The organism is Bacteroides finegoldii DSM 17565 (genome assembly GCF_000156195.1).
Lineage (GTDB): Bacteria > Bacteroidota > Bacteroidia > Bacteroidales > Bacteroidaceae > Bacteroides > Bacteroides finegoldii.
The window spans coordinates 107,528-154,251 of record NZ_GG688318.1 but is presented as its reverse complement, the minus strand read 5'-3'; the positions used below and the strand labels follow the sequence as shown (position 1 = coordinate 154,251).

The 46,724-nt window shown below is 50.4% G+C and carries 41 protein-coding genes and 4 pseudogenes; 41 read left to right on the top strand and 4 right to left on the bottom strand.

The genetic code is table 11. The features are described 5' to 3' along the window. The 21 genes and pseudogenes from BACFIN_RS23180 to BACFIN_RS16680 form a co-directional block, all read left to right on the top strand. Positions 1 to 148, top strand: a pseudogene (locus tag BACFIN_RS23180) (integrase); the annotation flags it as partial. Positions 149 to 263: 115 nt separating this feature from the next. After that, positions 264 to 2,345: a type IA DNA topoisomerase gene (locus BACFIN_RS16605; RefSeq protein ID WP_007749118.1), complete on the top strand. Its 2,082-nt coding sequence runs from the start codon at positions 264 to 266 to the stop codon at positions 2,343 to 2,345. Positions 2,346 to 2,513: 168 nt separating this feature from the next. After that, positions 2,514 to 2,966, top strand: a complete 453-nt coding sequence (locus tag BACFIN_RS16610; RefSeq protein WP_005830224.1) for a DUF1896 domain-containing protein — start codon at positions 2,514 to 2,516, stop codon at positions 2,964 to 2,966. Next, a pseudogene (locus BACFIN_RS23830) lies at positions 2,956 to 4,621 on the top strand (N-6 DNA methylase); the annotation flags it as partial. The gene BACFIN_RS16610 and the pseudogene BACFIN_RS23830, both read left to right, overlap by 11 nt. A 116-nt stretch (positions 4,622 to 4,737) precedes the next feature. Next, positions 4,738 to 8,736 (top strand): annotated as a pseudogene (locus BACFIN_RS16615) (helicase-related protein); the annotation flags it as partial. Positions 8,737 to 8,959: 223 nt separating this feature from the next. Beyond that, on the top strand, positions 8,960 to 10,042 hold the full coding sequence (locus tag BACFIN_RS16620) for a helix-turn-helix domain-containing protein (RefSeq protein WP_007749116.1): 1,083 nt from the start codon (positions 8,960 to 8,962) through the stop codon (positions 10,040 to 10,042). A 19-nt stretch (positions 10,043 to 10,061) separates the two neighbouring features. Next, complete coding sequence (locus BACFIN_RS23175) at positions 10,062 to 10,427, top strand: hypothetical protein (RefSeq protein ID WP_232281632.1); 366 nt, start codon at positions 10,062 to 10,064, stop codon at positions 10,425 to 10,427. Continuing rightward, positions 10,321 to 11,373 carry a DUF3575 domain-containing protein gene (locus BACFIN_RS16625; protein ID WP_232281631.1) on the top strand — a complete coding sequence of 351 codons (1,053 nt, stop codon included), beginning with the start codon at positions 10,321 to 10,323 and terminating at the stop codon, positions 11,371 to 11,373. Before BACFIN_RS23175 ends, BACFIN_RS16625 begins: the two co-directional genes overlap by 107 nt. Positions 11,374 to 11,389: 16 nt before the next feature. Then, the gene (locus BACFIN_RS16630; RefSeq protein ID WP_007749113.1) at positions 11,390 to 12,277 is read left to right on the top strand and encodes a FimB/Mfa2 family fimbrial subunit; all 888 of its coding nucleotides are present in this window, start codon (positions 11,390 to 11,392) and stop codon (positions 12,275 to 12,277) included. A 20-nt stretch (positions 12,278 to 12,297) separates the two neighbouring features. After that, positions 12,298 to 13,185 carry a fimbrillin family protein gene (locus BACFIN_RS16635; protein WP_007749111.1) on the top strand — a complete coding sequence of 296 codons (888 nt, stop codon included), beginning with the start codon at positions 12,298 to 12,300 and terminating at the stop codon, positions 13,183 to 13,185. 34 nt (positions 13,186 to 13,219) lie between these two features. After that, on the top strand, positions 13,220 to 15,013 hold the full coding sequence (locus tag BACFIN_RS16640; protein ID WP_007749109.1) for a fimbrillin family protein: 1,794 nt from the start codon (positions 13,220 to 13,222) through the stop codon (positions 15,011 to 15,013). A 63-nt stretch (positions 15,014 to 15,076) separates the two neighbouring features. Then, positions 15,077 to 16,756, top strand: a complete 1,680-nt coding sequence (locus BACFIN_RS16645; protein WP_007749107.1) for a fimbrillin family protein — start codon at positions 15,077 to 15,079, stop codon at positions 16,754 to 16,756. A 434-nt stretch (positions 16,757 to 17,190) separates the two neighbouring features. Beyond that, positions 17,191 to 17,481 carry a DUF2589 domain-containing protein gene (locus BACFIN_RS23170; protein WP_007749103.1) on the top strand — a complete coding sequence of 97 codons (291 nt, stop codon included), beginning with the start codon at positions 17,191 to 17,193 and terminating at the stop codon, positions 17,479 to 17,481. Between the two features lie 21 nt (positions 17,482 to 17,502). After that, positions 17,503 to 18,207 (top strand): DUF2589 domain-containing protein, encoded by a 705-nt coding sequence (locus BACFIN_RS16650; protein ID WP_007749099.1) that lies wholly within the window; start codon positions 17,503 to 17,505, stop codon positions 18,205 to 18,207. A 4-nt stretch (positions 18,208 to 18,211) separates the two neighbouring features. Next, on the top strand, positions 18,212 to 18,805 hold the full coding sequence (locus BACFIN_RS16655) for a hypothetical protein (RefSeq protein ID WP_007749095.1): 594 nt from the start codon (positions 18,212 to 18,214) through the stop codon (positions 18,803 to 18,805). A gap of 179 nt (positions 18,806 to 18,984) precedes the next feature. Continuing rightward, positions 18,985 to 21,330 carry a hybrid sensor histidine kinase/response regulator gene (locus BACFIN_RS16660; protein WP_007749089.1) on the top strand — a complete coding sequence of 782 codons (2,346 nt, stop codon included), beginning with the start codon at positions 18,985 to 18,987 and terminating at the stop codon, positions 21,328 to 21,330. Then, positions 21,311 to 22,618 (top strand): sigma-54-dependent transcriptional regulator, encoded by a 1,308-nt coding sequence (locus tag BACFIN_RS16665; protein ID WP_004309733.1) that lies wholly within the window; start codon positions 21,311 to 21,313, stop codon positions 22,616 to 22,618. The genes BACFIN_RS16660 and BACFIN_RS16665 overlap by 20 nt, the downstream gene beginning before the upstream one ends. Before the next feature lie 292 nt (positions 22,619 to 22,910). Beyond that, on the top strand, positions 22,911 to 23,324 hold the full coding sequence (locus BACFIN_RS0219450) for a hypothetical protein (RefSeq protein ID WP_004315319.1): 414 nt from the start codon (positions 22,911 to 22,913) through the stop codon (positions 23,322 to 23,324). Positions 23,325 to 23,569: 245 nt separating this feature from the next. Beyond that, a complete protein-coding gene (locus tag BACFIN_RS16670) occupies positions 23,570 to 24,181 on the top strand; it encodes an RteC domain-containing protein (protein ID WP_004309735.1) in 612 nt (203 codons plus the stop codon). 128 nt (positions 24,182 to 24,309) lie between these two features. Then, complete coding sequence (locus BACFIN_RS16675) at positions 24,310 to 25,764, top strand: ATP-binding protein (protein WP_004309736.1); 1,455 nt, start codon at positions 24,310 to 24,312, stop codon at positions 25,762 to 25,764. 5 nt (positions 25,765 to 25,769) lie between these two features. Next, positions 25,770 to 26,183, top strand: a complete 414-nt coding sequence (locus BACFIN_RS16680; protein WP_005643906.1) for a hypothetical protein — start codon at positions 25,770 to 25,772, stop codon at positions 26,181 to 26,183. Between the two features lie 94 nt (positions 26,184 to 26,277). Here the strand turns inward: BACFIN_RS16680 and mobC are convergent, their stop codons facing one another. From mobC to BACFIN_RS22895, 4 genes are all read right to left on the bottom strand, one after another. Further along, positions 26,278 to 28,287 (bottom strand): conjugal transfer protein MobC, encoded by a 2,010-nt coding sequence (gene mobC / locus BACFIN_RS16685; protein ID WP_005643908.1) that lies wholly within the window; start codon positions 28,285 to 28,287, stop codon positions 26,278 to 26,280. Between the two features lie 32 nt (positions 28,288 to 28,319). Continuing rightward, positions 28,320 to 29,570, bottom strand: a complete 1,251-nt coding sequence (gene mobB, locus BACFIN_RS16690) for a conjugal transfer protein MobB (RefSeq protein WP_004310285.1) — start codon at positions 29,568 to 29,570, stop codon at positions 28,320 to 28,322. Continuing rightward, the gene (gene mobA, locus BACFIN_RS16695; protein ID WP_007749067.1) at positions 29,549 to 29,977 is read right to left on the bottom strand and encodes a conjugal transfer protein MobA; all 429 of its coding nucleotides are present in this window, start codon (positions 29,975 to 29,977) and stop codon (positions 29,549 to 29,551) included. The genes mobB and mobA overlap by 22 nt, the downstream gene beginning before the upstream one ends. 312 nt (positions 29,978 to 30,289) lie before the next feature. Continuing rightward, the gene (locus tag BACFIN_RS22895) at positions 30,290 to 30,541 is read right to left on the bottom strand and encodes a hypothetical protein (protein WP_007749059.1); all 252 of its coding nucleotides are present in this window, start codon (positions 30,539 to 30,541) and stop codon (positions 30,290 to 30,292) included. A gap of 116 nt (positions 30,542 to 30,657) precedes the next feature. Between BACFIN_RS22895 and BACFIN_RS16705 the strand changes: the two genes are divergently transcribed. The 20 genes and pseudogenes from BACFIN_RS16705 (at position 30,658) to BACFIN_RS16795 (ending at position 46,362) form a co-directional block, all read left to right on the top strand. Further along, a complete protein-coding gene (locus tag BACFIN_RS16705; RefSeq protein WP_005867743.1) occupies positions 30,658 to 31,413 on the top strand; it encodes a ParA family protein in 756 nt (251 codons plus the stop codon). 5 nt (positions 31,414 to 31,418) lie between these two features. After that, positions 31,419 to 31,868: pseudogene (locus BACFIN_RS20475) on the top strand (DUF3408 domain-containing protein). Positions 31,869 to 31,892: 24 nt separating this feature from the next. After that, on the top strand, positions 31,893 to 32,255 hold the full coding sequence (locus BACFIN_RS16710) for a DUF3408 domain-containing protein (protein WP_007749044.1): 363 nt from the start codon (positions 31,893 to 31,895) through the stop codon (positions 32,253 to 32,255). After that, on the top strand, positions 32,252 to 32,992 hold the full coding sequence (locus BACFIN_RS16715) for a hypothetical protein (protein WP_007749043.1): 741 nt from the start codon (positions 32,252 to 32,254) through the stop codon (positions 32,990 to 32,992). Before BACFIN_RS16710 ends, BACFIN_RS16715 begins: the two co-directional genes overlap by 4 nt. 203 nt (positions 32,993 to 33,195) lie before the next feature. Continuing rightward, complete coding sequence (locus BACFIN_RS16720; protein ID WP_007749042.1) at positions 33,196 to 33,507, top strand: DUF4134 domain-containing protein; 312 nt, start codon at positions 33,196 to 33,198, stop codon at positions 33,505 to 33,507. A gap of 10 nt (positions 33,508 to 33,517) precedes the next feature. Next, positions 33,518 to 33,850: a DUF4133 domain-containing protein gene (locus BACFIN_RS16725; protein WP_007749041.1), complete on the top strand. Its 333-nt coding sequence runs from the start codon at positions 33,518 to 33,520 to the stop codon at positions 33,848 to 33,850. Then, the gene (locus BACFIN_RS16730; protein WP_007749039.1) at positions 33,847 to 36,348 is read left to right on the top strand and encodes a TraG family conjugative transposon ATPase; all 2,502 of its coding nucleotides are present in this window, start codon (positions 33,847 to 33,849) and stop codon (positions 36,346 to 36,348) included. Before BACFIN_RS16725 ends, BACFIN_RS16730 begins: the two co-directional genes overlap by 4 nt. 33 nt (positions 36,349 to 36,381) lie before the next feature. After that, the gene (locus tag BACFIN_RS16735; RefSeq protein WP_007749037.1) at positions 36,382 to 36,765 is read left to right on the top strand and encodes a DUF3876 domain-containing protein; all 384 of its coding nucleotides are present in this window, start codon (positions 36,382 to 36,384) and stop codon (positions 36,763 to 36,765) included. 30 nt (positions 36,766 to 36,795) lie between these two features. Beyond that, positions 36,796 to 37,425 carry a DUF4141 domain-containing protein gene (locus tag BACFIN_RS16740; protein WP_032839173.1) on the top strand — a complete coding sequence of 210 codons (630 nt, stop codon included), beginning with the start codon at positions 36,796 to 36,798 and terminating at the stop codon, positions 37,423 to 37,425. A gap of 3 nt (positions 37,426 to 37,428) precedes the next feature. Further along, on the top strand, positions 37,429 to 38,433 hold the full coding sequence (traJ, locus tag BACFIN_RS16745; protein WP_007749029.1) for a conjugative transposon protein TraJ: 1,005 nt from the start codon (positions 37,429 to 37,431) through the stop codon (positions 38,431 to 38,433). Between the two features lie 204 nt (positions 38,434 to 38,637). Continuing rightward, the gene (gene traK, locus BACFIN_RS16750; RefSeq protein ID WP_004308925.1) at positions 38,638 to 39,261 is read left to right on the top strand and encodes a conjugative transposon protein TraK; all 624 of its coding nucleotides are present in this window, start codon (positions 38,638 to 38,640) and stop codon (positions 39,259 to 39,261) included. A gap of 6 nt (positions 39,262 to 39,267) precedes the next feature. After that, positions 39,268 to 39,576, top strand: a complete 309-nt coding sequence (locus BACFIN_RS16755; protein ID WP_007749023.1) for a TraL conjugative transposon family protein — start codon at positions 39,268 to 39,270, stop codon at positions 39,574 to 39,576. Continuing rightward, positions 39,557 to 40,975: a conjugative transposon protein TraM gene (gene traM, locus BACFIN_RS16760; RefSeq protein ID WP_007749020.1), complete on the top strand. Its 1,419-nt coding sequence runs from the start codon at positions 39,557 to 39,559 to the stop codon at positions 40,973 to 40,975. Before BACFIN_RS16755 ends, traM begins: the two co-directional genes overlap by 20 nt. Positions 40,976 to 41,045: 70 nt before the next feature. Continuing rightward, a complete protein-coding gene (gene traN, locus BACFIN_RS16765; protein ID WP_007749017.1) occupies positions 41,046 to 42,032 on the top strand; it encodes a conjugative transposon protein TraN in 987 nt (328 codons plus the stop codon). A 2-nt stretch (positions 42,033 to 42,034) separates the two neighbouring features. Continuing rightward, positions 42,035 to 42,610 (top strand): conjugal transfer protein TraO, encoded by a 576-nt coding sequence (locus tag BACFIN_RS16770; protein WP_007749013.1) that lies wholly within the window; start codon positions 42,035 to 42,037, stop codon positions 42,608 to 42,610. Between the two features lie 8 nt (positions 42,611 to 42,618). Then, on the top strand, positions 42,619 to 43,497 hold the full coding sequence (locus BACFIN_RS16775) for a toprim domain-containing protein (RefSeq protein WP_007749010.1): 879 nt from the start codon (positions 42,619 to 42,621) through the stop codon (positions 43,495 to 43,497). 18 nt (positions 43,498 to 43,515) lie between these two features. Continuing rightward, a complete protein-coding gene (locus BACFIN_RS16780) occupies positions 43,516 to 44,022 on the top strand; it encodes a DUF3872 domain-containing protein (protein WP_007749007.1) in 507 nt (168 codons plus the stop codon). Beyond that, complete coding sequence (locus BACFIN_RS16785) at positions 44,019 to 44,546, top strand: glycoside hydrolase family protein (RefSeq protein WP_007749005.1); 528 nt, start codon at positions 44,019 to 44,021, stop codon at positions 44,544 to 44,546. The genes BACFIN_RS16780 and BACFIN_RS16785 overlap by 4 nt, the downstream gene beginning before the upstream one ends. A gap of 125 nt (positions 44,547 to 44,671) precedes the next feature. After that, entirely contained in the window at positions 44,672 to 45,328 is a 657-nt protein-coding gene (locus BACFIN_RS16790) for a response regulator transcription factor (RefSeq protein WP_007749002.1), read from the top strand. Between the two features lie 5 nt (positions 45,329 to 45,333). Next, a complete protein-coding gene (locus BACFIN_RS16795; RefSeq protein ID WP_008645435.1) occupies positions 45,334 to 46,362 on the top strand; it encodes a histidine kinase in 1,029 nt (342 codons plus the stop codon). Positions 46,363 to 46,724 lie beyond the last annotated feature (362 nt).

Below are 46,724 nucleotides of genomic sequence, written 5' to 3'. Positions count from 1 at the left end.
TACTGAAATATATGCTCGGGCTGATTCTAAACAAAAAAGAGAGGCTTTGGAATCAGCTTATGTTAATATGATACCAAACGATATAACAGAACGTTCATGGGAAAAAGACCAGGAACTTAAGATATGGCTAAGGAATCTATCTAAATGAAGATGATTATTATCCAAAGCTGTAATATAAAGTAATGTGTTTAAATAGCTGATATACAGACAGACAAAAATAAAGGCTTTGGATAATAATTTACTTGTGATAAGAAAAGCCGTCTGTGGCACGTGAGATCGCCCGTATCGTGGGCGCGACAAAGAGAGAGGAAGGATATTTCGAGGGAGGCGGCTACGCCGTGACATGGGCATTCGGGCACCTCGTCCAGCTTGCCATGCCCGACGGTTACGGCATACGCGGCTTTGTCCGTGACAACCTGCCCGTCATCCCCGACTCCTTCACGCTCATACCCCGTCAGGTAAAGGCTGAGAAGGGCTACAAACCCGACAGCGGCGTAGTGGCACAAATAAAAACCATAACCCGCCTGTTCAATGACAGTGAGCAAATCATCGTGGCGACCGATGCCGGTCGCGAGGGCGAACTTATCTTCCGATACCTCTACCATTACATAGGATGCGCCACCCCTTTCGTGCGCCTCTGGATAAGCTCGCTTACCGACAAGGCCATCCGCGATGGACTGCGCAACCTCGAAGCGGGGAGCAAGTATGACAACCTCTACCTCGCCGCCAAAGCGCGGAGCGAATCCGACTGGCTCGTGGGCATCAATGGCACGCAGGCTCTCTCCATCGCCGCCGGACACGGCACGTATTCCGTCGGGCGGGTGCAGACACCCACGTTGGCGATGGTGTGCGCACGCTATTGGGAGAACCGCCGCTTTACCCCCGAAGCCTTCTGGCAGCTCCATATCGCAACGGACGGCTGCGATGAAGGAACGGTGAAGTTTTCCTCTTCCGAAAAATGGAAAGAGAAAGAGTCCGCGACGGAACTGTATAATAAGGTGAAGTCGGCAGGCACAGCCACCGTCACGAAAGCCGAACGCAAGGAGAAGACGGAGGAAACACCGCTCCTGTACGACCTGACCACGCTCCAGAAGGAAGCCAACGCCAAGCATGGCTTCACGGCGGAACAGACGCTTGAAATCGCGCAGAAGCTCTACGAGAAGAAGCTCATCACCTATCCGCGAACCGGAAGCCGCTACATTCCCGAAGACGTGTTCGCGGAAATCCCCAAGCTGCTTGCCTTCATCGGCAGCCTGCCCGAATGGAAGGGCAAGTTGCAGCCGAAAGCCGTGCCGACACGCCGCAGCCTGGACGGCGGCAAGGTGACAGACCACCATGCCCTGCTCGTCACGGGCGAGAAGCCGCTGTTCCTCTCCAAAGAGGACAGCACCGTCTATCACATGATAGCCGGGCGCATGCTTGAGGCTTTCTCCGAAAAATGCGTCAAGGACACTGCCACCGTCACGGCAGAGTGTGCCGGAGTGGAGTTCGTGGCAAAAGGCAGCATCATCAGGCAAGCCGGATGGCGTGCCGTCTATGGCAAGGAGAATGGAGAAGAGAACAACAGCCAAGAGGAAACCGCCGCCATTCCCTGTTGGCAGGAAGGCGACACGCTGGCACTGAAAGCCGCCTCCATCACGGAGGGAAAGACCAAACCCAAGCCGCTGCATACCGAAGCCACCCTGCTGTCCGCGATGGAAACGGCTGGCAAGGAGATAGAGGACGACGCATTGCGGCAGGCTATGAAGGATTGCGGCATCGGCACGCCCGCCACCCGTGCGTCCATCATCGAAACGCTTTTCAAGCGCGGCTATATGGAACGCTGCAAGAAGTCGCTTGTCCCCACCGAAAAAGGGCTTGCCCTCTACTCGGTCGTGAAGGCGATGCGTATTGCCGATGTCGCCATGACGGGCGAATGGGAAAAGGAATTGGCACGCATCGAGCGTGGGGAACTGCCCGCCGATGACTTCCGCAGGAAGATTGAGGCATATACACGGGAAATTACCTCCGAACTGCTGTCGTGCGACAAGCTGTTCGCCCGCAGGGATTCCGGCTGCAAGTGTCCCAAGTGCGGAGCGGGGACGATGCAGTTTTACGGCAAGGTCGTCCGCTGCGACAACGCGGAGTGCGGTCTGCCCGTGTTCCGCCTGAAAGCAAACCGCACCCTCTCTGATGATGAAATCAAAAACCTGCTCACCGACGGACACACGAAACTGCTCAAAGGATTCAAGAGCAAGCAGGGCAAGAGTTTTGATGCCGTAGTCGCCTTTGACGGGGACTATAACACGGTTTTCGTGTTCCCAGAAAGGAAAAGTAAAGCGACCTCTGCGAAAAGAAGAAAATAAATGTTTAACTTTGCCACTGGTTCAGAGTAATGAATTGTTCTTCGATACCGGATTACACTCATACTTTGGATTTAGTGGTGGCACTCGGAGGGATACCGGGTGCCTTTTTCTTCTCGTTTTCCAACGATTATCCCTATCATCATTATCAATCCACTAAATTCCAAAGAAATGAACAACAAGAAGAAAAACGAGGGTCGGACCGACTTTTCCTATTACGGTCTGTACCTGCTGGACTACCTCACCACGAACAAGTTCGAACAGGCAGCCGATGAAGCCTTCATCCGAGAAAGAACCGACCGTGCCGCCGAAGCGTATGAACGGGCAAGGCTCGAAGGCTATCCTGCCGACGGGGCGCAGGAACTGGCGATGAAGGTGCTGACGGAGGGCCTTCGCTACTCCAGGCACGCCATCCTGCGCGAAGTCGTGGAGAACGAATTTGCGGGTGAAGTACCGGGAGAAAAATGTGAAGCCTTTACCCAGAAGCTGCTACCGCTTGTCGGAAACGTATTCTCCATCTATGACCTCTCGGACGACAATTTCGCCCTGTCGCCCGAATATGACCTGCTCTACACGGAGCTGACGGGAGCCGTCATCCTCTATATCGAAGAGTATGGCGTTTAACCGCAAACAGAGGCTGAGGGACAACATCGAGGCGATACGGACGGCATTCCTCCTTGACAGGGAACAGCGCACACCCACCGCACGCGAACGGCTCTTGTTAGAGCGTTATTGCGGTTTCGGGGGACTGAAGAGCATACTCAACCCTGCAAGGGAACTGACGGATGCCGTCCACTGGGCGAAGTCCGACCTCGAACTGTTTGCCCCTACCGTGGAACTGCACAGGTTGCTGCGGGAGAACACAAAAGACGAGACGGAGTACAAACGGTATATGGATGCCATGAAGCAGTCCGTGCTGACCGCCTTCTATACCCCGCCGGAGATAACCGGGACCATCGCGGACGTGCTGCATGAACACGGCATCCGTCCCGACCGGGTGCTGGAGCCGTCGGCAGGTGTCGGTGCATTCGTGGACGCCGTGCTGGAGAACAGACCGGACGCGGACATCATGGCTTTTGAGAAAGACCTGATGACGGGCAAGATACTGAAGCACCTGCATCCCGGACAGAAAGTAAGGGTACAGGGCTTCGAGAAGATAGAAAAGCCGTTCATGAACCATTTTGATTTGGCTGTCTCCAATATACCGTTTGGCGATGTGGCGGTGTTCGACCCGGAATTTTCGGGCAGCAAGGATCCTGCAAGGCACTCGGCGGCACGGACGATACACAATTACTTTTTCCTGAAAAGCCTTGACGCGGTGCGTGAAGGCGGAATCGTGGCGTTCATCACCTCGCAGGGGGTACTGGATGCCCCGACCAACGCGCCCATACGCGAGTATATGATGAACCATACCAATCTGGTGGGCGTAGCCCGCCTGCCGAACAACCTCTTTACGGATAACGCGGGAACGGAGGTGGGCAGCGACCTGATTATCCTGCAAAAGAACAGCGGAAAGAATGGTGAACTGTATTACAACGAAAAACTCTTCGTGCAGACCGAACAGACCCCTATCGGCACTTCCGTAAATGGGTATGTATGGAGCATCGGCTCGCTTTCACACACGGATTTGATCAGAAGTACCGACCCGTACGGGAAACCAGCCTATAAACTCCTGCACCGTGGGGACATCGCACAACTGGCGGAAGACTTGCGGGAGCATCTGAAAATAGAACTGCAACAACTTGACAGGAAACTGTATGAGAAACACAGCCTGCATCCGACAAAGGAGGAAAGCACGGCTGCGGAAGTGCAACCTGCTCCGAAAACAGAAAAGGTATCACCTTCTGTAATAGCCCCCGTTTCTGTAATTGAGCCTGTCAAGGGAGTGGAGAAGCCGCAGGCACAGCCCATAGAGGAAAAGCCGGAGATTGAGCCGCGCCAACCCAACCATTCGTCAGCCGTGCAGCTTACCCTGCTCGACCTTTGGGGTATGCCCATAGAGGAACCGGCAAAAAAGAAAAAGGCAGCGAAAAAGGAAAGCAAGCCGAAGCCTATGCCGTCCACGCCTAAACCGCAGGTCAAAGTTACTCCACCCGTTGAAGCCGCCAAGCCGGTAAACGGTAATAAGGAAGAAAAGCCGGAAAATGCCGAAAAGCCAAACGACCCGGACGACATTTACGCCACTCTGGATTGGGAAACCAATCCTCCCATCAACGGCTTCTATGAGACAATGATGAGTCTGACAGCGGAACGGCGCAAGGCCCTACGGCTTGAGGCAGAACGGCACAGGCAGGAACAACTGAAAAAGATGGGTATCAAAGACACGTTGAACCCTGCTTTTGCGCCTTCTTCGGACAATATGGATAAAAAGCCGGAACAAACGGAAGAAATAAAGCAACCTGAAACACCGGCAGAAGTTGTGCCTACTTCCGAAACGGTTGCCACTTCCCTGTTCCCGGAATTTGAAACGGAAAAGCCGAAAAAAGAAGCCCTCGACCTTACGCCGCGTCCCTATCACCGCACGCCGGAAATGCACCTGCGTGAAGGGTCGCTGGTGGCAAACAGGGCACGCGACATCGGTTATCTGAAGGACATTACTCCCTACGGTGCAACCTTCCAGCCGCTTGGACTAACCGGTTATCAGAAAGAGAAAGCGTTGCTGTATGTATCGCTCCGTGACGCATACGAGCGGTTGTACCGCTATGAATCGAACAGACGTGAGGAAAATGTACCTTGGCGTGAACACCTGAACACCTGTTACGACGAGTTTGTCATGCGTTATGGCAACCTCAACGCCAAACAGAACGTGAAACTGGTGATGATGGACGCCGGAGGGCGCGACATCCTTTCGCTGGAACGTGCGGAGGACGGCAAGTTCGTCAAAGCGGACATCTTCGACCGTCCCGTTTCCTTCTCGGTGGAGAACCATGCCAACGTCGGTTCTCCGGAAGAAGCCTTGTCTGCATCGCTCAACAAGTATGGTACGGTCAATCTCAACTATATGCGGGGGATAACAGACAGTACGGAAGAGGAGCTTCTCAATGCCCTCAAGGGGCGTATTTTCTACAATCCGCTCGTAACCGGTTACGAGATTAAAGACCGCTTCATCGCGGGAAACGTGATAGAGAAGGCGGAGCGTATAGAGGCATGGATGGAAAATAATCTGGAAAGCGAAAGATTGCCGGAAGTGAAACAGGCTTTGGAGGCTTTGAAGGAAGCCGAGCCGCAGCGTATCGCCTTTGAAGACCTCGACTTCAACTTCGGTGAACGCTGGATTCCCACGGGCGTGTATGCCGCCTACATGAGCCATCTTTTCGACACGGACGTGAAAATCGCCTATTCCGCCAGCATGGACGAGTTTTCCGTGGCGTGCGGCTACCGCACCATGAAGATCACGGACGAGTTTCTGGTAAAGGGCTATTACCGGAACTATGACGGTATGCACCTGTTGAAACACGCTTTGCACAACACCTGTCCCGACATGATGAAAAGTATTGGCAAAGATGAGAACGGCAACGACATCAAGGTGCGTGACAGCGAGGGCATACAGCTCGCCAACGCCAAGATTGACGAAATCCGCAACGGGTTCTCGGAATGGTTGGAAGAGCAGTCGCCGCAGTTCAAGGAACGGCTCGTGACAATGTATAACCGCAAGTTCAACTGTTTCGTGCGCCCGAAGTATGACGGTTCGCACCAGACGTTTCCCGACCTCAATCTGAAAGGATTGGCAAGCCGGGGTATTCAAAGCGTTTATCCGTCGCAGAAGGATTGCGTCTGGATGATAAAACAGAATGGCGGCGGAATATGCGACCATGAAGTCGGAACAGGTAAAACACTGATAATGTGTATTGCAGCGCATGAAATGAAGCGTCTGAACTTGGCGCACAAGCCGATGATTATTGGTCTGAAAGCCAATGTCGCGGAGATTGCCGCCACTTATCAAGCTGCCTATCCGAATGCCCGCATCCTCTACGCTTCGGAAAAGGATTTCTCGACCGCCAACCGTGTGCGTTTCTTCAACAACATCAAAAACAATGACTATGATTGCGTCATCATGTCGCATGACCAGTTCGGCAAGATACCGCAGTCACCGGAGTTGCAGCAACGCATCCTGCAAGCGGAGCTTGACACGGTGGAGGAAAACCTCGAAGTCTTACGGCAGCAAGGCAAGAACGTGTCGCGGGCGATGCTGAAAGGATTGGAGAAGCGCAAGCACAACCTTGTGGCGAAGTTAGAGAAAGTGGAACACGCCATCAAGTCGCGCACAGATGACGTGGTGGACTTCAAACAGATGGGCATCGACCACATTTTCATAGACGAGAGCCACCAATTCAAGAACTTGACTTTCAACACCCGGCATGACCGTGTGGCGGGGTTGGGAAACTCGGAGGGGAGCCAGAAAGCCCTGAATATGCTTTTTGCCATACGAACTATACAGGAGCGTACGGGCAAAGACTTAGGGGCTACGTTCCTGTCCGGCACGACTATTTCCAACAGTCTGACGGAATTGTACCTGCTCTTTAAGTACCTGCGCCCGAAGGAACTGGAACGGCAGGACATCCGCTGTTTCGACGCATGGGCGGCTATCTTCGCCAAGAAGACGACCGACTTCGAGTTCAACGTGACAAACAACGTGGTGCAGAAGGAGCGTTTTCGCTATTTCATCAAGGTGCCGGAGCTTGCCGCCTTCTACAACGAGATTACCGACTACCGCACGGCGGAGGATGTAGGTGTGGACAGACCAAACAAGAATGAGATACTGCACCACATACCGCCCACACCGGAGCAGGAGGACTTCATACAGAAGCTGATGCAGTTTGCCAAAACCGGCGATGCCACTCTGATTGGCAGGTTACCCCTGTCGGAAACGGAGGAAAAGGCGAAGATGCTCATCGCCACCGACTACGCGAGAAAGATGGCTCTTGATATGCGCATGATAGACCCGAACTACGAGGACCATCCCGACAACAAGGCAAGCCATTGTGCCAAGATGATTGCAGAGTATTACCACAAGTACGAGGCGCACAAGGGTACGCAGTTCGTGTTCTCCGACTTGGGGACATACCAGCCGGGGGAAGGATGGAACGTGTACAGCGAGATAAAACACAAGTTGGTGGAGGATTACGGCATACCGGCAAGTGAGGTGCGCTTCATTCAGGAGTGTAAGACGGATAAGGCTCGTAAGGCGGTGATAGATGCCATGAACGCCGGGACGGTGCGCGTGCTGTTCGGCTCCACAAGTATGCTCGGAACGGGCGTGAATGCGCAGAAAAGATGCGTCGCCATCCATCACCTTGATACACCGTGGCGACCGTCCGACCTGCAACAGCGTGACGGACGGGGTGTTAGAGCCGGGAACGAGATTGCCAAGCATTTTGCCGAGAACAACGTGGATATCATCATCTACGCGGTGGAAAAGTCGCTGGACAGCTACAAGTTCAATCTGCTGCACTGTAAGCAGACGTTCATATCGCAGCTCAAAAGTGGAGCGATGGGCGCACGTACCATCGACGAGGGAGCAATGGACGAAAAATCGGGTATGAACTTCTCGGAGTATATGGCGTTGCTCTCCGGCAATACCGACCTTTTGGATAAGGCGAAATTAGAGAAGCGTATCGCCTCGCTCGAAGGGGAACGCAAGTCGTGGGGCAAGGGCAAGCGCGATTCGGAGTTCAAGCTGGAATCCAAGACGGGAGAACTGCGCAACAACACGGCTTTCATCGAAGCCATGACGGAAGACTGGAACCGTTTTCTTTCCGTTGTGCAGACTGATAAGGAAGGCAGCCGCCTTAATCTTGTCAAGGTGGACGGCGCGGATTCAACGGATGAGAAGGTCATCGGTAAGCGTTTGCAGGAAATCGCCAAGAACGCCACGACTGGTGGACTGTACAAGGCTGTCGGGGAACTTTACGGCTTTCCGATAAAGGTGGTCAGCGAGAGGACACTCAAAGAAGGTCTGGAGTTCACCGACAACCGCTTCGTGGTGGAGGGCAACTACAAGTACACCTACAACAACGGGCATCTGGCGATGGCAGACCCGATTGCTGCCGCACGAAACTTTCTGAACGCATTGGAGAGGATTCCGACCATCATCGACCAGTACAAGTCTAAGAACGAAGTGCTGGAAAAGGAGATTCCGCAGTTGCAGGAGATAGCGGGCAAGGTGTGGAAGAAGGAGGACGAGCTGAAACAGCTGAAGTCCGAACTCGCCGCACTGGACCGCAAGATACAGCTTGAGCTGGCTCCGGCTCAGGAAAACACAGAAGAGAACCGGCAAGGCAACGAGAAAAAACAGACGGAACAACAGCCGGAAAGCCCGCACGTGGACTTTGTACGCAGTCATTTAATTATAGGGAGACTCGGTTTATCGGAATCCAAAGGTGTAAAACTTTAATATCGAAGTCTTGACAGAAAAAGCCAGTGGTTGAATTTTTCACCACTGGCTTTAATTCTAATAATTTTTCAATCTAATATGACCGAATCTATAACGTTAAATCATAGATTATGTGTCTATTTGTGAAGAAAAAGACGTAACTTTGTATCAAAATCAAATAAGCATAACAATGGAGCCATCTATATCTATATACAGTTTTTCACTTTATACCGCACTGCCGTTGATGTTATTCTTCGGCTTTTATTTTTTGTTTGCAAAGACTCCTGAAAAGAAAATTTTCAAGAATTATCTCCGCTCCCGACAGATTATGGGTATAGCTATGCTGCTGCTTTCGGCAAATTATTCGGTACATTTCTTCTTTGGTATCCGATTCAAAAATGCGGATTCTGCCATATTGATGAACATGTCCACATACTTCCTGTGCTATTCTCTGTTCAGTTCGGCATTGATAATGTTGCTTGATCGTTTTTACATTACCAAACGGCGTGTGTGGACACATATCATTTTATGGATTATATTTTCAACTCTTTCCGGAGTTGTGTTGTTCCTGTTGCCAAGCGGAATCATGCAAAAATTCTCTTTATTTGCTTTAGCTGTATGGTTAGTCGTTTTTGGAGTCGTTTTAGCTCGCAGAGTCATAATTGCATACCGTAGAGCCATTCGGATTTTCAATGAAACTCAGGCGGATGATATAGGCACATATATCGAATGGCTTTCCATATTCACTTATTGGGCTGTTATCTTCGGTGTCGGATGCGGATTGCTGACATTTCTGCCAGACAAATATGTTTTTATCTGGATTTTGTCGTCAATACCGTTCTACAGCTATCTTTTCTACAGCTATCAGAACTACCTGCTGTTCTATGAACAGGTGGAAAATGCTTTTGAGCAAGATATACAGTCTGAAGAAGAACTTCTGACAGATACAGAAACAGAACCTGAAATAGTTTCTGAGAAAGAAGTTCCAGTGTCCTATACAGAAATTATAGAGAAAGTGGCCAACTGGATAAAGACAGACGGCTATGTCCAGCAGGGACTTACCATAAAAGAACTGTCCGAAATACTTCATACGAACCGTACCTATCTTTCCGCTTATATCAAGACTACGTATAAAATGACATTCCGCGAATGGATAACCGGTCTCCGGTTGGAGTATGCGAAAAACATACTGAAGGAGCATCCGGAAATCAATATACAGAAGCTGGCTGAGTCTTCCGGCTTTCTTTCTCGCAGTAACTTTATCAAATCATTTACCGAAAAGGAAGGATGTACGCCTGGCAAGTGGAAAAAAGCAAATCTGGAATAATTTGTGTGGTAAAAAGCCGATGAAAAAGGTCTCAGAAGCCCATTTTCAAAAAGTGCTCAAGCGACAAAAAAGTGCTAATTCGACAAAAAGGTGCTCTAACGACAATTTGAAAAGTGCTCAAACGACAATTTTTTATAAAACGCTGTATTTCAACAGAAAAAGTTTTTGTAATATTTTGGGCGCTGAATGGCATTTATTACCTTTGGAGATGACAAAGATAATGAATTCAAGTTTATATGAGCAGAAAAATCACTTTTCTTACCCTGTTTCTGTGGCTGATGACGCTAACTTTTCCTGTCATTGCGCAGCAGAAAGCAGACACGACCTACACCTTCCGGTTCGTTACGCAGAAGGACATGTTCTACGTGCCTTGGAATGGCAATGACACGGAACTTGCCCGCCTGTTGGAATGTATCGAAAACAACAAAGCAATAATTCTTGACGGCAAAATGCCGCTACTGGTTGACGGATACTGCAATTCGCAGAGCAGTGAAGCCGAGAACCTTGCAACGGCGAAGATCCGTGCCAATCGAGTAAAATCCGAACTGATTACACGCGCGGAAATAAAAGAGGAGAATTTCATTACCCGCAACCATGCGACTGAGGGTGATTTTGTTACCGTGCGCTTGACGGTACCGGTAAAGGAAACAGCCGTGACGGATGCGGACGCGGAAGCACGACGCAAGGCGGAAGCCGAACGACTGGCAGCCGAGAAGCGTGCCGAGCAGGAACGGCTTGCCGAAGAGCAACGTAAAGCGGAAGAAGCCCGATTTGCCGCAGAAAAGGCAAAAGCCGAGAAAGCCGCTCACCAAAATAAACTTACCGACATGCCATTGGAAACCCCAACCGACTATCATTTTTCCCTGCGTGCCAACCTGCTGCGCTGGGCTACCCTGACACCAGATCTTGGCGTGGAATGGCGCATCTGTCCATCGTGGGGCATTGCCGTAAACGGCTCGTGGACTTCTTGGAGCTGGAGTGACAAAGACCGCCGCTATGCACTCTGGGAAGTGGCTCCGGAAGTACGTTACTATATGGGTGAGAAGAAAGCCTGGCATCTGGGCGCGATGTTCAAGGCTGGACAGTTCAACTACAAGCTTTCCGAAACAGGCAAGCAGGGCGACCTGATGGGTGGCGGCATCACCGCCGGCTATCAGCTGCGACTAAACAAGGCATTAGATCTTGATTTCAACCTCGGTTTGGGCTACCTGAATGCCGATTTCGAAAAATATGAAGTCATCGATGGTGTGCGCGTGCGCTGTGGCAACGAGACAAAAAATTGGTGTGGCCCCATCAACGCCGGTGTGACATTGGTATGGAAGTTATTCTAATACGGAGGAATAGAGTATGAAAGCAAGACAATATATAAATATGGTAGGAATGGCAGCCGCCGTGCTGCTCTCTTCCTGCGTGAAGGACACGCTTTATGACACGCCGCATCCCGACTATGGGAAGATTGCGGTGACAGCCGACTGGTCGGCACGCGGTGAGGGTATCGACATACCTACCACATGGACGGTTACCATGGGTGACTATACGGGTACGGAGACTTCCGCCACCCATGCCCCCAACCATCTGTTTGCTCCAGGCAGCTACACCCTTGCGGTGTGGAACCCTGCTGAAGGAATCATGGTAAATGGTACCACCGCCACCATTGCCGCAGCCACGGGAAACCGGGCAGGAACGGATGCCTTTGTGAACAATGCCCCGGGATGGTTCTTCACCTATACGAAACAGGTGAGCATCGAGAAAGACAAGGACTATCCGCTGACCGCCGCAATGAAGCAGCAGGTACGCGAACTGACGCTTGTCGTCAAACCGACGGGTGATGCCGCCGGACGCATCACGGAGATTGTTGCCCATCTGACGGGTGCAGCCGGAACACTCGATTTCGCTACCGATACCTACGGAGCCGCTTCAAACGTCGTGCTGCCCTTCACCAAGATAACCGAAGGTGACGATGCCGGCAAGTGGAAAGCCACGGTGAGGTTGCTGGGTGTGACCGGCACGGAACAACTGCTGATGGGTGAAATCCGCTATGCTGATGGCAACCCGACCCCCACCACGCTGAAAAGCGACCTCACAGAAGCCCTCAAGGAGTTCAACACAAGAAAGGGCAAATCGCTGACCCTCGGCGGAACGCTGGTTGAGACTCCCGAAGGCATGGAAGTGGACGGAGCCGAAATCAACGGCTGGGAAGAAGTGAAAGGTGATGATGTAAATGCTGATTTGTAAATAATAAAATTATAGATATAATGAAGACAAGATTTTTTACACTTGTAGCGCTCGCCCTCGCGCTGGTAGCCTGCAACAACGACAACGAGAACCTGAACGGTGACCCCGTGGCCGCCCAGTTTACCGCCAACATCGCCCCCGCCACCCGCGCCAGCGGAACCACCTGGACTGCCGGCGACCGTATCGGCATCACCGACATCGGCTACGATTCCCAGTACGGCAACGTGCCTTTCATCTTGAAAAACGGTAAATTTGAGGCAGAAGGAAAGGTTATCTATATCGAAGATACAAAGACCCATACTTTCCGCGCCTACTATCCGTACAATGCGGCGGGAGGCATCCTCACAGCCACGACCGATGCCACGGCGCAGCAGAACCAGCCTGCCATCGACTTCCTCTTTGCTTCAGGAGCCACGGGAGACAAAAACAACCCAGTAGTAAGCTTCACCGACAAAACCGCCAAAGGCGGTGAAGACAACTCCTTCCACCACCGCATGAGCCAGATAACCCTTACCTTCGAGGCGGGAGACGGCATGGATTTCAGCGTGGTCAAGCCTGAACGTTACACGCTGGACGGATTGTTACTCACCGGTACGTTCAACACGGCCGACGGTATTGCCACCGCAGACAACGGGGCACAGACCGGAGAACTGGCCATGAATTTGGCAGACGGCAATCTCACGTCATCAATCATCCTCTTCCCGCAGACAGTTGCATCCCTGCCGTTGGTTGTGAATAACAAAGGTCAGGAATATCATGCCACACTCACCGTGCCCGAAGGCGCACTGCTGGCGGGCAACAACTATACCTATACCGTCAAGGTACGCAACAAAGTCCTTGAAGTCAGCGAAGCCACCATTGCAAAGTGGAACGATATAGACGGTGGAGATGTGGGTGCTGACCTGTAGGATTTTAATAATTAATCGATTAGAATGAAGAATTATGAGACATAGATTATTTATCCCCGCAGCCACCGCACTGCTGTTCGCCCTCGCCGCCTGCACGCAGGACGAACTTGCTGGCGATAACCGTCTGCCCGAAGGTGAATACCCCGTCGTCATCCGTGCCACCGGATTGTCCGTAGAAGCAACGCCGCTGGCAGCCCCTTCCACCCGTGCCGCTGTGGACGGCGACTGGCAGGGCGTCACTTCCGTGGCACTCAAGATGGGCGATGCGGTAAAGGAATACACCGTTACGGCTTCTACCGATTTCAAGAGTGCCACGCTCTCACGTGAGAACGACCCGCACTACTGGACCAGCCGCGACCCGATTACCGTATCGGCATGGTGGCCCTTCGACAATGCCGACATCACACAGATGCCTGCTGTGAAGGTGGCAGAAGACCAAAGCAAACTGGCTGACTTCCAGAAAAGCGACTTCATCTCTGCCGAAAACCGGAAGGTGGAATTTAACAACCCGGCACTTGAATTTACCCACCGCACGGCACGCATGGCAATCGAACTGAAGCCCGGCACGGGATTCACGAGCGTCGCCGGTGCCACGGTGAGCCTCGTGAGCCTGTCCGCCTATAACGGTAACCCGACCGCCATCAAGACTTACAACGCAAGCGGCAACACCTACGAGGCACTGGCCGCCCCGCAGACCGTTGCGGCAGGCAATCCGTTCGTCCGGGTGGAACTCGGCGGCGGCACCTTCTACTTCCGCCCGCAGAACAACGTCGTATTAGAAGCGGGCAGCCGCTATAAATATACCGTTAAGGTGAACGCCACTGGCTTGACATTAGAGGGTTGCACCATCGGTGATTGGGCTGACGGCGGCGGCGAGAGTGGCGCAGCCGAGTTGGGCTACATCTACGATAGCAACACCAAGACCTACACGGTCTATAACGCCGACGGCCTACTGGCATGGAACGAAGCCGCACAAAAAGACAGATCGATAAATTGCACCCTCACCGCCGACATCGACCTCACGGGCAAAGACTGGTCACCGATAGGCACAAACTTTTATAACTCATACACCGGCACCTTCGACGGCGGCGGCCATACCATCATGGGGCTGACCGTTACGACAAATGACCAATATGTGGGTCTGTTCGGCAGGCTCGGTAAAGCTGGCACGGTGAAGAACGTGGTGATGGATGGCATACAGATAACATGCAATCACAGGTTGGGCTATGCCGGCGGCGTGGCAGGATTTAGCTGGGGAGGCACCATTGAAAACTGCTCGGTGTCGGGCAGCGTCAGCGGCACGATATGCGCCGGCGGTGTGGTGGGTATTCAATGGGAGGCTTCCATCACCGGATGCAGCTCCTCCGCCACAGTGAAGGGAATGGTCCAGGTCGGCGGCGTGGCAGGTGAGACGAATTCGGGTGCCACCATGGCCGCTTGCTATGCCACAGGCAACGTGACCATAGAAATAGACCCCATAGATAATATCCTTGGCGGCGGTCTGGTGGGATTCAACGCAGGAAGCAGCGTCCTTGCCTGCTATGCCACGGGCAACGTAACCAGTACGGGTAGTAGCACTGGCAATGTATATATCGGCGGCTTTTTGGGAGGAAACTACACCACCGTGACCGCCTGCTATTGGAAGAACAATCATGAACAAGGCATCGGCTACAATAAGGAAGGCATCGCCCCCGAAGCCACGAATGTGGACGGCACCAGCGTAACCTGGCAGAACGCCGTTGATGCCATGAACACCGCCTTGCAGAACAAAGGCTCAGAGTGGCGTTACGAACTTAAAGGAGCATTGCCCACCTTGAGGAAGCAGTAAACCGTCGGGGGGAAAAGTTACGCCCGCAACGGAAAGAACCAGAGTAATAAAATAACAGATATTATGAGGATAAGATTTTTTGCACTTGCAGCGCTCGCCCTCTTATTGGGCGCCTGCACGCAGGACGAAGCGGGCTTCCTACCGGAAGGGGCGGAAGGCACCCCCATCGTCTTCACCGCCACGGGGCTGAATCCCGTCGCGACAGCCATCGCCGGCACCCGTGCCCCTGTGGATGGCAATTGGGAGGGTGTGCAGAGCGTGGCAGTGCTGATGGACGGCACGGTGAAGGCATACGACGTGACGCCCTCCACCGCCGACCCCACCAGCGCCACGCTGACCTCCACCGACCCGTACTACTGGACCAACCACAACGACATCACCGTCACAGCGTGGTGGCCCTACACCGCTGGCGAGACAACCCCACCTGCGGTAAAGGTAAAAGCCAACCAAAGTACCCAGAAAGACTTTGAGGGCAGCGACCTCATCGTAGCCGACGGGCAGACGGTGACCTACGGTAGCCCCACGCTTCGCTTCACCCACCGCACGGCGCGAGTGACCATCGTTCTGACGGACTACACCGAGGGGCTGGCATCCGTGCGGCTGACGGGTCTCTCCACCGAGAATGGCAATCCGGATAAAATCACCCCGTACGGCAAGGGCAGCAACACCTACACCGCCATCGTAGCCCCGCAAAGTGTGGCAGCTGGCACGACCTTCATTACATGCACATTCACTAACGGCAAGACCTTCGTTTATAAGATGAAGAATGCTACCGACTGGCAGGCGGGCGGTGAATATACCTACACCGTCTCCCTCGCTGCGGCAAAAGACCTGGGCTATACCATAGAGAGCAACGGCAGCTACACGGTCTATAACGCCGACGGCCTGCTGAATGTAGCCAAATTAGTGAACGGAGGTAAGACCGACATTAACATTACCCTCGACAAAAACATTGACCTCACAGGCAAAGGCTGGACACCGATAGGCACAAGCTTCGATAACTCATACAAAGGCACTTTCGACGGCGGCGGCCATACCATCACGGGGTTGACCGTTACGACAAATGACCAATTTGTGGGTCTGTTCGGCTATCTCAATAGAGCTGGTACGGTGAAGAATGTGGTGATGGAAGGCATACAGATAACAAGCAATCACATGTTTGGCTGTACTGGTGGCGTGGTAGGATATAGCTGGGGCACCATTGAAAACTGCTCGGTGTCGGGCAGCGTCAGCGGCACGGATTGTGTCGGCGGTGTGGTGGGTTCACAAAAGGCTGGTTCCATCATCGGATGCTGCACCTCTGCCACAGTAAAGGGAACGCACTATGTCGGCGGTGTGGCAGGAGAAAAATGGGGCACCATGACAGCTTGCTATGCCACAGGCAACGTGACCTTAGAAATAGCCTCCCAAAAGAATCTCTATGGCGGCGGTGTAGTGGGATTAAACGGAGGAAGCCGCGTCCTTGCCTGCTATGCCACGGGCAACGTAACAAGTACAGGTAGTAGCACTGGCAATGTGCATATCGGCGGCTTGTTTGGAGATAGCTACACCACCGTGACCGCCTGCTATTGGAAGAACAATCAGGAACGAGGCTATAAGACCGCCCCCGAATCTACGAAGGTGGACGGCACTTACGTTACCTGGCAGAAAGCCGTTGATGCCATGAACACCGCCTTGCAGAACGCTGGTTCAGAGTGGCGTTACGAACTTAACGGAGCATTGCCTACCTTGAGGAAGCAGTAAACCGTAGGGCGGAAAAGTTCCGCTCGCAACGGAAAGAACCGAAGTATAATCCCAATAAAGAAAGGAGGACGTGATGGAACACACGGAGAATCCACCATATTGGTTTTGGCATCAAGGCATTGTCAATAATAATATAGTCTCCAGTGTAAATATGGAAGCTGTAAGCCGGACATTGTCAAGATTGGTGCTCATTAAAGACAACAAATCAAGTATTTAAATTAAAAACATGGGACTTTTTCACAGAGGCAAGAAAAATAATGACGATGAGCCGGACAGTGTTCAAACCAATTCATTCTCTGATATTATGAATGGTTTGCAGTACGCCGTAAACTGTGCACAAGATACATTACAGAATCATCAGATACAAAATCTGACCAGACTTTTTGAAGGAACAAATGCAAATAACGCAAATACGTTCCAATCAAAAAAAAATCATGGTTGGAGACAAGACTATTGATATTCCACTTATAGCCTTGATATCCCATCATTATCTTGCAATGGATAATGTGCAGATAAAGTTCAAGGCGAAGGTCGGAAGCGTGGAATCACAGATTCCGGAAAACAACTTATTGTTATCCAGCCCACAAAGAGCCAATCTCCAGATGCAGATGAGCAACATAAAACCGGATGCGGATGATGTCATGGAGGTTTGCGTCAATTTTAAGGTTCAGGAGACTCCGGAGAGCATTTCCCGAATTATTGACGATTTTGTAAAAAATATCTAACAATTTTAAAATTCAAATGTTATGGCAGAAGAAATAAAGAACCAAGGGCAACAAGAAAATGCGGAAAACTTGAATGAAAATGTAAGCGGACAGGCGAAAGAAATTATCTCCGCTGCATTGGAAGAGACTCAAAACAGAGAAACTTCTCCAGTTCTTAAAGCAGATTCAAACGTGACTGACAAATTCAAGGGGCTTCCCATGCGGGAACTTATTGCAGCTCCACTTATTGCAGCAGCCGAAGCACAACAGGAATTGGCAGCGACAGCATGGAATTTCTACCAGCAAATTGCATTTGATGGTAAAAGCGGCAATAAAGCGCGTATATTGGAATTCGATGTCGAAAGACCGATACAGCAGGATGGAAAAATGACAACAATGTCACAAAGTGTCAAGGCTCCGTTTATAGGATTGGTGCCTATTCCTTCCCTGCTCATAGATCGCGTGGATGTCGATTTCCAGATGGAGGTTACCGATACATCAAACGTAAAAAGCACTACCAACGCAGAAGTAGAGGCAAAAGCTTCTGCAAAACATTGGTTTATAAATGCGGAAATCAGCGGCAAAGTCACGACCGCCCGCGAGAACACCCGCATGACCAACCAAACGGCAAAATACCAGATACATGTGACAGCCAGTCAGCAGCCGCAGACCGAAGGTCTGTCTAAACTGATGGATATAATGGCATCATGTATCGAGCCTATAACAAACGAAAGTAACAGTAAGTAAATATATGAATTTGATTCAAGCATTAAGATTGCCAAACAGTCGAGCAGTAATGACAAATATTGCACGGTTTCATTATCAAAATATTTATAATGTAGGTTTGACCCCTCCGATTGTCACGCAAAGTAATTTGACATTTCAAATAAAAGGATATACCCGTAACTATCGTTTTCTTAGATTAGACTATGCCTGTGTCATATATATTGCGGATGGAATAGCAGTCGTTGCTTCAAATGGCATAGATACTTTAAGTTCAGGTTTTTCGGGGTGTTATATGGCCAGTTTTAGGCACAATGGCATTAGGTATGTTGCTCATATTCCAACGCCTAACAATAGTATTAAAACATCATGGAATCGGGCGGTTAAAAATCGAATAATAGATAATGTTGTTCTTTTTAAACCTACTGAAGGATTGGCGAGAATCCCAGGAACCATTGGTATTTGGGGAATTATAACATTTAACGATAGATGTTATCGGCTTGATGTAAATGAAAACGCTCCTCCAAGTCAAGCCATACGTGGCCAAAGAATTTTTAACTCAATCCCGAGAAATCCCATACTAACAGAAATTCCACCTATCGCCGGTGGTCAGATGCCTTAATAATTATAACAATTGTAAATAAGGGAAGAATGGTTGTTTCATTGAGGAGTAGAATTCTATTCGGATATATAATTCTGGTGGCGGTCATAGGCAGCATGGCCGCCATTCTCATCCATGAACCTGCGAAGTTCCACGACCTATATGCGTATTTTAAATAACGGTATTTACACAAACAGCAAATGAGCGAACAATTCGTTACCACTACCAAGCATCTCCGCACGAAGATAGCCGCAGGCTATCTGTTGATAGTCCTGCTGGTGGGCGGCATCATCTGCACGTGGCTCGGAGAATGGCGCGACTTGGAGTTGCTGGAACGGGAGAACCGTGAAATCAACCGCTTCCGCAAGGAAACACACGATGCGTATGTGGGTGTGGTGGAGTTGTCTCTTTTGGGCGAGTCGGTGCTGGAATGGGACGATAAGGATGTGGCGGCATACCGGCGGCAACGGATGACGGTGGATAGTATGCTTTGCCGCTTCAAGAGCCATTACGAATCGGTGCGCATAGACAGCGTGCGCCACTTGCTGGAGGACAAGGAAAAGCGGCTGTGCGCCATCATGGAGGCTCTGGAACAACAGGCGGACATCAACCGCCGGATAGCCAAGCAGGTGCCGGTGATAGTGCAAACGAGCAGGCAGGAAGAGCCGAAGAAACAGAGGAGGAAAGGTTTTCTCGGGTTGTTCGGCAAGAAACAGGAAGCACCTCCGACGACGACCACCACGATGCTCTACACACTGAACCGTGATATGATAGCGCAACAACGTGCCCAAAGCCATCGTCTGTCGGAATATGCCGACAGCCTTGCCAGCCGCAATGCGGAACTGAACCGCCAACTGCAAACCCTTATCCAGCAGATGGACCACAAGGTGCAGGCTGACTTGCAGGAACGTGAGGCGGAAATATCCGCTATGCGTGAAAAGTCGTTCTTGCAGGTAGGTATCATAACGGGTGTCATGCTGCTGTTGCTCATTATTTCATACATCATCATTCACCGCTATGCCACCCGCATCAAGCAGTACAAACGTAAGACAACAGATTTAATCGGGCAACTGCAAAAGTCCGTAAAACAAAACGAATCGTTGATAGCCTCACGCAAGAAAGCGATGCACACCATCACCCACGAGCTACGCACACCACTGACTGCCATACATGGATATGCGGAACTGATGCAGGACAACGAAGAAGAAAAGATAAGCGGTTATGCGGACAATATCCTGCAAGCCTCCAAGAGAATGACCGACATGCTCAACTCCCTGCTTGACTTCTTCCGCTTGGACAGCGGCAAGGAACAGGCGAATGTCCGTCCGTTTCGTTTGGAAAACATCGCGGAGCTGTTGCAAACGGAGTTTACGCAACAAGCAGAAGCAAAAGATCTTAAACTTACCATCGAGTGCCCGGAGGGTATTATCCTGAATGGCGACAAGGAGCGCATCATACAGATATGCGACAACCTGCTGGGCAATGCCGTCAAGTTCACGAATGCCGGAAGCGTTTCACTTGTCATAAGCTATGACGGCAATAGGCTGACCCTTGTAGTAGAGGACACCGGAACCGGCATGAGTGCGGAAGAACAACAGCGAGTGTTCGGAGCGTTCGAGCGGCTTTCCAACGCCGCCACGCAAGACGGTTTCGGATTGGGGTTAAGCATTGTGAAACAGATAGTCGGGATGCTTGGCGGCACTATACGCTTGGAAAGCGAAAAAGGAGAAGGCAGTCGTTTTACTGTGGAGTTGCCAATGAACACTGCCGATATTGGTATTGAAGAACAGACAGCCGCAGAAAGTCTGGCTCATATAGAAAGACCTTATTCTGTCATCGTATTGGACGACAATCCGATGGTATTATCCATGACAAAGGAAATGTATGCTGGTATAGGTGTGCATTGCGACACGTTCACCACTATTGGCGATGCAATGGAAGCCATGCGGCAGCACACATACGACCTCATGATAACCGATATGAAGATGCCGGAGATTAACGGCTATGAGGTGTTGGAGTTGTTACGCTCGTCAAGTGTCAGCAACTCGAAAGAGATTCCCATTGTCGTGGCGACCGCCTCCGGCAGTTGCAGCGAAGAGGAGCTGTTGGAAAATGGATTTACCGCCTGCCTGTTCAAGCCATTTTCCATTTCCGAACTGGTTGCTGTATCAGACAAATGCCTTTTGATAAGTACGGACAAGGATGAACTTCCCGACTTGTCCTCTCTGCTTGCATATGGTGACAAACGGGCGATGCTTGACCGTTTGATAACCGAAACAGAAAAGGATATGCAGGCTGTCCGGGAAATCATGGAGAGGAATGACCGCAAGGCGTTGGACGAATGGATACACCGTCAGCGAAGTTCATGGGCTGTTATCCGTGCTGACAAACCCTTGTGGAACCTGTATGAACTGCTGCATCAAGAATCTGAATGTTCCGAAATGGAATTGCGGAAATGCGTGGATGCCATGCTTCGTATGGGAACAGTTATCATAGAACTTGCGCAAAAGGAAAGGAGGTTGTCGGATGAAAGTATTTGTGATTGAGGACAACCCCGTCTATAACGATTATGTCTGCAACCTGCTGAAGAAAGACAGCTTCGATACTATGTCGGCATATAATCTTGCCACTGCCAAGAAACTATTGGTAAAGTCAGAGGTGGATGATATTGTCGTTGCCGACCTACGCCTCCCCGACGGTGAAAGCATAGAGTTGTTACGGTGGATGCGTGCCAACGACAAACAACAGGTGTTTATCGTTATGACCAATTACGGGGAGGTGCATACGGCAGTGGAAAGTATGAAGCTCGGCTCAAAGGATTACATACAGAAACAGTTGTTGGAGGATAAACTGATACCGCTTATCCGCACCCTGCAAAAAGAACATGAAAAGCGACTACAATGGAACATTCCGATATTCGTCCGGCAGGGCGAAGCCTATCAGAAAATCAAGAAACGTGTGCGCCTTGTAGCCACCACCCGGATGAGCGTGCTGATACTGGGCGAGAACGGTACGGGCAAGGAACATATCGCACAACATATACACCAACAAAGCAAACTTGCCGATAAACCTTTTGTGGCAGTGGACTGCGGAGCCTTGTCCCCGTCATTGATACAATCCGCCTTCTTCGGACACGTCAAGGGCGCGTTTACGGGTGCCGAAGCAAACAAGACGGGGTATTTTCTGGAAGCGGATGGCGGCACGCTGTTCCTTGACGAAGTGGGCAACCTAACAATGGAGATGCAACAGATGCTGCTCCGCGCCATACAGGAACGCCGTTACCGTCCCGTCGGAGCAAAGGAGGACAAAACAGCCAACGTGAGGATAGTGGCTGCAACCAACGAGGATTTGCAGAAAGCCGTAACGGAAAAGCGGTTCCGGCAGGATTTGCTCTATCGCTTGCAGGAGTATGTGATAACCATGCCGCCCTTGCGCGACTGCCCGGAAGACATCATGCCATTGGCCGAGTTCTTCCGTGAAATGGCAAACCGTGAGTTGGAACGTGAAGTAAAAGGTTTTGCCGCATCTGCCCGTAATGCCCTGCTCGCCCATGCGTGGCCGGGCAACGTGCGCGAGTTGAAACAGAAGATACAGACGGCAGTCCTGCAATCAGAAGGCGATATGATAACCGAAGCCGATTTGGAACTTGACAATGAACCGTCCGCTACTTCCGCTTGTTTTACATTGAAGAGCGGGGATGAAGAAAGAGGACGTATCCTGCGTGCTTTGAAACAAGCAGCCGGTAACAAGAAAATGGCTGCAAAGATACTGGGTATCGGCAGGACAACGCTGTATAATAAATTGGTAGAATATGGATTGAATGAAGAAAACTGACCGGAGTATGGCTGTAAATGGCAATAATTGATTAACTTTGCAATTGTATTTCAGAAAATAGCAGGCGATTGGGTAACTTTTCGCCGATGATATAGACATAAGACCGCAAGGCGTTTCGAGCGAAAATCTGGTAAATTGAAACTACGGAGACGATTGCGTGATGCTTATGCTATGCCTACGCATAGCGTGCATTCACGTACTCTCCGTAAAGGCTTTACCAGAGCCATCGCTTGAAAGTAGTGTGAATTGCACGCTACTTTTTTGCCTCGCCAAAAAGGAAAGGAAATACGTTATGGCGAAAATACAATTACTTGCCGTTATCTCAATAGATGGCTGTCCGATGAAACTGCATCCCCGGAAGCGGTTGCTTCAAACCGAAGATTACGGTATGGATGAAATACGTGCCAATGCCCTGTATAAGCTGACATCCGACTATTCGGTATCCGTGCTTCAAGAATGGAGAGAGGAAGGTGGAAGCATTTGCCATTTGTTGGAAGTAACTGCCGGGAATACCGAATATGCCAACGGACTGTTACGGATGAACGTGATAGATGAAATCATACTATACGTTGTTCCAACCATCGACGGAAACGGAGCGCATTTTTTCAAGTCAGCACTACCTATGAATGACTGGCGGCTTATGGAGAACAAAACTTATAGGGACGGAGTAATCCGGCTTACCTATCATAAAGAGCCACGGGCATAAAATGTTCAGATTATGAACATCTTGGCGGAATTTCCGTGTTCAGAAAGTGAACACATGTTCAGAATCTGAACACATTTCACAAGGGATGCAATCAAGGATAAAATTATTTTTGAATTTTATCTTTCTGAAAAACAATGTAGTACAATTTTCTCACAATCTTTTCTCGTGTTTAGGGCTATGATTTGCCCATATATCAGTGTGCGCACACTGATAAACAAGTGTAAACCCTCAAAACAGAAAAGATAATGAACCATCTCATATTGGCGGAAACACAGTTTTTCGCCCTGATAAACGGAAAAGACAACGGTAGCACGGAAACGGCATACGGCGGATTCGTGCAGGAAGTAATAAACCTGTGCTACGGCGGCAATGATGCCAAGCATATTATTGTGGCGTTGGCTTTTGCCGAAATCGAATTACAGCACCATCCGCAGAACTTGTCGGCATCGGAGGAGAATGTCGTCACTGTGTATATCCGCAAGGCGTTATCATTCATCCGAAAGATGCAGAAGATGGTATCCGCTTCTGCAATTACCTCCGTGCCACCACTAACATCCACATCCGAAACCAAAGCCACAGTCCCAGCCCTGCAATGGACCGGTAATGCCGTCGAGTTGGTAGAACTAATCTATGCCCTCTACGCCACCGGCTGCATCAATGGCGGCAAGGCTTCGCTGAAAGAGCTTGCCCCTGTCCTCTATTCCTTTTTCGGTGTGGAGTCCAAAGACTGCTACCGCTTCTATACGGACATCAAACGCAGGAAAAGCGACAGTCGCACCTACTTCCTTGAAAAGATGCAGGACAAACTGAACGCGAAGATGCGACATGACGATGAATTGGAGCGGATGAGGAGATAAACGAATGCCAAACAAAGGATAAGCGGCCGGATTATACGGTTTCTTATCCTTCTTCATTTACAATCACTCTATTATCTGCCGGAAAGCCGATTAAAATCATTAACTTTGCAAGTATTAATCAATGACGGATGAAAATAGATAACCTCGAAATATTGAATGGACTGATTGCCGGAGCCGAAGGCGGGACAGTTGAGTTCAAAGAAACTACCGGGCAGTTGGAGCGTGGAATTGAAACTCTTTGTGCCTTCTTGAACGGTACGGGCGGCACGGTGCTGTTCGGTGTAACCGACAAGGGAAAGATTATCGGTCAGGAAGTGAGCGACAAGACGAAGCGCGATATTGCGGAAACCATCAGACGAATCGAGCCGTTTGCGACCATTGATATATCCTATACAGACATTCCGGGAACGAACAAAAGTGTTATAGCTTTATCAGCGGAAGAACAACGATATATGCGCCCGTTCACCTATAAGGGGAGGGCTTATCAACGGATAGAGAGCGTTACATCTGCCATGCCGCAGGGTATATACAACCTGTTGGTTATGCAGCGAGGCGGAACCTATGCTTGGGATTCCATGCAAAATCCCAGCTTGAAAATATCCGACCTTGACGAAACGGCAATCTTGGGCGCAGTACGTGGAGGAATCAGAGGCGGACGTTTGCCGGAAGGTTCTATGCAGGAGGATGTCCGAACCATCCTTGAAAAATTTGACTTGTTGAATGATGGAAAGCTGAACAATGCTTCCGTTGTCCTATTCGGACGAAACTTCTACCATTATCCCCAATGTCTGCTCCGTTTAGCCCGGTTCAAAGGAACGACAAAAGATGAATTTTTAGATAATCAGCGTGTGACAGGCAATATATTCAACTTGCTGGATGCTGCAATGGCATTTTTCTTCAAGCATTTGTCCCTTTCCGGTAAAATTGAAGGTTTGTACAGAGAAGAGGAACTGAATGTGCCATATAAGGCATTGAGAGAATGTTGCATAAATGCTTTTGCACATCGTGTTTACCATCGCCCCGGCAGTTCAGTCGGGATTGCTATCTATGATGACCGCGTGGAGATTGAAAACAGCGGAACATTTCCGCCTGATATTACCATTGAGAAACTGTTGGGTGGCCACAATTCCGAACCACAAAATCTGATAGTAGCCAATGTGCTGTACAAAAGTGCAGTATTGGAGAGTTGGGGACGTGGCATAGCCCTTATGGTAAACGAATGTCGCCGTGTCGGTATTCCGGATCCGGAGTTTCATACCGACGGCAATGCTGTATGGATTGTGTTTCATTATACAAGAACTACAGTAGGACAAGACCCCACAGCAACCCCACAGCAACCCTATAGTAACCCCACAGTAACCCCACAGTTAGGAAAACTGTTGTCTGCTATTGGGAACAACACTCTCTCTGCTAAAGAAATCATGGAGAAAACGGGAATGAAAGATAAAAGGAATTTCTTAAAGAACTATATCCATCCGGCAATAAATTCCGGTTTGGTCCTTTCACTTTATCCCGTAGGCTCCAAGAGTCCGCAACAGAAATACTATCTTACTGATAAAGGTAAAGGTTTCCTGCAACAATAACGGGTATGGCTAAAAAGAAGAAACATAAGAATGATGTAAAAACTGATTTACCGATAATCATGGATTATGGTATCGGCAGTATATCCGTTTATGACCCGGCAGACATGATGCCATACAACGAGCCGCCAATTAGCGAACAAATCCGCTTCAAGAAACTCGGCAAAGAGATGAAATCCGAGTTCAAGTGGCTGGTATCTTCCGTAGTGATTGAGTATTGGCAAGAAAACCGACAGATACCTTTCGGTGAAGAAATGTCGAAACTCAGAACCAGACTGTTGAGAATGTTTGCCGAAGAATACAGCATACTGCTTAAAGACGATACAGAGCTGAAAAATTATTTGCTGACGCTTGCCATTACCACCATCAACAAGCATCTCAAATCTGAGAATAAAAAGAGGGCGTCAAAACTCTCTTTTTAACAAAATTACCCTTGCTACAGATATCTGTGACAGGGGTAATTTTCATATTTGGGGTGTTTTGACACATCCCCTTTTTCATATATAAAGGAATCTGTTATTTCTGCTGCAACAGGTGTTTCAAGTTTTCATCATTTGCGATACGTTCCAGTTCCTCTTGAACAATCTGCTTCACTTCCTCCTTGATGCGCCTGTAATTCGCCTGAACCGTTTCCTTCATGCGGTCGTTGCCGTCCCCGTCCGTAAAGTCGGTAATGACGGGGATTTTCTTGTAGGCTTTCTCCTCGCGCCTCACCTTCTCGGCATCCACGACAATCTCACAATGAAAAATCTTCTGCTCGATACGCTCGTTGAAGTTGTCGGACACCGAACCGACAAACATACCCTGCGTCAAGCCGGAAATCTTGCTTGGCGGGATGAGTGAATCCATCTGCGTGTTGATGGAGGTGGAAACATCCTGCCGGTTGATGGAAATGGACTGCCGTTTCTGCAACACCTTACCGAAGCGTTCGGAAAGCGTCTTGGCGGTTTCACCCACCACCTGACCGGAAAAGATATTGCCGACGGTGTTCATCACGACCTTCGCTTCTTTATCACCGTAGTCGCGCACCAACTGGCTGAAATCCTGAAAGCCCAGACACACGGCAACCTTGTTGCTTCGCGCGGTGGCGATAAGGTTGTCCAACCCCTTGAAATAAATCGTGGGCAGCTCGTCGATGATGACCGACGACTTCAGCATCCCTTTCTTGTTGATGAGTTTCACGATACGGGAGTTATACAGACCGAGAGCGGCCCCGTAGATATTCTGACGGTCGGGATTGTTGCCCACACAGAGTATTTTCGGTTCTTCGGGATTGTTGATGTCCAGCGTGAACTCGCTGTCCGACATCACCCAATAGAGCTGCGGGGAAATCATCCTTGACAAAGGGATTTTCGCGCTTGCTATCTGCCCCATCAACTGCTCCGCAGCCCCTCCGAGCCATGCGTCCATGAACGGAGAAAGATAGTTTTCCAATTCCGGGTAAGAGGTCAGTATCGGGAAAATATCCTCATAGCGGCGGTTCAGGAACTCAATCGCATGGGGGAATGTACAATACTTGCCGTTCTGGAAAATTTTGAGATACCAGATAATAGCCGCGAAAAGGATGATGGGCGATTCTACGAAAAAGTCGCCCTGCTTTTGCACCCAACTTTTATTTAAGTTGAGCATAATGGTGTACGCACTCTCATAAGCGTCCGTAATATCCTCCATGAAGTCCGGGTGAATGGGATTGCAACGGTGCGAACGTCGCGGGTCATCGAAGTTTATCACATAAAACTTCGGTTTCACCTTGTAGCCCTCCGGGTGGTTCAGCAGATGGTTGTATGCTATCGTGGACAAGTCGCTGAATTTGAAGTCGTACACATACATCGAGAAGCCCTTTTCTATCTGCTGCTTGATGAAATTATTTACCACTGCATAGGATTTACCGCTGCCCGGCGTACCCAACACGATGGAAGCCCTAAAAGGATTCACGACATTGATCCAGCCATTGTTCCAACGCTTTTTGTAGTAAAACCGTGTCGGAAGATTGACCGAATACTCGCTTTCGATAAGCCTTGTTTCCTGCATGAAACTCTCGTTTTCGTTATTGAACACATCGTCCATAAGGTTGTGCTTCAACAGACGGCTCATCCACAGACCGCCCATCAGCAGGCAGACATAACCTGCGCCGACGGTCAGAATATACAGTCCCGTCACCGCCTCTATCGGGAGCGGCAAAGCCAGTATCCACCAGTTGAGGAAGAACAGCACGAAGCCAACGGCAAGGGCTGTCCAGATTCTTCCCCAAGTGATTTTCTCACCCTTTACGCCCTTTGTCCCCAAACAGGACAAGGCAAGCAGTAGGACGGCAAACAGTTTTGTGTACAGGATGGAACGGAACAGCCCCGCCGTGCGGTTGAAGTTCATCAGGATTCTGTCCACCACGCCGATCTCCACTCCCCAGAGCCGTATGGCTTCATAACAGAACCAGTACACGTTCATGACCACTAAAATAATACTCACGGCACGCAGAAAATCCATGATTTTCGCCAACGCCCTCAAATCGTCTTCTTGTTGTGACATACATTGATTTTTTTGATTGTTGATATTTTCGATTACATTCCCAAGCCCTTGCGCTTCTTCTTTTTCTTCTTGCGCTGCATCGCCCGGATGAAGGCTTCCTCCTCGGCGTCCACTGCCGGACCTTCGGGGGCAAACAGGTTCATACCACCCGAATGGTTCTCGTATTCCCCTCCGGAATATCCTTGTTTGTCCTCTTGTCCCTCCACCATAACGGAAAGCGGAATCGACGGCTGTCCAGCGTAAGGCTGCGTGAAGTGTTCCTGCAAGGCGTTGGCGGAAAGTTCCTTGCCCATGCGTGAGCCGTTCAGCACGCAGCCCGTACGGTGGTCGATGAACGTGGCTCCGTAGATGCGCCCTTCCTCCGTGTAGCGTAGTACGGTGTCGATGCCCTTTCCTTTGAGGGTGGCTACAAACTTCTCCTTGTCATACGTGCCTTCCAGCACGGAAAGGACGGTGCGTTTCGTCATGTCGGCAAGTTTCCTCTCCTTAAACTCCTGCTTGGAACGGGCAAACTTCTTCTGTACGGCTTCATAGCCGACGGACTTCCCGAACAGCGAGGACTTGAAAGGATTGCCGACCTTGTTGCCCTTGTCGTCCGTGACGGAATAGACCAGCCCGTGATACTCACGTCTGCGCACATTGCCATGTGCTTCCTCCACTGTCATATTATATAAGGAAAGGAGGGCACGGTATTCTCCCATCGTTTGGAAACGGTATTGCCCGTTCAAAGCCTTAACGATATTCCCCACCTGCTTCTTCACGTCGCCCGCAGAGGCGTCCACCTTGCGCAGCGGCGTGTCAAGACGGCGATTCTTGCGTTCCGCGTCATGCAGCCCGTACTTCCGTTCCAGTTCGCGTGTTATCTGCTTGCTCCGGTAAAAATTGTTCCGGGTGTCTATGCTCCTGCCGTTCTCGTCCACCCTGACCGTCACGATATGCAGATGGTGGCGGTCGATGTCCTCATGCTTGAAAACGAGATACGGCTGGTTGCCGAAGCCCATCTTCTCCAGATACTCCCGTGCGATGTTCTGAAGCTCCGTGTCCGTCAAAATATCGTCGGGATGCGGATTGAGCGAGATATGCACCACCGGTTTCTCCACCTTCGACCGCACGGGCATCAGAGCGAGAAAGTCCTCCATAGCCCGGTGGATGTCCATCGTTCCCGTACCGTCATTGTAGATGCGGTTGGTTGTCAGAAGCCGCCCTTTCGCCTCGTTGATCTTCTCCCCGTTGTAGGCAAGTGCGCCATACAACGAGTTTCCTACACTGATTTTTGCGACCATTTTTCCTGCATCTCCCTTGAAAGTTCCACAATCTTACGGCTCAGTTTTACGAGTTCGACGGTCTGTTGCTCCAACTTGTAAAGCAACGCCATCGCCTTTTTCTCGGAAAAATGCAGCCTCAGTTCCTTCACTACTTGGTTGTAGTTCGTGCCTATCGCGCGGAACTGCGCATGAAAATCGGACAGTTTGGTGTAGTAATCCACCAGCGTCTTGTCCACTTTCAGCACCTTGAACGGCTGCCCGAAGAAGTGCGCCTTCAGGAAAACCGACTTGGCGTTTACGCCTGACTTCTCGAACATGGAGAGGAAACGGTTGTGTTCCTCCTCACTGAAACGGACGGTGTAGCGGAACACCGCCGGGTCGAGTTTGGGATTTCTCCCGCCTTTGTTTCTTCTTTTTTCACTCATATTACTTTGGATTTAGCGGTTTGACGGCATAAGCCGCCGCTTTGAGGCACAGCACCGCAGGTTTGAGAGGCTTCCCGACTTCGGAGGGTAAGCCCGCCCCCTGCAAGGGCAAGGCGTTTTCGTGGCTGCTCAAAATGTTTTGAGCGGCTGAAAACATACCTTGCTATGTTCAGGTGAACATAAAAATCCGTCGGGGACGGATTGGGGGAATGCCTTTCAAACTCCGGGCTGCGCCACCTGCGGCGAACCCTGCCGTTCGGGTGCAAAGTTACGCCCTTAACGCGGTATCGGGCAGAGGCTTGACCCGGACAATCAATGCCAACCGGCGCAACGTGCTGCCACTTGCCGGAGAAGTGATACAAGTTCCAAAATATCCTTGTTTATTTGCAGTGTGATTCGGATGTGGGACTGAAAATACACTCCTTCCGCCGGATGTTCGGACAGTAATCCGGACATCAATCCAAACGGTTGAAAACAGGTGTATGTATTCAGACAGTTTTCCAAGCACACGTCCATGCGGACGGATAAAAGCATGGGCGGTTGGACAAACCGATGATTACCCATAGGCACAGCCGGATTAAGGAGTGAATAAATAAATGAATGGGAGCGCGTGCGTACGTACTAATGGCAATACGCTACCGCCACCGGACAGATGTATAACCAAATAAATTATCAGACAAATGAAAGAAGCAACTTATGTGGCAATCTCCACGCAGAAAGGTGGAGCGGGTAAGACAACCCTGACGGTGCTTGTAGCAAGCTACCTGCACTATGTGAAAGGCTACAACGTAGCCGTGGTGGACTGCGATTTTCCGCAGTACAGTATCCATGACATGCGCAAGCGCGACATGAAAGCTGTCATGGAGGACGGGCATTACAAGGTGATGGCGTATGAGCAGCTCAAACGGCTGAAGAAGAACCCGTACACCATCAGATGCAGCCGTGCGGAAGATGCGGTAAAGACCGCCGAAAATCTGGTGGCAGCGCAGCCCGACCTTGATTTCGTGTTCTTCGACCTGCCGGGAACCATCAACAATGCCGATGTGGTGCAGACCATTTCCAAAATGGACTACATCTTCACGCCCATCATCGCCGACCGTGTGGTGATGGAGAGTTCCATCAAGTTCGCCACCGTTATCAACGAACAGATGATAAGCACGGGTAAGTCCGGCATCAAAGGGATTTACCTCGTGTGGAACATGGTGGACGGGCGCGAAAAGACGGAACTTTACAAGGCATACGACAAGGTCTGTGCCGAGTTCGCCCTGCCCATTCTGGAAACACATCTGCCGGACAGCAAGCGTTTCCGCAAGGAGACGGCGGCAGAACGCAAGGCGGTATTCCGCTCCACGGCGTTTCCGGCGGACAAAATACTGGTACGCGGCAGCAACCTCGACAAACTCGTCGATGAGATTCTCGGCATCATCAAAAACTGAACGGCATGGCAAAGAAAACAAGAATCGAGGACATCGACAGCGAAGCCGTAATCAACTCGTTTCGACTGGACGATACAAGCATTCCGCCGGAAGCGAGAAGCACGGACGGAAACGCGCCTTCCCCACCTCCGAAAGAAACGGTGTAGGAAACCGTCCCCTTGCCTGTCCCGCACCCCAGAGAGGAACCAGAACGCAGGCGCAGGAACGGCAAGCCGGAAAAGCCGGATTATGACACCGTATTCATATGCGGCTCCAATATCACGGCAAGGCTCGGCAAGCAGGTCTATATCCGCAAGGAATACCACGACCGCATCCAGAAGATGCTTCATGTAATCGGAGGCAACGAGGTGACTATCGCGGCTTTTCTTGACAACGTGCTGACACACCATTTCACGCTGTTCCAAGACGAGATAGCCGAATCGTTCAAACGGCATATGGAATCCTATAATTTATAAACACCCCAAAAACAACAAAGAAGTATGAAAAGAACAAAGAAGAACCGTCAGGCAGGATGCCTGCAAACAGGAAAGAGTGAAAGAACCGCTGCCCGTGCAGCAAAGTGTGTAACCGACTACGATCAGGAAAATACCGGCATTGACTTCCGCAAGGATAAAGGCAGAGACAAACCGCTCTCGACTTTCCTGCAAGCATCGGAAATCAAAACGCGGCAATGTATATACATCAGCCGAGAAATTCATGAGAAAGTCGCTATCGTTGCCAGTCGGATGGGAAACGGTTTGAGCATCGGTAAGTTTGTGGATAACATCCTCCGCGACCATTTCCGACAATACGGGCAGCAGTACATGGAACAGATTGAAAACGCCCAAAAAGTAAGATTATGACAAAGGCGTTTTTAATCGTATCGGTTGCTTGCAACGTGTGGTTCCTGTTCCTGCTGTTCTATGACCGCATCATGGACACAAAGCTCATCCGTTTCTTCAGACACATTGCCGGGCTGTGGCGGTCATTGGACAGTACGGTGGCAGAGCAAGGAAAGGATAAGGAAATACCTCACGCAGACACCTCGGACATCATTGGCAAGAGCCGTTTCAAGATGGCATCGACCCGGACAACCGCTGCCATACCGACGCAAGAAGCCGCCACTTCGGAAAAAGGCATTGAGCTGTCGGAGGAAGAGGCTACTTTTGACGACGGAAACACGGAAACCGTCTCACGCCCGGCACAAGTTCCGGAGGAAAAACTCGATGAAACCTTCACGAGCATCCCGACTTCGGAACTGGAGTACGGAGAGGATGATCCGGAGGACGAGGAACCTGACAAAAAGCAGGCTTCGGGAAGCAGCTTCGAGGATATTGACAGGGCTGTACGCACCATACGGAAGGAATCACCGTCCGATGAGGAAATGCGACACGCCGGAAAGGTCATGACGGAACTGGACGGGACAGAGCTTTATACAAGGATAACGGAACGCCTGACCGATGAAGCAATGAGCGAGAGGCTTGCAAAGGCGATGGCAGTTTTCGTGGATACGGTGAACATGACCGTGACACAACAAAAGGAAAAGGTGTTTGTGATTCCCGACAACATCGAGGAGTTCGACTTCCGAAACTATGTATAACAGCTAAAAAAGAATGGAAATGAAAACGTAAGACAGCATCACACCACGCGCACGGCGGTACAAGGTACAGCCAATCCGCAACGGACACACCCAAGTCCGTAGAAACAAACGGGCAACCACTAAAACCAAAGTAAAGTAATCAAGTATCAACCGCCCGAAAAAGGGCTATCCACCCTTTCAACGGCACAAAACAAGAACAGTTTATGAACAAGAACATCAGACAAAAGTTAATCATCTCTGCGGCACTTATGATTGCCGCAACCGCCTCCGCATTTGCGCAGGGAAACGGTCTGGCAGGTATCAACGAAGCCACCTCTATGGTGAGTTCGTATTTTGACCCCGGCACAAAATTAATTTACGCCATCGGCGCGGTAGTCGGGCTTATCGGTGGCGTGAAAGTGTACGGAAAATTCTCGTCCGGTGACCCGGACACCTCGAAGACCGCTGCCTCGTGGTTCGGGGCTTGCATCTTCCTGATTGTCGCCGCCACCATCCTGCGCTCATTCTTCCTTTAATACACAATGTATGGCTGAATACCCGATAAACAAGGGTATCGGCCGTCCGGTCGAGTTCAAGGGTCTAAAGGCTCAGTACCTCTTCATCTTCTGCGGAGGTCTGCTGGCTCTCTTCGTCCTGTTCGTCATCCTCTACATGGTCGGCATCGACCAGTGGATATGTATCGGTTTCGGCGCGGCATCGTCTTCCGTCCTCGTATGGCAGACCTTCGCGCTGAACGCCCGGTACGGCGAACACGGGCTGATGAAATTGGGAGCGGCAAGGAGCCATCCCCGATACCTTATCAACCGGCGGCGGATCACCCGATTATTCAAACGGCAACGAAAGGAAGAAACGACATGAGAAATACATCCAAAATGACAACACTGGAAAACAAGTTCCCCCTGCTGGCGGTGGAGCATGGCTGCATCATTTCCAAAGACGCCGACATCACGGTGGCTTTCGAGGTGGAACTGCCGGAGCTTTATACTGTGACGGGCGCGGAGTACGAGGCGATACACGGCTGCTGGTGCAAGGCTATCAAGGTGCTGCCGGACTTCTGCGTCGTACATAAGCAGGATTGGTTCATCAAGGAACGCTACAAGCCGGAATTACAGAAGGACGACATGAGTTTTCTGAGCCGCTCCTTTGAACGCCACTTCAATGAGCGTCCGTACCTGAAACATTCCTGCTATCTCTACCTGACCAAGACGACGAAGGAGCGTAACCGGATGCAGAGCAACTTCAGCACGCTGTGCCGTGGGCATATCATCCCGAAGGAGCTGGACAAGGAAACCGCCGGGAAGTTCATGGAAGCTGCCGAACAGTTCGAGCGCATCATGAACGACAGCGGCTTTGTCAGGCTGCGCCGCCTCTCCACCGACGAACTTGTCGGGACGGAGAAGTCCGCCGGGCTGATAGAGCGTTACTTCTCGCTCATGCCCGAAGGCGACACGACCTTGCAGGACATCGACCTCTCGGCAAAGGAAATGCGCATCGGCGACAACCGCCTGTGCCTGCACACCCTCTCCGACGCAGAGGATATGCCCGGACAGGTGGCTACCGACATCCGCTACGAGAAACTCTCCACGGATCGAAGCGACTGCCGCCTCTCCTTTGCCTCACCCATGGGGCTGCTGCTCTCCTGCAACCACATTTACAACCAGTATGTGATTATCGACAACAGCGAGGAAAATTTGCAGAAGTTCGAGAAGTCCGCAAGAAATATGCAGTCGCTATCCCGATACAGCCGGAGCAACAGCATCAACTGCGAGTGGATAGACCAGTACCTGAACGAAGCCCATTCCTACGGGCTGACCTCGGTACGGGCGCACTTCAACGTCATGGCGTGGAGCGATGACGCGGAGGAACTGAAGCACATCAAGAACGATGTGGGCAGCCAGCTCGCCAGCATGGAGTGCGTGCCGCGCCACAACACCATCGACTGCCCGACACTCTACTGGGCGGCGATGCCCGGCAATGCGGCGGACTTTCCGGCGGAAGAGAGTTTCCATACCTTCATCGAGCAGGCGGTATGCCTTTTCACGGAGGAAACCAACTACCGCAGCTCGCTCTCGCCCTTCGGCATCAAGATGGTGGACAGGCTTACGGGAAAACCGTTGCACCTTGACATCAGCGACCTGCCGATGAAGCGGGGCATCACGACGAACCGCAACAAGTTCGTGTTGGGTCCTTCGGGAAGCGGCAAATCCTTCTTTATGAACCACCTCGTGAGGCAATATTACGAGCAGGGTACGCACGTGGTATTAGTGGACACGGGAAACTCCTATCAGGGCTTGTGCGAGATGATCCGGCGCAAGACAAACGGGGCGGATGGCGTGTACTTCACCTACACAGAGGAGAAACCGATTTCGTTCAACCCGTTCTACACCGATGATTACGTGTTCGACGTGGAGAAAAAGGACAGCATCAAGACGCTGCTGCTGACGCTCTGGAAGTCAGAGGACGACAAGGTGACGAAAACGGAGAGCGGAGAATTAGGTAGTGCGGTGAACGCCTACATCGAGCGTATCAGGGCTGACCGGAGCATCGTCCCCTCGTTCAACACCTTCTACGAGTATATGCGTGACGACTACCGCCGCGAACTGGCGGAACGTGAGATAAAGGTGGAGAAGTCCGATTTCAACATCGACAATATGCTCACCACCATGCGGCAGTATTACCGGGGCGGACGCTATGACTTCCTGCTCAACTCCACGGAGAACATCGACCTGCTCGGCAAGCGGTTCATCGTCTTCGAGATTGACAGTATTAAGGAAAATCGCGAGCTTTTCCCGGTCGTGACCATCATCATCATGGAAGCCTTCATCAACAAGATGCGCCGTCTGAAAGGCGTAAGGAAACAGCTGATAGTGGAAGAGGCTTGGAAGGCTTTATCTTCGGCGAACATGGCTGAATACCTGCGCTATATGTACAAGACCGTGCGCAAGTATTACGGGGAGGCAATCGTGGTGACGCAGGAGGTGGACGACATCATTTCCTCGCCCGTGGTCAAGGAGAGCATCATCAATAACTCCGACTGCAAGATACTCCTTGACCAGCGGAAGTACATGAACAAGTTTGATGCCATACAGTCCCTGTTGGGTCTGACGGAGAAGGAGAAGTCGCAGATACTCTCCATCAACATGGCTAACAACCCGTCAAGGCTCTACAAGGAAGTGTGGATAGGACTGGGCGGCACGCAGTCGGCGGTCTATGCCACCGAAGTTAGTGCTGAAGAGTATCTGGCGTACACCACCGAAGAAACGGAAAAAGTAGAGGTGTACCGTCTGGCGGAGCAGCTTGGCGGCGACATCGAAGCCGCCATCCGACAGCTTGCCGAAAGACGAAGGAATAAGTAAAAACAGATTCATCAACCAAAAAAGAAAATGCGTATGAGTATATCAAGAACGAAAATGCTACAAGTCAGCAAGTGTTTAATCGGGCTGGCGGTCATGGTGCTGCAATCCTGCGATGTAGCGGACAACCGCCGTGACCTGCTTTGCGGGAACTGGGAAAGCGTGGAGGGCAAGCCCGACGTGCTTATCTACAAGGAGGGCGAAGCCTATAAGGTTACGGTATTCAAGCGGAGCGGCATCCGCCGCAAATTGAAGCCGGAAACCTATCTCTTGCAGGAGGAGAACGGCAACCTGTTCATGAACACCGGATTCCGCATTGACGTGTCCTACAACGAGGCGACGGACATCCTGACCTTCTCGCCCAACGGGGACTATGTGCGCGTGAACCCGAAACCGGACCATCCGATAGGCGAGCAATAAATAATGAAATCCACTAAAATCCAAAGTAACATGAGAACAAGAATGACATTAGCCATCTGCCTGTGCCTGTTTGCAGTCGGCAGGGCAAGCGCACAGTGGGCGGTGATAGACCCGTCCAACATCGCGCAGAGCATCGTGAACACCTCCAAGAACGTGGTACACACTTCCACGACCGCCCAGAATATGATAAAAAATTTTCAAGAGACGGTGAAGATTTACGAGCAGGGCAAGAAGTATTACGACGCACTGAAATCCGTGAATAATCTGGTAAAAGACGCCCGGAAAGTGCAGCAGACCATCCTGATGGTGGGTGACATCACTGACACCTATGTGACCAGCTTCCAGAGGATGATGCGTGACGACAACTTCACGGTGGAGGAACTGGGAGCCATCGCCTTCGGCTACACCAAGCTGTTGGAGGAATCCAACGACGTACTGACGGAACTGAGGAACGTGGTGAACATCACCACACTCTCCATGACGGACAAGGAACGCATGGATGTGGTGGAACGCTGCTATTCCAAGATGAAGCGTTACCGCAACCTCGTGAGCTACTACACCAACAAGAACATCAGCGTGAGCTACCTGCGGGCAAAGAAGAAGAACGACCTCGACCGCATCATGGGGCTGTACGGGAACATGAACGAAAGATACTGGTAGCCTATGAATTTCGACAACCTTCACCAAATTCTGCGCTCGCTCTACGAGCAGATGATGCCGCTATGCGGGGACATGGCGGGCGTGGCGAAAGGCATCGCCGGGCTGGGTGCGCTGTTCTACGTCGCCTACCGGGTGTGGCAGTCGCTGGCGAGAGCCGAACCGATAGATGTGTTCCCCATGCTGCGCCCGTTCGCGATAGGCTTGTGCATCATGTTCTTCCCGACGGTGGTATTAGGCACGATAAACAGCATCATGTCGCCCGTCGTGCAAGGTACGGCGAAGATGCTGGAGACGGAAACGCTGGACATGAACCGATACCGTGAGCAGAAAGACAAACTGGAATACGAGGCGATGATGCGCAACCCCGAAACAGCCTACCTCGTGTCGAACGAGGAGTTTGACAAACAGCTGGAGGAACTGGGCTGGTCGCCCGGCGACATGGTGACGATGGCGGGGATGTACATCGAGCGCGGAATGTACAACATGAAGAAGGGCATCCGCGACTTCTTCCGCGAAATACTGGAACTGATGTTCCAAGCCGCCGCTCTCGTGATAGACACCATCCGCACCTTCTTCCTCGTGGTGCTGGCGATACTCGGTCCGATAGCCTTCGCCATATCGGTGTGGGACGGCTTCCAAAGCACGCTCACGCAATGGATATGCCGCTACATACAGGTCTATCTGTGGCTGCCCGTGTCGGATATGTTCAGCACCATACTGGCGAAAATACAGGTGCTGATGCTGCAAAGCGACATCGAGCGGATGCAGGCTGACCCAAACTTCTCACTGGATTCGAGCGACGGGGTGTACATCGTCTTCATGATAATCGGCATCATCGGCTACTTCACCATCCCGACGGTGGCAGGCTGGATTATCCAAGCCGGAGGTATGGGAAGCTACGGTCGCAACGTGAACCAGACGGCAGGACGAGCCGGAAGCATGGCGGGCAGCGTAGCGGGTGCAGCCGCAGGAAACATGGTCGGACGTGCCGGGAAACTGCTGAAATAAAGGTATGTATTACGGGATTGGTATTCGCCTGAAAGCAACATACGTATGTAGCCCGTCACGACATACGTATGCAGCAGCCTATTACATACCTATGTAACAGCTCATCACATACGTATGTAGCAACCCATTACATACGTATGTAGCAAGTGGTCGCATACTAATCCGATTGAAAAACGATTAAGAACCGAAAAATAAAATCAAACAATGGAATTTAAGTCACTCAAAAACATCGAATCATCGTTCAGGCAGATACGCCTGTTCGGTATCGTCTTCCTCTCGTTGTGCGCCGTGATAACGGTATGGAGCGTGTGGAGTTCCTACCGCTTCGCGGAGCGGCAACGGGAAAAGATTTACGTGCTGGACAACGGCAAGTCGCTGATGCTGGCACTCTCGCAGGACTTGTCGCAGAACCGTCCGGCGGAGGCAAGGGAACACGTGCGTCGCTTTCACGAGCTGTTCTTCACACTCTCGCCTGAAAAGAGCGCGATAGAGCATAACGTGAAACGCGCCCTGCTATTGGCGGACAAAAGCGTGTACAACTACTATTCGGACTTCGCCGAAAAGGGGTACTACAACCGCATCATCGCCGGGAACATCAACCAAGTGCTGAAGGTGGACAGCGTGGTGTGCGACTTTAACGGCTATCCCTACCGTGCCGTGACCTACGCCACGCAGAAGATCATCCGGCAAAGCAACGTCACCGAGCGCAGCCTCGTGACCACGTGCCGCCTCTTGAACTCGTCCCGTTCGGACGACAATCCCAACGGTTTCACCATCGAGGGATTCACCATCATCGAGAACAAGGATTTACAAACCATCAAAAGGTAAACGGACATGAAGAAAATCAAGAAATCATTTTGGAGCGCGTACTGGAAGCTCCACGACAAAAAGAAAATGCTGGTGGCAAGGCTCAAAGGCTATCTGGACGGTTTGCCCCCGAAGACACGCAAACGCATCGTGCTGGCGATGCTCGCCGCCTTCGCGGTGCTTGCCCTCTACACCTTCGGCAAAGCCGTCTATGACATCGGCAGGAATGACGGCAGCCGGATAGTGACAGACCATGCCGGACAAGTGGAACTGTCCGTAAAACCGGAAAACAATCATAATGTAATACCTTATTTATATGGAACAGACGAAGAATGAACCTAAAAACGAGAACAAGGCGGCTCCCGACAACGGGAAACCGAAGAACCGACGCCAAGCCGAGAGCCATCAAGCCTGCTTGAATGGCCAAGGCGCGAAGGAGGAAGGCAAAGCCAAGGAGCGTAAGCCGCTGACCGAAGCCCAAAGGCTGAAACGTCAGAAAATGATAGTGCTGCCCGCTATGGTGCTGGTATTCATCGGGGCTATGTGGCTGATATTCGCCCCGTCTTCCGACAAGGAGCAGCAACCGGGGACGGGTGGTTACAACATCGAGATGCCCGATGCTGACAAGGCGAACCGCCAGATCATCGGCGACAAGGCGAAAGCCTACGAGCAGGGGGCGATGGAGGAGCGGCAAGAGAACCGCAGCCGCGCCATGCAGGAACTGGGCGATATGTTCGACCGCGAGGTGGCGGAAACGGACGGTGGCAGGGACTTCTACCTTGCCAATCCCGGTGGTACGGAAGAGAATGTGAAGTCCGCCCCGAAGACCATCCAGTCCTCCGCAGCCGCATATCGCGACCTTAATGCCACGCTCGGCAACTTCTACGAGCAGCCGAAGAACGACAACGCGGAGATGAACGAACTGCTGGAGCGTATCGCCTCGCTGGAATCGGAATTGGAAAGCGAGAAAGGCAAGGCGTCCGCTATGGATGACCAAGTGGCACTTATGGAGAAGTCCTATGAACTGGCGGCAAAGTACATGGGCGGACAGAACGGCACACAGCCACCTGTTGGACAGGCGACAGAGCCTTGCCTCGTGCAGAAAGCCGGAAAGAACACGGCTGCACCTGTCAGGCAGGTGGCGCATCAGGTTGTATCCTCGCTCTCACAGCCGATGAGCAACGCCGAGTTTGTCGCCTCCTTCTCGCAAGAGCGTAACCGCAGTTTCAATACGGCGGTGGGCGTCACGACCGTATCGGACAAAAACACCATATCGGCGTGCGTCTATGGGGCGCAGAGTGTGACGGACGGGCAGGCTGTCAAGCTCCGTCTGTTGGAGCCGATGGCGGTGGCGGACAAAATCATCCCCCGTAATGCGGTGGTGGTCGGCACGGCAAAGATTCAGGGCGAACGGCTTGATATTGAAATTACTTCGCTGGAATATGCGGGTACGATTATCCCGGTAGAACTGGCGGTGTATGACACGGACGGGCAGCCCGGTATCTTCATTCCGAACTCTATGGAAATGAATGCCGTCAGGGAGGTTTCCGCCAACATGGGCGGCTCGCTGGGCAGCAGCATCAATATCTCCACCAACGCAGGGGCGCAACTCGCCTCCGATTTGGGTAAGGGGCTGATACAAGGAACCAGCCAGTATATCGCCAAGAAGATGCGTACCGTCAAAGTGCATCTGAAAGCCGGGTACAAGGTCATGCTCTATCAGGACAGGAATTGAAAGTAATAACAATCAACGACTAACAAAAAAACAACAATCCAATTTTTATTTACCACTAAAATCTAAAGTAATGAGAAAAGTAATCATCATGTTTGCCCTCGCTATGGGCATCGTAACTGCCAACGCGCAGGAGAACGTAACCGTTGGAACGGACAACGGAAGTGAACAACCGACCTTGACAAAGGAGGTCTATCCGCAGAAGGAGGCGGACGGCGACCTGTATCACGGGCTGACGAAGAAGCTGACCTTCGACCGCATGGTTCCTCCGCACGGCTTGGAAGTAACCTACGACAAGACCGTTCACGTCATTTTCCCCTCGGAGGTGCGCTACGTCGATTTAGGCTCGCCCGACCTGATTGCGGGCAAAGCCGACGGAGCGGAGAATGTCATCCGCGTGAAAGCTACCGTGAGGAACTTCCCGAACGAAACCAATATGTCCGTGATAACGGAGGACGGGAGTTTCTATACCTTCAACGTGAAATATGCCGCTGAACCGCTGCTGCTCAACGTGGAGATGTGCGACTTCATCCATGACGGCGAAAAGGTGAACCGCCCGAACAACGCTCAGGAAATCTACCTGAAGGAACTGGGCAGCGAAAGCCCGATGCTGGTACGCCTTATCATGAAGTCCATCCACAAGCAGAACAAGCGCGAGGTGAAGCACATCGGCTGCAAGCGATTCGGCATCCAGTACCTGCTGAAAGGTATCTACACGCATAACGGTTTGCTCTATTTCCACACGGAGATAAAGAACCAGAGCAATGTGCCTTTCGACGTGGACTACATCACATGGAAAATCGTGGACAAGAAGGTGGCGAAGCGTACCGCCGTGCAGGAGCAGATTATCCTGCCACTCCGTGCGCAAAATTACGCCACGCTCGTGCCGGGCAAGAAGAGCGAGCGCACGGTGTTCACGATGGCGAAGTTCACCATCCCCGATGACAAGTGCCTCGTGGTGGAACTCAACGAGAAGAACGGAGGTCGCCACCAGTCTTTCGTGATTGAGAACGAGGACTTGGTGCGTGCCAATACCATCAACGAACTTCAAGTGCGCTGACCATGAGAAAGTACATCGCAATAATCATCGCATCGCTTGCCCTGTGTACGGGGCAGGCGCACGCCCAGCGATGCCTGCCGAAGATGCAGGGCATCGAGATCAGGGCGAACATGGCGGACGGTTTCAATCCAGGCGGCAACGACGGCGGGTACAGCTTCGGGGCGGCTCTTTCCACCTACACGAAAAAGGGGAACAAATGGGTGTTCGGCGGCGAATACCTGTTGAAGAACAACCCTTACAAGGACGGGAAGATACCCGTGGCGCAGTTCACGGCGGAGGGCGGATACTACTTCAAGATACTCTCCGATGCCCGTAAAATCGTGTTCGTCTATGCAGGTGCTTCGGCTCTTGCCGGATATGAATCGGTGAACTGGGGCGAAAAGGTGCTGCATGACGGCTCCACGCTTCATGACCGGGATGCCTTCATCTACGGCGGTGCGCTGACGTTCGATGTGGAGTTTTACGTGGCAGACCGTATCGCTCTGCTCGCCAACCTCCGGGAGCGTTGCCTGTGGGGTGGCGACACGAGGAAGTTTCATACGCAGTTCGGGGTCGGCATCAAGTTCATCATCAACTGATACGCCGCATGGAACGAACGGAAATCGACGTCATGAGGCATATACCCCTTGCGGACTTCCTCGCACGGCTGGGACATGAGCCTGTCCGAAGAAGCGGCAACGAGTTGTGGTATCGTGCGCCATACCGCAATGAGCGCACGCCATCTTTCCGTGTGAACGTGGCAAAACAGCTCTGGTACGACTTCGGGCTGGGCAAGGGCGGCGACATCTTCACGCTTGCCGGGGAGTTTATCAGAAGCAACGACTTCATGGAGCAAGTGAAATTCATAGCGGAAACTGTCAATATGCCTATGCCTGTTCCCGAAGGGAGCAAACCGACTTTCCTGCCTAAACCGTCAGAACCTGCCTTTGAGGGAGTGGAAGCCGTCCCGCTGCTTCGTTCTCCACTGACGGATTATCTTGCGGAACGGGGCATCCCTTACGTTGTCGCATCACGCTATTGCTGCCGACTGAATTACGGTGTGCGTGGCAAACGGTATTTCACCGTCGGCTTTCCGAATGTGACGGGCGGGTATGAAATCCGCAGCCGCTTCTTCAAGGGATGCGTACCTCCGAAGGATGTGTCGCTGGTCAAGGCGGAAGGCTCTCCGGCTGACGTGTGCAGCGTCTTTGAGGGCTTTATGGACTTCCTTTCTGCTGCCACGCTCGGATTGGAAACGGGCGACTGTCTTGTGCTGAACTCCGTTTCCAACGTGGAAAAGGCGATGAAGTATCTGGACGGTTATGGGTGCATAGACTGTTACCTCGACCGTGACGAAGCCGGACGGCGGACATTAGAAACGCTGAAAGAACGTTATGGCGGACGTGTCTGCGACCGTTCCGCCCTCTATGACGGTTGCAAGGACTTGAACGAGCATCTGCAACTGACAACGAAAAAAGAACAATAACTTAAAAATCAAAGAACAATGAACATACTGAACAACAAGAACAAGAGAAAATCAATCTTCAAGGCGTTGGCACTCTGTCTTTTCGCCGCCGTGTCGCTCACGCTCGTTTCGTGTGACGACGATATGGACATCCAGCAATCCTATCCCTTCACGGTGGAAACCATGCCTGTGCCTAACAAGGTGACGAAGGGGCAGACGGTGGAAATCCGCTGTGAGTTGAAAAAGACGGGCGATTACGCCAACACCCTCTATACCATCCGGCATTTCCAGTTCGAGGGAGAAGGTACGCTGAAAATGGACAACGGAATCACGTTCCTGCCCAACGACCGCTACCTGCTCGAAAACGAGAAGTTCCGGCTGTACTACACGGTGGAGGGCGACGAGGCGCATAACTTCATCGTGGTGGTGGAGGACAATTTCGGCAATTCATACGAGATGGAATTTGATTTCAACAACCGCAATGTGAAGGACGACGGGGTTATTTCTGTTGTCCCCATCGGCAACTTCAAGTCCCTCACACGATGATGCGTGTATTCACGGCTATCCTCTGTTCGTTTCTGGCGGTCTGTTCCGTGTCTGCACGGGACAGCCGCCATGAGGGAACGGACGGGCAGGCGGCTATTTACCGGCTGCCACCATTCGAGAGGGCGGTGCGATGCACGAAGTATTTTGAAGGCTGGCACTCGGAGAAACACCACCCGTATGTGGGATATGGGCATAAGTTGTTACCGGGCGAAAGGTATTCGGCACGTACCATGACGAAGCGGCAGGCGGAAGCGCTTTTGCGGAAAGACTTACGGAAGTTCTGCGCAATGTTCCGGCAGTTCGGGAAGGATAGCTTGCTCCTTGCCACGCTTGCATACAATGTCGGTCCGTACCGACTCTTGGGAAGCGGAAAGATACCCAAAAGCACGCTGATCCGGAAGCTGGAGGCGGGTGACAGAAACATTTATCGGGAGTATATCGCTTTCTGCAACTACAAGGGTAAACGCCATGCCATGTTGCTCAAACGGAGAAAGGCGGAGTTTGCGCTGCTGTATGCACCATAAAAACAGTTATACCCTTAGCAATCTAAATTTTGTTAAGGGTATTTCTTTGGATTAAAGATGAGTATTTGTTTAAGATTGATTATCTTTGCATTAGATTTAAGTATTAACTAAAAATAGAATGATTTATGTGGCTGTTTAATATATTTAAGAATAAATCTAAAGTAAAAAAAATCCCAAGCCGTACCTTGGATGAATTAAAAAATATAACAAAGATCTTATTTGTTGATGACAAGGCATTCAAGGTCATAGATAATATAAAAGAGAAAAACGGTTGGAAAAATGTCTCAAGGATTGTAGACGTAGAATCATTATCACAAACGGAAATACAAGAATCTCATATCATTTTTGTAGATATTCAAGGAGTGGGTAAAAAAATGAATTTTAAAGATGGAGGGCTTGGTTTGATTGTCGCTCTCAAAAAAGAATATCCAGATAAAAAAATTGTAATGTACAGTGCTGAAAGTCAAGGACAGATAGACGCATTTCATCCAGCTGCAGAACTAGTAGATGCTCGGTTAAGAAAAACTGCGAGTTTATATGAATTTATTTCTACTGTAGAGCGATTAGCTAAAGAAGCGTTTTGTCTTGATAATTGTGTTAAGCATTTGAAGGTTATACTTAGACGGGAATTTGGCATAGAAAAAGACGAAACAGAGATTACTAAAATCATAACTGATTTATACGATAATGAAGGCTATAAGAATCAAAACACTATTGCTTCAGCTTTTAGTTTGTCAAATGCAGGATCGATTGCAAGCATAATACAATTACTTTTAATGTGAAGATAATGAAAGAATATTACATACATATATTTAAAAACAATTCCGTTTTACTTTCAAATCTTCCTGAAGAATTAAGAGAGGAAGCAGATAGATGTAGTTGCAATTTAACAAATTCAATGTGTCCTATTCGACACGTAATGAAACGTCAGAATAAAGAAATTATTACAGATGGTTACATCTATATGTGCTCATATGACACGAGTATAACCAATAAGATTTTTCTACATTATTTTGATATGCTTAGAAGTGTACATATTGCATATGAAGAAAAAATCAAAAATGAAAAAGAAAGATTGATGAAAGATCTAAGAAGGCTTCAGCATAATGTAAACACATATAACGCAACCATACAAGATGAAATCACAAATTTAGTACCACTTGATGATATTCATAACAAGTGGAAAGATGTTGTTCCGTTTGTTGAAAAAATGGTACAAGAAAATCCAAGGTTAACTGCCATTACATTGTTAAAGACAATGAAATTTAGCACATTTGTAACAGCAGAAATGACCGTACATGATTATATAAATGCAGATAATATAAAATTGGAGAAGTACTCTCATTCCATGCATCGAATAGTCAAGTTATCATTACAACCCTATTTCCTGGAATTTGTTGAAAATAATATTGATATAAAAATTGGTGATTGTTATACAAATGTGTTAATTGACTATCCAACAATTTCGGTTGTGTTAGGTCATTTATGGAATAATGCTATTAAGTATATTTATAAAGGTTCATCTTTGGATATTAGTTTTTATTGTAATGAAAACAATCTTACTACAAGTATAAAAATGTATAGTTTGAAAATTGAAAATGATGAAATAGAAGACATTTATACAGAAGGGTATTCTGGAAAATGGGCAAAAATGATATCAAAAGATGGACATGGAATAGGCATGTTTTATATTAAACATCTAATAGAAATGAATGGTGGATATTTTAGTATTAATGCAGGAGTAAATGTAACAAATATCAATGGAATACCCTATGCTAATAATGAGTTTTTATTGAGTCTACCATTAGATATATAGTTGAGTGTGTAGTTTATAAAACAAAATTCAAAAAGAATTTATATGCTATTTTTGTGGATACTATTTTATATTGAAACAATGGTTTCTTTGCTTACTTTCTTATCCGCCATCATGCTCATGAAAGAAAGTAAGGAAGTGTTGTAGAACTCCCCAAAATTCCGAAACTGTATTTTGTAACACATAGTATTTTAATCACTCTTTTTTGGAAAGCACTAATAAAAATTACGTTCTGCAATATTCTTCCACCCATCAAAACGGGGATAAAGTCCTGTCACCATCGTGAACTTTTCCTCCATCATATCGCAATATATTCCCTCGCGCGTTTCTATGTCCTGTCTTGTCTCTTGTAATGTTTTTTGTTC

Excerpts from the sequence above, each read along its gene's own strand:
- BACFIN_RS16640 (WP_007749109.1), top strand. The coding sequence starts at position 13,220 with ATGAGACATAGATTATTTATCCCCGCAGCCACCGCACTGCTGTTCGCC.
- BACFIN_RS23175 (WP_232281632.1), top strand. The coding sequence starts at position 10,062 with ATGAAAAAGGTCTCAGAAGCCCATTTTCAAAAAGTGCTCAAGCGACAA.
- traN (WP_007749017.1), top strand. The coding sequence starts at position 41,046 with ATGAGAAAAGTAATCATCATGTTTGCCCTCGCTATGGGCATCGTAACT.
- mobA (WP_007749067.1), bottom strand. The coding sequence starts at position 29,977 with ATGAGTGAAAAAAGAAGAAACAAAGGCGGGAGAAATCCCAAACTCGAC.
- BACFIN_RS16720 (WP_007749042.1), top strand. The coding sequence starts at position 33,196 with ATGAACAAGAACATCAGACAAAAGTTAATCATCTCTGCGGCACTTATG.
- BACFIN_RS0219450 (WP_004315319.1), top strand. The coding sequence starts at position 22,911 with ATGGCGAAAATACAATTACTTGCCGTTATCTCAATAGATGGCTGTCCG.
- BACFIN_RS16610 (WP_005830224.1), top strand. The coding sequence starts at position 2,514 with ATGAACAACAAGAAGAAAAACGAGGGTCGGACCGACTTTTCCTATTAC.
- mobC (WP_005643908.1), bottom strand. The coding sequence starts at position 28,287 with ATGTCACAACAAGAAGACGATTTGAGGGCGTTGGCGAAAATCATGGAT.
- BACFIN_RS16625 (WP_232281631.1), top strand. The coding sequence starts at position 10,321 with ATGACGCTAACTTTTCCTGTCATTGCGCAGCAGAAAGCAGACACGACC.
- BACFIN_RS16780 (WP_007749007.1), top strand. The coding sequence starts at position 43,516 with ATGAACATACTGAACAACAAGAACAAGAGAAAATCAATCTTCAAGGCG.
- BACFIN_RS16735 (WP_007749037.1), top strand. The coding sequence starts at position 36,382 with ATGAGTATATCAAGAACGAAAATGCTACAAGTCAGCAAGTGTTTAATC.
- traJ (WP_007749029.1), top strand. The coding sequence starts at position 37,429 with ATGAATTTCGACAACCTTCACCAAATTCTGCGCTCGCTCTACGAGCAG.
- BACFIN_RS16770 (WP_007749013.1), top strand. The coding sequence starts at position 42,035 with ATGAGAAAGTACATCGCAATAATCATCGCATCGCTTGCCCTGTGTACG.
- BACFIN_RS23170 (WP_007749103.1), top strand. The coding sequence starts at position 17,191 with ATGGTTGGAGACAAGACTATTGATATTCCACTTATAGCCTTGATATCC.
- BACFIN_RS16790 (WP_007749002.1), top strand. The coding sequence starts at position 44,672 with ATGTGGCTGTTTAATATATTTAAGAATAAATCTAAAGTAAAAAAAATC.
- BACFIN_RS16660 (WP_007749089.1), top strand. The coding sequence starts at position 18,985 with ATGAGCGAACAATTCGTTACCACTACCAAGCATCTCCGCACGAAGATA.
- BACFIN_RS16665 (WP_004309733.1), top strand. The coding sequence starts at position 21,311 with ATGAAAGTATTTGTGATTGAGGACAACCCCGTCTATAACGATTATGTC.
- BACFIN_RS16795 (WP_008645435.1), top strand. The coding sequence starts at position 45,334 with ATGAAAGAATATTACATACATATATTTAAAAACAATTCCGTTTTACTT.
- BACFIN_RS16670 (WP_004309735.1), top strand. The coding sequence starts at position 23,570 with ATGAACCATCTCATATTGGCGGAAACACAGTTTTTCGCCCTGATAAAC.
- BACFIN_RS16715 (WP_007749043.1), top strand. The coding sequence starts at position 32,252 with ATGACAAAGGCGTTTTTAATCGTATCGGTTGCTTGCAACGTGTGGTTC.
- mobB (WP_004310285.1), bottom strand. The coding sequence starts at position 29,570 with ATGGTCGCAAAAATCAGTGTAGGAAACTCGTTGTATGGCGCACTTGCC.
- BACFIN_RS16705 (WP_005867743.1), top strand. The coding sequence starts at position 30,658 with ATGAAAGAAGCAACTTATGTGGCAATCTCCACGCAGAAAGGTGGAGCG.
- BACFIN_RS16710 (WP_007749044.1), top strand. The coding sequence starts at position 31,893 with ATGAAAAGAACAAAGAAGAACCGTCAGGCAGGATGCCTGCAAACAGGA.
- BACFIN_RS16645 (WP_007749107.1), top strand. The coding sequence starts at position 15,077 with ATGAGGATAAGATTTTTTGCACTTGCAGCGCTCGCCCTCTTATTGGGC.
- BACFIN_RS16655 (WP_007749095.1), top strand. The coding sequence starts at position 18,212 with ATGAATTTGATTCAAGCATTAAGATTGCCAAACAGTCGAGCAGTAATG.
- BACFIN_RS16730 (WP_007749039.1), top strand. The coding sequence starts at position 33,847 with ATGAGAAATACATCCAAAATGACAACACTGGAAAACAAGTTCCCCCTG.
- BACFIN_RS16725 (WP_007749041.1), top strand. The coding sequence starts at position 33,518 with ATGGCTGAATACCCGATAAACAAGGGTATCGGCCGTCCGGTCGAGTTC.
- BACFIN_RS16775 (WP_007749010.1), top strand. The coding sequence starts at position 42,619 with ATGGAACGAACGGAAATCGACGTCATGAGGCATATACCCCTTGCGGAC.
- BACFIN_RS16630 (WP_007749113.1), top strand. The coding sequence starts at position 11,390 with ATGAAAGCAAGACAATATATAAATATGGTAGGAATGGCAGCCGCCGTG.
- traK (WP_004308925.1), top strand. The coding sequence starts at position 38,638 with ATGGAATTTAAGTCACTCAAAAACATCGAATCATCGTTCAGGCAGATA.
- BACFIN_RS16650 (WP_007749099.1), top strand. The coding sequence starts at position 17,503 with ATGGCAGAAGAAATAAAGAACCAAGGGCAACAAGAAAATGCGGAAAAC.
- BACFIN_RS16620 (WP_007749116.1), top strand. The coding sequence starts at position 8,960 with ATGTTATTCTTCGGCTTTTATTTTTTGTTTGCAAAGACTCCTGAAAAG.
- BACFIN_RS16635 (WP_007749111.1), top strand. The coding sequence starts at position 12,298 with ATGAAGACAAGATTTTTTACACTTGTAGCGCTCGCCCTCGCGCTGGTA.
- BACFIN_RS16675 (WP_004309736.1), top strand. The coding sequence starts at position 24,310 with ATGAAAATAGATAACCTCGAAATATTGAATGGACTGATTGCCGGAGCC.
- BACFIN_RS16785 (WP_007749005.1), top strand. The coding sequence starts at position 44,019 with ATGATGCGTGTATTCACGGCTATCCTCTGTTCGTTTCTGGCGGTCTGT.
- BACFIN_RS16755 (WP_007749023.1), top strand. The coding sequence starts at position 39,268 with ATGAAGAAAATCAAGAAATCATTTTGGAGCGCGTACTGGAAGCTCCAC.
- traM (WP_007749020.1), top strand. The coding sequence starts at position 39,557 with ATGGAACAGACGAAGAATGAACCTAAAAACGAGAACAAGGCGGCTCCC.
- BACFIN_RS16680 (WP_005643906.1), top strand. The coding sequence starts at position 25,770 with ATGGCTAAAAAGAAGAAACATAAGAATGATGTAAAAACTGATTTACCG.
- BACFIN_RS16740 (WP_032839173.1), top strand. The coding sequence starts at position 36,796 with ATGAGAACAAGAATGACATTAGCCATCTGCCTGTGCCTGTTTGCAGTC.
- BACFIN_RS22895 (WP_007749059.1), bottom strand. The coding sequence starts at position 30,541 with ATGGGTAATCATCGGTTTGTCCAACCGCCCATGCTTTTATCCGTCCGC.